Annotated in this window: 54 protein-coding genes, 1 tRNA gene and 1 other RNA gene (2 of these 56 running past the window's edge); 26 read left to right on the top strand and 30 right to left on the bottom strand. The window is 49.7% G+C overall.

All coding sequences use genetic code 11. The annotated features are described in order from the left end of the window. On the bottom strand, positions 1 to 304 hold the start of the coding sequence (gene proC / locus E3U44_RS03350) for a pyrroline-5-carboxylate reductase (protein ID WP_134356662.1). The gene continues 530 nt to the left of window position 1, outside the view; the window shows 304 of its 834 coding nt (coding positions 1-304); the start codon lies at positions 302 to 304; its stop codon lies beyond the left edge, outside the window. Between the two features lie 94 nt (positions 305 to 398). Then, complete coding sequence (locus E3U44_RS03345) at positions 399 to 1094, bottom strand: YggS family pyridoxal phosphate-dependent enzyme (protein WP_134356661.1); 696 nt, start codon at positions 1092 to 1094, stop codon at positions 399 to 401. Positions 1095 to 1214: 120 nt separating this feature from the next. Here E3U44_RS03345 and E3U44_RS03340 point away from each other — a divergent pair, with 120 nt between their 5' ends. Further along, positions 1215 to 2252 (top strand): type IV pilus twitching motility protein PilT, encoded by a 1038-nt coding sequence (locus E3U44_RS03340; protein ID WP_134356660.1) that lies wholly within the window; start codon positions 1215 to 1217, stop codon positions 2250 to 2252. Positions 2253 to 2261: 9 nt separating this feature from the next. Continuing rightward, the gene (locus E3U44_RS03335; RefSeq protein ID WP_134356659.1) at positions 2262 to 3398 is read left to right on the top strand and encodes a PilT/PilU family type 4a pilus ATPase; all 1137 of its coding nucleotides are present in this window, start codon (positions 2262 to 2264) and stop codon (positions 3396 to 3398) included. Between the two features lie 66 nt (positions 3399 to 3464). Here the strand turns inward: E3U44_RS03335 and E3U44_RS03330 are convergent, their stop codons facing one another. Further along, positions 3465 to 4277 (bottom strand): SDR family NAD(P)-dependent oxidoreductase, encoded by an 813-nt coding sequence (locus tag E3U44_RS03330; protein ID WP_134356658.1) that lies wholly within the window; start codon positions 4275 to 4277, stop codon positions 3465 to 3467. A 439-nt stretch (positions 4278 to 4716) separates the two neighbouring features. On the opposite strand from E3U44_RS03330, the gene E3U44_RS03325 reads away from it, so the two are divergent. The 3 genes from E3U44_RS03325 (at position 4717) to E3U44_RS03315 (ending at position 7723) form a co-directional block, all read left to right on the top strand. Further along, positions 4717 to 5397, top strand: coding sequence for a hypothetical protein (locus E3U44_RS03325; protein WP_134356657.1), 681 nt, complete (start codon positions 4717 to 4719; stop codon positions 5395 to 5397). A 144-nt stretch (positions 5398 to 5541) separates the two neighbouring features. Then, on the top strand, positions 5542 to 5925 hold the full coding sequence (locus tag E3U44_RS03320) for a hypothetical protein (protein WP_134356656.1): 384 nt from the start codon (positions 5542 to 5544) through the stop codon (positions 5923 to 5925). Between the two features lie 556 nt (positions 5926 to 6481). Then, positions 6482 to 7723: a cation:proton antiporter gene (locus E3U44_RS03315; RefSeq protein ID WP_134356655.1), complete on the top strand. Its 1242-nt coding sequence runs from the start codon at positions 6482 to 6484 to the stop codon at positions 7721 to 7723. Positions 7724 to 7742: 19 nt separating this feature from the next. Here the strand turns inward: E3U44_RS03315 and E3U44_RS03310 are convergent, their stop codons facing one another. The 4 genes from E3U44_RS03310 to E3U44_RS03295 all read right to left on the bottom strand — a co-directional run bounded on the left by E3U44_RS03310 (position 7743) and on the right by E3U44_RS03295 (position 14068). Next, complete coding sequence (locus E3U44_RS03310) at positions 7743 to 8777, bottom strand: threonine aldolase family protein (RefSeq protein ID WP_134356654.1); 1035 nt, start codon at positions 8775 to 8777, stop codon at positions 7743 to 7745. A 10-nt stretch (positions 8778 to 8787) separates the two neighbouring features. Continuing rightward, positions 8788 to 11094, bottom strand: a complete 2307-nt coding sequence (locus E3U44_RS03305) for a PAS domain S-box protein (RefSeq protein WP_134356653.1) — start codon at positions 11092 to 11094, stop codon at positions 8788 to 8790. Between the two features lie 139 nt (positions 11095 to 11233). Then, the gene (locus tag E3U44_RS03300; RefSeq protein ID WP_134356652.1) at positions 11234 to 12679 is read right to left on the bottom strand and encodes an HsdR family type I site-specific deoxyribonuclease; all 1446 of its coding nucleotides are present in this window, start codon (positions 12677 to 12679) and stop codon (positions 11234 to 11236) included. 108 nt (positions 12680 to 12787) lie between these two features. Continuing rightward, the gene (locus E3U44_RS03295; protein ID WP_134356651.1) at positions 12788 to 14068 is read right to left on the bottom strand and encodes a succinylglutamate desuccinylase/aspartoacylase family protein; all 1281 of its coding nucleotides are present in this window, start codon (positions 14066 to 14068) and stop codon (positions 12788 to 12790) included. 445 nt (positions 14069 to 14513) lie between these two features. Here E3U44_RS03295 and E3U44_RS03290 point away from each other — a divergent pair, with 445 nt between their 5' ends. Next, positions 14514 to 14741: a hypothetical protein gene (locus E3U44_RS03290; RefSeq protein WP_206054876.1), complete on the top strand. Its 228-nt coding sequence runs from the start codon at positions 14514 to 14516 to the stop codon at positions 14739 to 14741. Further along, a complete protein-coding gene (locus E3U44_RS03285; RefSeq protein ID WP_134356650.1) occupies positions 14741 to 15358 on the top strand; it encodes a hypothetical protein in 618 nt (205 codons plus the stop codon). The genes E3U44_RS03290 and E3U44_RS03285 overlap by 1 nt, the downstream gene beginning before the upstream one ends. A gap of 51 nt (positions 15359 to 15409) precedes the next feature. Here E3U44_RS03285 and E3U44_RS03280 read toward each other — a convergent pair whose 3' ends face one another. After that, positions 15410 to 15895, bottom strand: coding sequence for an ATP-dependent zinc protease family protein (locus E3U44_RS03280; protein WP_240761711.1), 486 nt, complete (start codon positions 15893 to 15895; stop codon positions 15410 to 15412). Positions 15896 to 16545: 650 nt separating this feature from the next. Between E3U44_RS03280 and E3U44_RS03275 the strand changes: the two genes are divergently transcribed. Beyond that, positions 16546 to 17403 carry a sulfurtransferase gene (locus tag E3U44_RS03275; RefSeq protein WP_134356649.1) on the top strand — a complete coding sequence of 286 codons (858 nt, stop codon included), beginning with the start codon at positions 16546 to 16548 and terminating at the stop codon, positions 17401 to 17403. Positions 17404 to 17470: 67 nt separating this feature from the next. On the opposite strand, the gene E3U44_RS03270 is transcribed toward E3U44_RS03275, so the two are convergent. The 3 genes from E3U44_RS03270 to E3U44_RS03260 form a co-directional block, all read right to left on the bottom strand. Further along, positions 17471 to 18157, bottom strand: coding sequence for a metallophosphoesterase (locus E3U44_RS03270; RefSeq protein ID WP_134356648.1), 687 nt, complete (start codon positions 18155 to 18157; stop codon positions 17471 to 17473). Positions 18158 to 18308: 151 nt separating this feature from the next. Beyond that, complete coding sequence (locus E3U44_RS03265) at positions 18309 to 18623, bottom strand: GYD domain-containing protein (protein WP_134356647.1); 315 nt, start codon at positions 18621 to 18623, stop codon at positions 18309 to 18311. A 143-nt stretch (positions 18624 to 18766) separates the two neighbouring features. Further along, complete coding sequence (locus tag E3U44_RS03260) at positions 18767 to 19687, bottom strand: cation diffusion facilitator family transporter (protein ID WP_134356646.1); 921 nt, start codon at positions 19685 to 19687, stop codon at positions 18767 to 18769. A gap of 198 nt (positions 19688 to 19885) precedes the next feature. Between E3U44_RS03260 and E3U44_RS03255 the strand changes: the two genes are divergently transcribed. Continuing rightward, positions 19886 to 20437, top strand: coding sequence for a hypothetical protein (locus tag E3U44_RS03255; protein WP_134356645.1), 552 nt, complete (start codon positions 19886 to 19888; stop codon positions 20435 to 20437). Beyond that, complete coding sequence (locus E3U44_RS03250; protein WP_134356644.1) at positions 20424 to 20819, top strand: hypothetical protein; 396 nt, start codon at positions 20424 to 20426, stop codon at positions 20817 to 20819. The genes E3U44_RS03255 and E3U44_RS03250 overlap by 14 nt, the downstream gene beginning before the upstream one ends. A 76-nt stretch (positions 20820 to 20895) precedes the next feature. Here the strand turns inward: E3U44_RS03250 and E3U44_RS03245 are convergent, their stop codons facing one another. The 7 genes from E3U44_RS03245 to thiE form a co-directional block, all read right to left on the bottom strand. After that, positions 20896 to 21993 (bottom strand): TRAP transporter substrate-binding protein, encoded by a 1098-nt coding sequence (locus E3U44_RS03245; protein ID WP_240761709.1) that lies wholly within the window; start codon positions 21991 to 21993, stop codon positions 20896 to 20898. Positions 21994 to 22081: 88 nt separating this feature from the next. Then, positions 22082 to 24235: a DNA helicase II gene (uvrD, locus tag E3U44_RS03240; protein ID WP_134356642.1), complete on the bottom strand. Its 2154-nt coding sequence runs from the start codon at positions 24233 to 24235 to the stop codon at positions 22082 to 22084. Between the two features lie 223 nt (positions 24236 to 24458). Beyond that, the gene (locus tag E3U44_RS03235; RefSeq protein WP_240761708.1) at positions 24459 to 24815 is read right to left on the bottom strand and encodes a nitrilase-related carbon-nitrogen hydrolase; all 357 of its coding nucleotides are present in this window, start codon (positions 24813 to 24815) and stop codon (positions 24459 to 24461) included. Positions 24816 to 25006: 191 nt separating this feature from the next. Then, complete coding sequence (gene hemL, locus E3U44_RS03230) at positions 25007 to 26287, bottom strand: glutamate-1-semialdehyde 2,1-aminomutase (RefSeq protein ID WP_134356641.1); 1281 nt, start codon at positions 26285 to 26287, stop codon at positions 25007 to 25009. 39 nt (positions 26288 to 26326) lie between these two features. Further along, positions 26327 to 28033, bottom strand: coding sequence for a mechanosensitive ion channel family protein (locus E3U44_RS03225; RefSeq protein ID WP_134356640.1), 1707 nt, complete (start codon positions 28031 to 28033; stop codon positions 26327 to 26329). A gap of 60 nt (positions 28034 to 28093) precedes the next feature. Then, complete coding sequence (trxA, locus tag E3U44_RS03220) at positions 28094 to 28957, bottom strand: thioredoxin (RefSeq protein WP_134356639.1); 864 nt, start codon at positions 28955 to 28957, stop codon at positions 28094 to 28096. Between the two features lie 54 nt (positions 28958 to 29011). Next, positions 29012 to 29665: a thiamine phosphate synthase gene (gene thiE, locus E3U44_RS03215; protein WP_134356638.1), complete on the bottom strand. Its 654-nt coding sequence runs from the start codon at positions 29663 to 29665 to the stop codon at positions 29012 to 29014. 151 nt (positions 29666 to 29816) lie between these two features. Here thiE and E3U44_RS03210 point away from each other — a divergent pair, with 151 nt between their 5' ends. From E3U44_RS03210 to E3U44_RS03170, 8 genes are all read left to right on the top strand, one after another. Continuing rightward, the gene (locus E3U44_RS03210) at positions 29817 to 29981 is read left to right on the top strand and encodes a rubredoxin (protein WP_013034628.1); all 165 of its coding nucleotides are present in this window, start codon (positions 29817 to 29819) and stop codon (positions 29979 to 29981) included. Positions 29982 to 30072: 91 nt separating this feature from the next. Then, positions 30073 to 30573, top strand: coding sequence for an FmdB family zinc ribbon protein (locus E3U44_RS03205; RefSeq protein WP_134356637.1), 501 nt, complete (start codon positions 30073 to 30075; stop codon positions 30571 to 30573). Positions 30574 to 31478: 905 nt separating this feature from the next. Beyond that, on the top strand, positions 31479 to 32255 hold the full coding sequence (locus E3U44_RS03195; RefSeq protein ID WP_134356635.1) for a DUF3450 domain-containing protein: 777 nt from the start codon (positions 31479 to 31481) through the stop codon (positions 32253 to 32255). Beyond that, positions 32252 to 33685, top strand: a complete 1434-nt coding sequence (locus E3U44_RS03190) for a MotA/TolQ/ExbB proton channel family protein (protein ID WP_134356634.1) — start codon at positions 32252 to 32254, stop codon at positions 33683 to 33685. The genes E3U44_RS03195 and E3U44_RS03190 overlap by 4 nt, the downstream gene beginning before the upstream one ends. Beyond that, positions 33651 to 34175, top strand: a complete 525-nt coding sequence (locus tag E3U44_RS03185; RefSeq protein ID WP_134356633.1) for a MotA/TolQ/ExbB proton channel family protein — start codon at positions 33651 to 33653, stop codon at positions 34173 to 34175. Before E3U44_RS03190 ends, E3U44_RS03185 begins: the two co-directional genes overlap by 35 nt. Before the next feature lie 5 nt (positions 34176 to 34180). Beyond that, positions 34181 to 34591 carry an ExbD/TolR family protein gene (locus E3U44_RS03180; RefSeq protein ID WP_134356632.1) on the top strand — a complete coding sequence of 137 codons (411 nt, stop codon included), beginning with the start codon at positions 34181 to 34183 and terminating at the stop codon, positions 34589 to 34591. Beyond that, positions 34588 to 35250 (top strand): energy transducer TonB, encoded by a 663-nt coding sequence (locus E3U44_RS03175; RefSeq protein ID WP_134356631.1) that lies wholly within the window; start codon positions 34588 to 34590, stop codon positions 35248 to 35250. The genes E3U44_RS03180 and E3U44_RS03175 overlap by 4 nt, the downstream gene beginning before the upstream one ends. Positions 35251 to 35261: 11 nt before the next feature. Beyond that, a complete protein-coding gene (locus E3U44_RS03170) occupies positions 35262 to 36581 on the top strand; it encodes a tetratricopeptide repeat protein (RefSeq protein ID WP_240761706.1) in 1320 nt (439 codons plus the stop codon). An 873-nt stretch (positions 36582 to 37454) separates the two neighbouring features. On the opposite strand, the gene xseA is transcribed toward E3U44_RS03170, so the two are convergent. Beyond that, positions 37455 to 38813, bottom strand: a complete 1359-nt coding sequence (gene xseA, locus E3U44_RS03165; protein ID WP_134356629.1) for an exodeoxyribonuclease VII large subunit — start codon at positions 38811 to 38813, stop codon at positions 37455 to 37457. Between the two features lie 92 nt (positions 38814 to 38905). Between xseA and guaB the strand changes: the two genes are divergently transcribed. Genes guaB through tadA form a run of 3 tightly spaced genes read left to right on the top strand, consistent with a single transcriptional unit; the run spans position 38906 to position 42422 of the window. Beyond that, entirely contained in the window at positions 38906 to 40366 is a 1461-nt protein-coding gene (gene guaB / locus E3U44_RS03160) for an IMP dehydrogenase (protein ID WP_134356628.1), read from the top strand. Position 40367: 1 nt separating this feature from the next. After that, on the top strand, positions 40368 to 41942 hold the full coding sequence (gene guaA / locus E3U44_RS03155) for a glutamine-hydrolyzing GMP synthase (protein WP_134356627.1): 1575 nt from the start codon (positions 40368 to 40370) through the stop codon (positions 41940 to 41942). 30 nt (positions 41943 to 41972) lie between these two features. Further along, the gene (gene tadA, locus E3U44_RS03150) at positions 41973 to 42422 is read left to right on the top strand and encodes a tRNA adenosine(34) deaminase TadA (protein WP_134356626.1); all 450 of its coding nucleotides are present in this window, start codon (positions 41973 to 41975) and stop codon (positions 42420 to 42422) included. A 119-nt stretch (positions 42423 to 42541) separates the two neighbouring features. Here tadA and E3U44_RS03145 read toward each other — a convergent pair whose 3' ends face one another. Next, a complete protein-coding gene (locus E3U44_RS03145) occupies positions 42542 to 43159 on the bottom strand; it encodes a Uma2 family endonuclease (RefSeq protein ID WP_240761705.1) in 618 nt (205 codons plus the stop codon). Positions 43160 to 43572: 413 nt separating this feature from the next. Here E3U44_RS03145 and E3U44_RS03140 point away from each other — a divergent pair, with 413 nt between their 5' ends. Next, a complete protein-coding gene (locus E3U44_RS03140; RefSeq protein ID WP_134356625.1) occupies positions 43573 to 44958 on the top strand; it encodes a porin in 1386 nt (461 codons plus the stop codon). A 260-nt stretch (positions 44959 to 45218) separates the two neighbouring features. Here E3U44_RS03140 and E3U44_RS03135 read toward each other — a convergent pair whose 3' ends face one another. Next, the gene (locus E3U44_RS03135) at positions 45219 to 45752 is read right to left on the bottom strand and encodes a zinc ribbon-containing protein (RefSeq protein WP_134356624.1); all 534 of its coding nucleotides are present in this window, start codon (positions 45750 to 45752) and stop codon (positions 45219 to 45221) included. Between the two features lie 134 nt (positions 45753 to 45886). Between E3U44_RS03135 and E3U44_RS03130 the strand changes: the two genes are divergently transcribed. After that, positions 45887 to 46372: a disulfide bond formation protein B gene (locus tag E3U44_RS03130; RefSeq protein ID WP_134356623.1), complete on the top strand. Its 486-nt coding sequence runs from the start codon at positions 45887 to 45889 to the stop codon at positions 46370 to 46372. A 150-nt stretch (positions 46373 to 46522) separates the two neighbouring features. Here E3U44_RS03130 and infA read toward each other — a convergent pair whose 3' ends face one another. The 9 genes from infA to E3U44_RS03085 all read right to left on the bottom strand — a co-directional run bounded on the left by infA (position 46523) and on the right by E3U44_RS03085 (position 53586). After that, on the bottom strand, positions 46523 to 46741 hold the full coding sequence (infA, locus tag E3U44_RS03125; protein ID WP_134356622.1) for a translation initiation factor IF-1: 219 nt from the start codon (positions 46739 to 46741) through the stop codon (positions 46523 to 46525). A 51-nt stretch (positions 46742 to 46792) separates the two neighbouring features. Further along, the gene (locus E3U44_RS03120; protein WP_134356621.1) at positions 46793 to 47509 is read right to left on the bottom strand and encodes an arginyltransferase; all 717 of its coding nucleotides are present in this window, start codon (positions 47507 to 47509) and stop codon (positions 46793 to 46795) included. Between the two features lie 2 nt (positions 47510 to 47511). After that, on the bottom strand, positions 47512 to 48225 hold the full coding sequence (gene aat / locus E3U44_RS03115; RefSeq protein ID WP_134356620.1) for a leucyl/phenylalanyl-tRNA--protein transferase: 714 nt from the start codon (positions 48223 to 48225) through the stop codon (positions 47512 to 47514). Positions 48226 to 48399: 174 nt separating this feature from the next. Then, a complete protein-coding gene (locus tag E3U44_RS03110; protein WP_134356619.1) occupies positions 48400 to 49623 on the bottom strand; it encodes an EAL and HDOD domain-containing protein in 1224 nt (407 codons plus the stop codon). Positions 49624 to 49741: 118 nt separating this feature from the next. Beyond that, positions 49742 to 50341, bottom strand: coding sequence for a recombination mediator RecR (gene recR / locus E3U44_RS03105; RefSeq protein ID WP_134356618.1), 600 nt, complete (start codon positions 50339 to 50341; stop codon positions 49742 to 49744). Positions 50342 to 50384: 43 nt separating this feature from the next. Next, positions 50385 to 50708, bottom strand: a complete 324-nt coding sequence (locus E3U44_RS03100) for a YbaB/EbfC family nucleoid-associated protein (protein ID WP_206054946.1) — start codon at positions 50706 to 50708, stop codon at positions 50385 to 50387. Between the two features lie 52 nt (positions 50709 to 50760). Then, the gene (dnaX, locus tag E3U44_RS03095) at positions 50761 to 52356 is read right to left on the bottom strand and encodes a DNA polymerase III subunit gamma/tau (protein WP_134356616.1); all 1596 of its coding nucleotides are present in this window, start codon (positions 52354 to 52356) and stop codon (positions 50761 to 50763) included. A 124-nt stretch (positions 52357 to 52480) separates the two neighbouring features. Next, an RNA gene (gene ffs / locus E3U44_RS03090) (signal recognition particle sRNA small type) lies at positions 52481 to 52577 on the bottom strand. Positions 52578 to 53495: 918 nt separating this feature from the next. After that, positions 53496 to 53586, bottom strand: a tRNA-Ser gene (locus E3U44_RS03085). Between the two features lie 268 nt (positions 53587 to 53854). Here E3U44_RS03085 and rho point away from each other — a divergent pair. The 3 genes from rho to hfq form a co-directional block, all read left to right on the top strand. Continuing rightward, complete coding sequence (rho, locus tag E3U44_RS03080; protein WP_134356615.1) at positions 53855 to 55111, top strand: transcription termination factor Rho; 1257 nt, start codon at positions 53855 to 53857, stop codon at positions 55109 to 55111. 68 nt (positions 55112 to 55179) lie between these two features. Beyond that, on the top strand, positions 55180 to 56127 hold the full coding sequence (gene miaA, locus E3U44_RS03075) for a tRNA (adenosine(37)-N6)-dimethylallyltransferase MiaA (protein ID WP_134356614.1): 948 nt from the start codon (positions 55180 to 55182) through the stop codon (positions 56125 to 56127). Positions 56128 to 56477: 350 nt separating this feature from the next. Further along, on the top strand, positions 56478 to 56514 hold the beginning of the coding sequence (hfq, locus tag E3U44_RS03070) for an RNA chaperone Hfq (RefSeq protein WP_134356613.1). It continues 230 nt past the right edge of the window; 37 of the gene's 267 nt are visible here — the first part of the coding sequence; its start codon is at positions 56478 to 56480; its stop codon lies off the right edge, out of view.

Here is a 56514-nt window from a genome sequence, read left to right as displayed (position 1 = left end):
GGATTCCTGCTGCAATCGTAAGCCAAAGAGGTTGGGAGGGTGTGACCACGCTTTTGAGCCCGGTGGCCACCGCTCTCAACTGTTGAGGTTTGACTGCCAGCACGACCACTTCCGCTTCTTGAGCGGCCTGAAGATTATCGGGGGTGGTATTAACGCTGAAGCGGTGATGGAGGGCATCTAGTTTACTCCGATCCGGATCAGCGACCCAAATAGTCTGGGCATTGCGGCCATCAGCGAGCAAGCCGCCGATGAGACTGGTTGCCATGTTGCCGCCACCGATAAAAGCAAGGGTTTGTTCTCTCATGGCTTCACTTTTAGCTCCATTCCGAATTCTGAGTTTACCTCATAATGGGGGTTAAGCTGAATGCTGCAGCAGGGTTTTAATGGAACCTGCCGGTTTAAGCGCCTTTTTGCGGTCGGCGACCAAATATCGCTGCACCGACCCGAACCAAGGTGGCGCCTTCCGCAATGGCAGCTTCTAGATCGTCGCTCATGCCAATGGAGAGGGTGTCTAGCTTTAGCCCTCCCTGGCGAAGCTCCTGCCATAATTGATGTAAGGCGCGAAAAGGCTGGCGTTGCGCTTCAAAGTCGGAATTGAGAGGTGGCAGAGTCATTAGGCCCCGCAATGAAAGCCGGGGCATTTCAGCGACTGCTTTGGCTATTTCGGTAAGTGCTTCGGGAGTAGTGCCAGATTTGGAATCCTCGCCACTGATATTCACCTGTAAACAGATATTAAGGGGCGGCAGTTCCGGCGGCCGTTGTTGATTGAGGCGCTGAGCGATTTTTAAGCGGTCAACGCTGTGGACCCAATCAAAATGGGCGGCGATATCCCGGGTTTTGTTGGATTGAATAGGACCAATGAAGTGCCATTCCAAATTTTCCGATTCCAGCTCTTTAATTTTTGGCAAGGCTTCTTGCAGATAATTTTCTCCAAAAGCACGTTGTCCGCAGGCTATTGCAGCACGGATTGCGGAAACTGAACAGGTTTTGGTCGCTGCTATAAGAGTAACACTCCCTGCTGGGCGGCCAAAGCGCTGTTCAGCTTCGGCAATGCGAGCACGAACTTGAGCTAATTGTTGTGCGATCTGGGTCATGTTTTGTATTTGTCTCCTCCTTGCTAATGTTCAGTCATTTTAAGTTTGGCTAAGTCTAGCCGATATTCCCAACGAAATAAGCTACTCGTCCATATTGTGGAAATCATCTGAGGAAATCTTATGGATATCGCTGAACTGCTTGCCTTTAGTGTCAAGAATTCTGCCTCCGATTTACATATCTCAGCCGGACTCCCTCCGATGATTCGGGTAGACGGCGACGTGCGCCGGATCAATTTACCGCCCATGGAACACAAGGAAGTTCATGCCATGATTTACGATATTATGAATGACAAGCAGCGTAAGGATTATGAAGAATTTCTTGAAACCGATTTTTCCTTCGAGATCCCAGGATTAGCCCGTTTCCGCGTGAATGCATTCAATCAAAACCGTGGAGCAGCAGCGGTATTTCGTACCATTCCCTCCCAGGTGTTGACTCTTGAGGAACTCGATGCCCCGGCCGTGTTTAAGGATATCGCCAACCATCCCCGGGGAATTGTGTTGGTGACAGGACCTACAGGCTCAGGAAAGTCAACTACCTTAGCGGCCATGGTTAATTATAAAAACGAGAATGATTTTGCCCACATTTTAACTATCGAAGATCCCATTGAGTTTGTTCATGAAAGCAAAAAAAGCTTAATTAATCAACGTGAAGTCCACCGGGATACCCATGGTTTTAGCGAAGCGCTACGCTCGGCATTACGTGAAGACCCTGACATCATCCTGGTGGGGGAAATGCGGGATCTAGAAACCATTCGCTTAGCTTTAACGGCGGCAGAGACGGGCCACTTGGTCTTTGGCACTTTGCATACCAGTTCTGCGGCAAAGACTATTGACCGTATTATCGATGTATTCCCTGCCGCAGAGAAAGATATGGTGCGCTCAATGCTCTCCGAATCTCTACGAGCTGTTATTTCTCAGACCCTCCTTAAAAAATTTGGCGGTGGTCGGGCGGCTGCCCATGAGATCATGATTGGCACCCCAGCCATCCGTAACCTCATTCGTGAAGATAAGATCCCTCAAATGTATTCTGCTATCCAAACGGGTCAAGGAGCAGGCATGCAAACCTTGGATCAGTGTCTGATAGAGTTAGCCCGCCGCAATGTGGTGACCAAGCAGGAGGCGGTAAAAAAAGCAGTAAATAAAGAACTTTTCCGTTAGGCATCACTTATGACAGACCCAGCAACAGAACTAGAGGCTCTGCTAAAGGCCATGGTCAAGCACGATGCCTCGGATCTCTTTATTACGGCAGGATTTCCCCCTAGTTTCAAGATCCACGGTAAAGTTATGCCAGCTAGCCAGCGGCCTTTGTCGGAAAGTCAAGCAAAGGAGTTGGTATTCACAGCGATGACTTCCCAGCAGCAGCAGGAGTTTAGCCAAACCCATGAGGGAAATTTTGCCCTTGGCAGAGAAAATCTCGGTCGGTTTCGTGTCAATGCCTTCTACCAACGGAGTAGTGCAGGTATGGTGCTGCGCCGCATCAAAACAGAGATCCCCAGCTTTGAGCAGATCCACTTGCCCGCGACATTATGTCAACTGACCATGATTAGCCGCGGTATGGTGATCTTTGTAGGGGGAACAGGGTCGGGTAAATCCACCTCCCTTGCCGCCATGGTAGGTTACCGTAATCGTAATAGCAAGGGCCATATTGTGACTATTGAAGATCCCATTGAGTATATCCATGAGCATGAAGGCTGTATCATCACCCAGCGGGAAGTGGGTATCGATACTCAGTCTTACGAAGTGGCGCTTAAGAATACGTTACGGCAAGCTCCAGATGTGATCTTGATTGGTGAGATTCGGAGTCGGGAAACCATGGAATATGCTATGGCCTTTGCCGAAACAGGTCATCTGTGTTTATCAACCCTTCATGCGAATAATGCTAATCAGGCTTTAGAACGCATTATCAATTTCTTCCCTGAAGATCGACGCCGGCAATTGCTGTTGGATCTTTCACTGAATCTTAAGGCTGTGGTTGCCCAGCGCCTGATTCCGACCGCAGATGGTAAGGGACGTCGGGCTGCAGTAGAGATCCTTATTAATACGCCACTAATTGCTGAGCTTATTTACAAGGGGGATGTTGTAGGTATCAAGGATTTGATGAAACGCTCGACCGAACAAGGGATGCAAAGTTTTGATAAAGCTGTTTATCAATTATATAAAGATGGGGCTATTAGTTATGAAGATGCGCTGCGCAATGCCGATTCGGCAAACGAAGTGCGTCTAATGGTAAAGCTAGGGGGTGAGGGAGCGGCCCAGAAATTAAGCGCTGCCATCGAAGGGGTTACTCTTCAGGGACCAGAGTAGGGCAGGGGGCTTTGAAACAAAGCCCAAAAACTTACCACCAACTGCACCGGACGATAACCCTGTTGATTATGTAATAGGGTCTGGTAGCGGTGGAAGGGGGGGCTGTGGGCGGCGCGGCATATCCATTCTCGCTAACATACCTCCATCCACCACAAAAGATTGGCCGGTGATCCAATCAGCCGTCTTGCTGCAGAGATAGACTGCCATTTCTGCAATATCTTGTGGTCTCCCAAAACGTCCTGCAGGGATATGAGGCATCCAGTTGTCCTTCTGGGCTTGTAAGGTTTCCTGCGTCCGCTCTATGGGTACGACCCCTGGCGCAATACAGTTAACGCGGATGTTATAGGGTGCCCACTCTAACGCCATGACCCGGCTCATGGCCTCTAGGCCAGCCTTAGAGGCCGCATAGGCGCTAAAGTATTGGACGCTCTTGGTAGCATGGATGCTGGAATTATTAAGGATAACGCCTTCAATCCCTTCTTTAATCATCTGGTTTGCCACCTGGCGGCTAAGGAGGTAGGGGGCCCGAAGGTTCACATTGAGGCTGTCATCCCAGTAGACCGCCCCCGCATCAAGCACGCTGGCCTTTAATACGATGCCGGCATTGTTGACTAACACATCGATGCCATTCCAGGTTTCGATAATAAAATTAACAAGCTTCTCAATGGCTTTTTCGGATCGTAAATCAGCAGGGTATTGAAGGGCACTACCCCCTGCTTGCTGGATTGCTCTAACTGTCTGATCTGCACCTTGTTCTCGGGTGCGGTAATGGACTAGAACGCGGCAGCCTTGACCCCCAAAAGCTTTGGCTATAGCAGCACCCAGTCCACCTGAAGCTCCAGTGACCAGAACGCGTTTGCCTATAAGGTCTTCATACATCTTTTTTCTCCCTTTATTCAATGACTTAAGTATCTAATTATGAACCGAAAAGATCACTATATTTCAGCTATCCAGCTCATCCAGTATACAAGGGGTGATATGGTACCCAAAAAAGATCTGACTTATTATTGCAAGTTCTGCCTTGGCGAGATGTCCATGCTCTCGTTATGGAATTAAAAAAATCCTAGCTTCATCAGGTAAGGGCTTACAAGGGAGGGCTCCTTAGAGGAGGTGTGGTATAGCCAGGAGGTCAACGCCACAACGTGGGTCAGTTATAAGGCAGATGGAAAATAAATGGTAAACATATACCTAAATTGAAAGAGCGTATTGACTTACAGCCATATCGCAATGATGAGGTGTAGTTATAATTTGACCCAGAAATAATCCACCTGCTCCCCTGCTCCAAAAGGGTGGGCAGACTGGAAAGGCAGGAGTAACAATGAAGAAAGTAATGAAAAAATTATTGCAAAGTGTTTTTTTTCTTATCGCAGCTGCTCTTTCTTGCACATCTTACACGTGGGCGCAGGAAGAGGATCCAGTGCAGGCTCCTGAGGTAGGAATACCTTGTGTGACAAAGGATAAGGGGTATATGGTGCACTTTACCGCTTATCAGCGTGTGGACATAGAGAAAGAGGAAGAAGAGGAGGAAAAGCGGAAGCTAGAATTTGAGCGTTTTTGCCATGACCTGCCCATTACAGGCTTGACCCTTATTACTATTGATCTTATGGACCGCTATACTAGGAGCCGACCGGTAGCGTTCCGAATTGTAGAAGTCAACCCTGGTGAAAAGCCGGGCGAAGTTATAGAAAAACGCACACTGGTCGAAGTTCCTGAAAAAAAATACCGTGCTGGTTTGATAGAAACACGGGTGGATTTTGACAAGCGGGGCCTCTACGCCGCTCTCCTGACTATCGAGGGAGAAGAAATCAGTATCCCTATTCGAGTAGGCATAGAAGAAGAGATACCTTTGGTGCGGCGTATGCTGCCTATCATTTTTGGTCTCTTGATACTCGCTGCACTTGGTTATGCTATTTACCGTTTTAGAAGCTCAAGCGTAACAAAAGTAAAAGATAAAGAAGAAAAAAAGGAAGAGAAAGAAGAAGAGAAGGATAAAGATTAATTTATAATCAATATCATTTATCAAATAAATACTCCGATCTCCCGGTCAAATTAAACTGATAAATTACATCTAAAAAATTCTTCTTTTAAGGGAAATTTCTTGATCGGGTGATCGGAGTCTGTAATTTTTATAATAAGGTGGATTATGAAATCGAAGTTGTTCGCCCTGGTATTGTTATTATTTTCCACAACTTCATTCGCCGATATGCTTGAAGATCGAGGTGTTATCCGCTGGGATGTGGATTCGAGGAATTACTTAGAATGTTCTGAAGTGAATTTATTTTTGAGAATACTTTGTGAGCCTCTTGAGTTTGTCGGTAACATGGGAGCCCGTTGGCCCATCAATATTATTGAAGAAGGAGGGTTTAGTGCAAAAGAGTGGGGGCGTGCTGCGGGAAATAAAATTCCTGTCTTGGGCCATATTTTAGGTGGAATGACAGGGCTCGGGATAGGTGCTTTTAAGGGTGTAGGAGAAGGTTTTATCCATTCTTTTCCAGCAGTAATTGAAAAGCCTGCGGTGATTGATTGATAAAGATATTTTTGAGTGTTTAATCGCCGCCGCAGCCTCCACCATAGTTTGAACCGCAACCGCTGGCATCAGTCGATCGCTAAACAGTCCTCCTGAACTTCCGTCACATCCAGAATCTCCTTATGAGGAATAGTGTCCTTTGCTAGTAAAAGCAAAATTCCTGCAACTAGAGCAGCAACAACTGCTTGCCCTAAACCAATAAATAGGGGATCAAGATAGGACACACACAAAGTGTGTGGCAGGCAGAGTCAATCCAAATGCAGTCACTCCGAGAAAGCCTAAAATCAGTCCTTTGGTTTCATGATTCATAATTAGTATCGGTGAAATAGATTAAAAGGATTAAGGCGAGATCAAGCTAAGGGACATAAAAATATTATATGATTAGCTAAAAAAGTACACCAAGAGTCAATAGGGAAAGTGGGCCAGGGACCGGCAATGGAAGTCCGTTTTCGGTATGATGGAGCTACTTTATCAATATTAACCAGCCCACTCTAGATTTGAAAGTTCTATTAGGCCTGGAGAAGAAGTCTTAGCGTCGGATAAAGAATATTAAATAATGGATATACTGAATATTGTTACTCTGCTGACCGTGTTAGCTGCGATTTTTGGCTATTTAAATGCTCGTTTTTTAAAACTGCCGGACACCATTGGGCTGATGGTCATTGCCATTGTGTTCTCTACGGTGACCATAATGGTGGGTAGTTTTTTTCCCGGTATTATCGAGTTTGAGAAAGATCTCGTTGCGCAAATAGACTTTAAGGAAGTATTGCTTGATGGTTTTTTGAGCATTCTTTTGTTTGCTGGTGCTTTGCATACTGATCTGGACTCACTCAAGGCGATGCGTGGCCCTATTGTGATGTTTGCCACCTTGGGGGTGTTGGTCTCCACATTTTTGGTGGGAAGCATGATGTTTGCCGGATTCCAGTTGGTGGGTTTAGACGTTCCCTTTATCCATTGTTTATTATTTGGCGCACTTATTTCACCGACCGACCCTATCGCCGTCCTGAGTATTTTGAAAAGGGCTGGAGTCTCTAAAGTCTTGGAAACCAAAATAGTCGGAGAAAGCCTGTTCAATGACGGTATAGGGGTGGTGATATTTCTCACCATTTTTAGTCTTGCCCATGTGGGTAGTGGAGAGGTAAATAGCACAGATATTGCCCTGTTTTTTTTTGAAGAGGTGGGTGGGGGGGTCCTGCTAGGATTTGGTTTTGGCTATCTTGCTTATTGGCTAATGAAATCTATTGATAACTACCAAATAGAAGTGCTGATTACACTGGCTATTGTTCTGGGGGGATATCGGCTAGCCAACTACCTGCATTTCTCTGGACCCCTCGCTATGGTAGTTGCAGGACTCATGATTGGCCATGAACGCTTCCGCTCTGGCGGCATGTCAGGAATCACTGAAGCTTACGTGGATAAATTTTGGGAGCTGCTCGACTTATTATTTAATGCCATTCTTTTTGTGCTGATTGGCCTAGAACTTATTATCATTTCCTTTGATGGCCAATATCTATTGGCAGGAATACTGGCCATACCCATCGTATTGCTAGCACGTTATATGGCATTATTTTTTCCCATTCGAATCTTCAAAAAACGCCTAGGGTTAGCGCCTCAAACAGGGATAATCATGACCTGGGGTGGCCTCCGTGGGGGTATCTCTATTGCGTTGGCCCTATCGCTTACATCGACTATGTCACGGGAACTTTTGATCACGGTGTGCTATGTCGTCGTAGTGTTTTCTATCGTCGTGCAGGGGTTGACTGTTGAGCGGCTGGCTAAAAAATACCGCGGCCTTTAGAAATTTTTGGATAACCTTTTTAACATATTTCTCGAAGGGCCTTTGCCGCGGTTTCAATATCCGTCTGAGAGATATCAAGATGGGTTACGGCGCGGAGCCTAGTTTTATCCGTGGCACCAATCAGCACGCCATAGGATTTGAGCTTGTCACTGACCTCCGCTGCTGACAACCCGGTTGCTGTGACATCAAAAAAGACGATATTCGTCTCCACCGTTGCTAGGGCAACAGAGATACCAGGAATTTCGGCAATATGTTCGGCGAATCGGCGTGCATTCCGATGGTCTTCAGCGAGACGCTCAATGTGATGCTCTAGGGCATAGAGGCCAGCAGCAGCGAGGATACCGGCCTGACGCATGGCCCCTCCGAGGCGCTGCTTCCACCACCAGGCTTCCTCAATGAAGGCGGCACTTCCTGCAAGCACTCCTCCTACGGGACAGCCAAGGCCCTTGCTTAAGTCAAACCACACGCTATCAAAGGATGCCGTATGTTCTCTTGCGTCGATACCGGTTGCTATGACCGCATTGAAAAGTCGGGCCCCATCCATGTGCAGTGCCAACTGGTGGGTTCGGGCCATCTCCGCCACTGCTTGGATCGTCTCCAGGGGCCAGACGGTACCGCCACCTAGATTGGCAGTTTGTTCTACGCAAACTAGCCGTGAGCGAGGTGTATGCCGGCTCTGTGGACGGATCCCTTGCTGGAGTTGAGCGGCAGTGAATACACCATGGATTCCTTCCAGGGGCCAGATGGAGGCGCCGCTGAGAGCTGCGGGAGCGCCGCCTTCCAAGTTAAGGATATGAGCTGTGCGGTCGGTAATGATTTCATCGCCGGGCCGGCAATGGACGCAGATGGCAATTTCATTGCACATGGTTCCTGAAGGCAAAAATACGGCAGCCTCCTTGCCGGTTAGTTCAGCCACCACCTCACAGAGGCGGTTTACGCTGGGGTCTTCGCCTCGCTGTTCATCTCCCACAGGTGCTTCGGCCATGGCTTTTCGCATTGCCGGTGTGGGTAAGGTCTGGGTATCACTATATAAGTTAATTCGGATCGGGCTCATGGGTATTCAATTAGGTGGAAAGTGAGGAACCAGCAAGCAACTTTTTGAGGGTTTCCATTTGTGGCGGTTTTGTCAGATGATGGTCAAAGCCTGCTTCTTTTGCACGTTTTTTATCCTGTTCTTGGCCATAGCCGGTCAAGGCGAAAATCTTGATGCGCTGTCCATATTCTGCCCGCAAGTGGCGGGCTACTTCGTAGCCATCCATGCCTGGCAACCCAATATCCAAGAGGATAATCTCTGGATGGAAGGTGCGGGTGGCTTTTAGGGCCGCTGGACCGTCAGATGCAGTTTGCACTTGATGGCCCCATAAGCCAAGTAGAATCTCGAAAGAGTGGGCAATATCCCGGTTATCATCCACCACCAATACCCGCCGGCAAGAGAGCGTAGGGGCCTCTTCTGCCCCTGGAGTAGCGGCAGGTTGAGGGGTTTCCTTGGCCAGGGGTAATGTCACGGTAAAAGTGCTGCCTTGATCGAGTCCTGGGCTGGCTGCTCCTATCTGGCCGCCGTGCAACTCCAGCAGGCTTCTAGCCAAACTAAGACCCAAGCCAAGACCGCCTTGGGGCGAGGGGTGATTCAAAGGGCGTCCATTATAAGTAAAGCAGTCAAAAATATGGGGCAGCAACTCTGGGGGAATCCCAATGCCATTATCAGTAATTGTCAGTACTGCCTGTGACCCCTCTGGGGTCAAGGTGAGCGCAATCCGTCCCCTTTCATGGGTGTATTTCGCGGCATTATGGAGGAGATTTTCTATCACTTGGGCGAGGCGTACCGGGTCAGCCTCTACCTGCAGCGGGGAAGGAGGGAGCTTGAGGGTTAAATCATGACCTTTCTCATCCAGAATGGAACGGACTGCCTCCACGGCTTGGACTACACAGCTAGCCATGTCTATCCGACTTTTTTGTAGGGTAATCCGGCCGCGGGTAATCCGGGCCACATCGAGCAGATCGTCTACCAGCCGGGTGAGATGGCTGAGTTGGCGTTCAATAAGTCCACAAGCCTGCTGGAGGTGGGGTAAGGATGGCTCTGACTGAAGTTTGAGTAATTGGACTGCATTGCGGATGGGAACTAATGGATTGCGCAGTTCATGAGCTAGCAGGGCCAGAAATTCGTCTTTGCGCCGATCCGCCTCCTGTAATGCTTTTTCCGCCCGTTTACGTTCCGTGATATCCTGAAAGACGGCACAGAGGTAAGTATGACCTTGGATCTGTAATGGTCTTCCGGTTACCAACACATCGTGGATTTCCCCCCTTTTGGTCCGATAATGGGCCTCGAATTCCTGTTTGTCTATTCCCAGGGCTTGGACAAAATAGCAGGCATGCTCCAGGCTCTGTTCAGGGGAGGCGGCAGCCTCGATATCCGGCAGGGTGAGCTGGGCAAACTCCTCACGGGAGTAGCCTAGCTGGAGGTGGGCTTGGTCGTTGAACTCGACAAAAGTCAAGTCGGAGGGATTTAGCATCAGGATACCCGAAGGTGAGCCGTCGAAGAGCGCCCGATAGCGGGCCTCACTGTCACGCAGCGCCTCCTCTGCCCGTTTGAGATAGGTGATGTCCTGTAAGACATTAATAATTTCTGTGATTTTTCCGTCCCGATTTTTAATCGGGTCAATATTCGCCAGGGCAATGACCCGTGACCCATCTGGCCGTTCGATGATCACTTCCCGGTTGCGGTAGCTGACACCCTGGGTCAAGGCAATGGTCATCGGTGATTGGGGGTGGGACAGGGGCGCTCCATCTCTTTGGTATAGCCTCAAGGGACCACAAAGCTGTTCCTTGTCATCGTTACATAGGGGATCTCGCCCCCAAAATTCTACAGCCTGTTGATTGTAATATTGCAGGGTCCCCTTGGGTGCCTTACAGGTATAGACGGCTACCGGGAGCAAATCCGCCAATTTACGATAACGGGCTTCGCTCTCCCGCAGGGCCTCTTCGGCCTGTTTGCGCGTGGTGATATCCATGGCATACCCAATCATTCCTGTGACTTTACCCTCTTGGTCTAGCAGCAAGGAGAGGGCCAAATGGGCATAGAAGTCCTCCCCCGATTTTCTGCGCAAGCGGACTTCCACCTCATGGTGTCCCTTTTTCTGGAGTGGCTGGATCACTTGCTGTTCAAGAAAGGTATGTTCTTCCTCCGGGTAGATGAAGGAAATGTGCTTTCCCAGTACTTCTGCAGCACTATAGCCACTTAGCCGCTCCGCGCCTTTGTTCCAATAGGTAATCGCGCTTTCCAAATCGATGCAGGTGACAGCATCGTGGATCTGATCGATGATTTGTGCTTGAAGCCGATATTGAGCTTCTCGTTCTCGCAGTTCTTCGTTCATTTGGGCCACTATGTAAGCTGCTGAACTGTTGGCAAGCTAGGCAAGGCTTAGCCTACAAAAGAGTGCCTCATATACCTTGAGTTTAGGAGAGAGAAAGGGAAGTAGGTAAAAATTCGTCATTAAGCCTAAGAGCAGGCGACTACTCATGCTTAATCAAAAGCAGATCCAGGAGAAAGCGACCAAACTCTTTAGCCACAACTTCATTGTGGAGCAATTGGGCCGCTATCTCGTGATGATTTTTTAAACTCTCCATGACTGCTTGCTGTACTGCCTGAGAGAAATCATTCACTAGGATCGAGTCTTGCTCCTGTGGCTGGTTTTCTATCTGGGCGGCTATTGCTGGGTTCTCTAGAAGTTTGTCTTTGATGGTGTGCAAATAGTTCAAACGATCCCTATCACTGAGGCTCTCGCCTGCCAATAGAGGTTTAAGGCGGGTGATGAGGGGCGCCTTCTCTACCTGACGCTGACGATTTGTCTTCATGGCATTCCGAGGTTCGTTCGGGGCTTTCTGCTGGACAATGTTAAGTTCTTGTTCGCTAATCTTATTTAGCCGGTAGTGCTCCAGTGCTCTTAGGGATAGATTGATAGTCTCGCCCCCTCCCTTCTCCTTTAGGAGAAGGTGGAGGTGGCGGGCATAGACGGTGAGTTTCTCCAGCTCTCGGTCGCCATAGTCTACGATCTGGGAGATGAACTCATAGCAGCGAATAAAACTGACTAGATTTTTCTTGAACTGCTCCAAAGTCTCCTTGGCTTCTCTAGCCTGTTGAAAATCGTGACGAGCGTTTTCCCTGCGGATCCTATCGCCGGTAGCGGCTGCCTCCTTTTCGGCTTGTTGGGTTGCCTGGATAATCTTGATGACCTCCTGGTACCGATCCCGGAAGCGCTCCACTGCAGGCTGGCAGTAGTAGTGCAGCCGATCCGGAGTTTGCTTAGGATCGAAGAAGGCGGCGGCGAAGGAATCTACATCCTGCCAGGTATAAATACGTGCCTTATCCAATTGAGATTGGAGCTGATAAATTCCTTCGGGATTGGAAACCAGGGTCAGTTCGGCGCTGGGATAGTAGGGCCGAAAGGCATTCAGTATTTGCTCCGGCGAGTTGACGAAATCCAGAATGAAGGGCGGTTCTTTGCTGGAGCGGAGGCGGTTTAGCCGCGATAGAGTCTGGACACAATCAGTGCCGATAAACTTCTTGTCCACATACAGAGCGCAGAGTGTGGGTTGAGAGAAGCCCTTTTGGAGTTTATGGGTGCCGAGTATCACCCGATCATGGTCGTCTAGGGTCTGGATATGCCGATACTGCTGGTTGGTGGTGGCGGTATAGCGACGAAAGGCCAGTTGGTAGCGGACCGCTGCTTGACATGAAGAGGTGATCAGCACGGCTTTGGCCTGGCCACTCAGTAGGTGGGCCACGTGGTGACGGAAGTGCTCAATGATGACCATAGCTTTCTGTTCAATATCCAAGCTATCGGGAGGCCATTGCACCCAGGGGAAGACGGGGTAGGCATGCTCTCCTTCTTTATCGAGGAGGCGCTGTTGCTGGGCTATCTTAAAGGCCATGGCGTAGGTCGTGTAGCGTTTAAGCACATCAAGGATGAAGTCTTCTTCAATGGTTTGCCGGAATTATGAAAAGGGAATTTTCTAACCTACGGGGGAAATATCCATCAGGGGTTCATTGGATTCTTTAGGGTTGGTTTACTCCTCGCCGTCTGAGTAGTCAGGGGCCTTGTGCTTTGCGGCAACGTGATCGGATGTTTCCTCGGTAGTTCTTGGTTTATTGGCTTTGATTCCAATGTGATAGGCGGCGTAGCCAGGTATTGTTACCTGATTGAGAGCCATGCCAAGGATCCGGCCATCGTAAGGCGAAACTATAGCCGTCTCTTGGTTAGTGATCGGATCGGTAATGATGCCTAATTGCTGGCCTGCCTTGATTGGCTCACCGAGCTGGACATTAGAGAGTAGAATTCCCGCACGGTGGGTACGTATCCATTTGGTTTGGTGGAATACGGCTTTGGGAACAGATTCTGTTTTGGCCCCTTTAAGCAGCCCTAACTTTTTCATCAAGCTGTTAATTCCTTTTAAACCCTGGTTGACTTCTCGGAGTTGCAGGCGCTTAGGTTCTCCGGCTTCAAGGGTGATACTGGGAATGCCGATCTCCGTGGCTGCTCGACGTAGGGTTCCGGAAATGCCTTCGCTGTGGACCACGGCTACGCCGCCAAAACCATAAGCCAGTTCCAGAATTTTGGGATGACTTAAGTCGGCCCGTACTTGGGGGAGATTAGTCCGATGAAAGGAACCGGTATGCAGGTCTACTAAGGCATCGCAGTGGGTAATGACCTGCTGGAAAAAAGAGTGAGCAATGCGAGCGGCTGAGCTGCCATGGGGACTGCCGGGAAAGTGCCGATTCAGATCCCGTCGGTCTGGTAGATAACGGGAACTGCGGCGATAACCGTACAAATTGACAATGGGCACGCCGATAACGGCACCGCTAAGTTGACCGGGCTCAAGATCGTCAATTGCTCGATGCACCATCGCGATACCATTAATTTCATCGCCATGAAGCGCTGCGGTGAGACAGAGTGTCGGTCCGGCACTATCCCCATTTACGACTAGCACCGGGGCAGAGACAGGCACCCCTTCAAAAGTATAGCCCAAGTTCCAAAAGATCCGTTTTTTCGTGCCTGGACCGATGGTTTCCTTAAGCAATTGTAGGGACGATTTAGTAGCAGTGTCCTTCTTGAGGATGGGCTCCTCCTCAGGGAGAGGGGTTTCCTGTGATCCTGTTGCCATTTGTTTTAAGCTGGGAGGAGCCTGAGTGCGAGGGTCCACAACTTTCTGAGGAGTTGTCGCTGCAGCCGGTAGGGCAATGGCGAGGCTGAGCAGTAGATGGCTAAAAAATAGCCTATATGGAAGGTGACGAGTACGTCCTTTTATTCCCTGGGGTAGCCAACTGTGGGTTTTGATGTGTTCTTCCATTATATTGCTATTGTCCGTAACCTTATTTATAAACGCCAAAATATTGACTGGATAATTGTCAAAACTTTGGCAGTGTTATCACCTGAAGCATAGTCAATTCTAACTGCCTTATATTTAAGTGTTATTTCCTAAATAATTGCAGAGGCTAAGCCCCGTAACTTTGGGCAATTGCTGCGCTGGATAGTGATATCCCGTATATAGTATAGGTACTTCTCCATTGATCTAGCGACGTCTCCGATTGCCCATAAGCCTACTGCTATCGACTCTAGGCAAGCAAACTAAATGCCATTTAAAATATTTTGCCTTCTTTGTGCTCTTCTACCTTTGTAGTGATCTCATGAATTATCCAGGTTAGAATTTTGGTATCGCTATTTTAGGCTTGTATTAACTTCTCAAGTTCAGGTGACCGCATATAAAAGTTGGGAAAGATAAAAAGCAGGAATCAATGGAGACGGGAAAGATTTTCCATGCTTTAGGCCTCCATATGCACCAGCCGCCGGGGATTCTCCGGCTGCTTATTGGCAGCAATCCCTGGGAGGCGGAGCAGATCATCCGCTGCTGCGAGCGTGCTGCCCGTTATGCGCACCAGTACAGCGATATCAGCCATCTCCATGTAGGCGTTTCTGGTATTTTACTGCAACAGTTCCGAGGTAATATTAAAGGGGCACGGTGATGGCTTCTAGAAAACAAAAATATGCTTATTTGTCCAGTATAGGGCTAGCCATGTTAACTAGTCTGTTTGGCGTTATTGCATGCACAGAGAATGGTTTATCCACGAAAAAAACTTTATCTGTCCACGAAGCGGAGAAATTACTGGCAGAAAAATTAAGCTTTCAGCCTGTGCTAGCTGATTTTGATGTTCAAGAGCTTATCCATAAATCAGCACTACATAAACTTCAGGATTCATTAACGCCCTTGCAAAATAAGGGGCTTATTACTTATCAACCATTCGAATCTCAACAAAATTCAGATTATTTTTATGTATTGATTAATATAACGGAGAAAGGCAAAAAATACGCTGCTGGAATTAAAAAAGTATACGAGAAGGGTATCTTCATAGAAGTGAAGTCTTGCGAAAAAAAATTAATAAAAGTTACCGAAATTCAACCAAGAAGTAATTCTGAAGACAAGTGGGCGATTGTCAATTATGAGTGGGCTTATGATAATCAAACCCCATTTGCCTATCTATCTCCTAAATGCCAAGAAAAAGGCGCTGTTCACACGGGAAATTACACTTTTACCTTCTATGATAAGGGCTGGAGGATAGAAGATCCTGTAGTAGATTTCTAAACGGAATTTATAAAAGTTTTACAACAATAACAGGATGGGTTAGATACAGACTTAGATCCCAATGTCTTCGTCCAGCTTTCGATTTTCAATGGTGTGTACAGGTGCATCGGTGTCACAATGGGGGCGGCTCGTGAAGGTGCGGGTAACATCGATAAGGCCTAGGTGTTCAATGGTACGTCGACCGAACAAAATAGGATAGGTCAAATCACTGCGGTCATTCAAAGTAAACTGTTCTTCGTAAATTTCACCCCCGAGACAAAGTTTCATTAGTACAGAAGGACGGCGATCACCGTCACCATTCGAGCTAATGATTTTTACAAAACGATAAACCGGCCGTTCAAAGGTTTGTTGAACCCATTCTTCCTCCCCACGCTGATTCTCGACTTTGATTGTGAATCGCACCCATTCGTCGTCGTCACGTTGAAAATATTCCAAATCAGTGGCATGTAACGAGGAACTCAGTGCGCCGGTATCCATTTTGACTTTGGTGACCGTATCCCAGTCCACAAATTTAGCCAATTCTATCCATCCGAACACAGACGGCGATTTTTTCTCCTGTGCTGATATAGCGGCACCGGCTAAAAGGGAAAAAATCAGCATAATCCAGGCGGAATAGCGCAAGACCATTAAATGCTTCCTTGTGTCGTGGGTTATTTTGGGAATCGCCAATGATAAGGCAATAAGAATTATAGCTGTTTTATTTTTGGGTTGACAAATGTAAAGGATCCTCCTGCCATCCACTGCACTAGCTGGAGCGTTTTTTTTGGTTTTGATGGGCATTGCTTTCTTAAGCCTGGTTGCTCACTGGGTTTTTCCTGCTTCCCAGAGACCCCTATTGTGGCCCGGTCCTGCCGGGCTATCGTCGGGAGGCTGTGCCCCTCCACAGGTCTAACTTCCCACCCTCCTCGCGGTAGCCACAATGGATGTGCCGGTCGGGTTTTACATCATGGCCGGTCTTCTGCTAACAACCCCCGGGTCTCCCTATTGAGACCACGCCCTAGCCTGGGGGCAATTATACGGAAAAACACTTCAGTTAACACCGTGTTACCGGCCTTCGCTCTCTCGCTAGGGGGTCTCGTTCACCATCCATGGAGAACTCCGGGGCCGAGCGTTTCTTTTCATTTTCCCAGTGAATAGCCGTAAATGCTATCCTTGAGTTTAACGAACGGATAGTAGCAGGAAATCAGATGCTTTACCGTACAATCATGAGTTCAACAGAGTTGGCGAAGGCCCTAGGTGATTTTAACTGGGTTATTTTTGATTGTCGTTTTAATCTTATGGATCCATCGGCTGGTAGACATGCCTATCAGCAGAGCCACATCCCGGGAGCCTACTATGTCCACTTGGAGGAGGACCTATCGGGTCCGGTGACCCCTTACACAGGGCGCCACCCTTTACCCGATCCGGAACATCTGGCGGAAAAATTGGGCCGGTGGGGTGTGGACTCGACTACTCAGGTCGTAGCCTATGATGATGCTTCGGGCGCCTTTGCCGGGCGTTTATGGTGGCTGTTGCGCTGGTTAGGCCACGAGGCCGTGGCTGTTCTCGATGGAGGGTGGCAATGCTGGCAAAGGGAAGGTTATCCACGGACTACCGAATTGCCTGAGCCGACTCCAGTTCGCTTTGAAGCTCGGGTTCAGCCCTCTATGACAGTCACCACAGAAGATGTAGAACATGCCTCTCTGCTTGGATATCTACTCATTGACGGGCGTACACCAGAGCGTTTTCGGGGTGAACTCGAACCTATCGATAGGGTTGCCGGTCATATTCCAGGGGCCAAGAATCATCCTTTTCAGCAAAATCTGGATGAGCAGGGAAATTTTTTGTCGCCGCGTAAATTAGCGCTTGCTTTTCGCAGGCAGATGGATGAAGTCCCGCCAGAGCAAATCGTATGCATGTGTGGATCGGGAGTCACTGCCTGCCATAATTTGCTAGCGATGGAAATTGCGGGGTTCCAGGGAGCTCGATTATACCCGGGGTCTTGGAGTGAATGGATCACCGATGGGACTCGGCCTATCGCGATGGGGGATGAAACCCAGGGGTGAAGCACTTTTGCCCTATCAAAAATTCTGGCGTAAATTCCTTGTGATTGACCGAAAAATTAAAAGCAGTTCAATTTTTCTCGAGGGTTAAAGGGAGGATGGTCAGTTTAGAGTGGGGGAGGTTATAGGCCGCGCCGGTATCGATGAAATACACATTTGCTACAATTTTGATATCGCCGTTCTCATTGACAGTGTGGCCACAGTAAACTCGATCAATACCCTCAACAGGGTGGGTATACCTCCCCATGGCTCGGTTACGGCTCCAAAGGGCGTACTCCTGGATGGTGCGGTTGCCTTTCTCCAAGGCGGCGGTAAATTGCGTCCAGCTAAGTTCTGGGGGGACGTCGGCATGGACGATCCCGACTCTGCCTCCATCAGTTTCAATCTCCAGAGCAAGGGGGAGTTGTTGGAAGCGATCTGAAAAACGTTTTTGGATGGCCGAGTCCATAGTAAGCCACCACTCTCCTCCATTGACTAGCACCCACCACCTGACATCAAACCCGGGGCTCTGGGCGTTAATCACGAACTCATCGTGATTTCCTAAGCAGGAGTGGAACCAGGGGTAGTCAAGCCACTTGAGTGCTTCGGGTGATTCAGGCCCCCGATCTACCAGATCGCCGGCGGAAAACAGCCGATCTTGGTCGGGGTTAAAATTGAGGCGTTCCAGCTCCCGTGTCAGTAGGCTATAGGTCCCGTGTATATCACTCACCACATAGTCTTTGCCCACCAGGTTTTTGCAGAAGCGCTTGATCCTCATTATAGGGATACTTCAGAATATTTTGTGGTTAGCTTATCAGTGACCAGGGCATAAGGCCAAGAATAGAGCAAAGTTTAATCATATCGGTGCTTACGGAACTAGTTGTTTTTTAAGTAAAAACTCCTGAGTCGTCAAGAAATGCTCCCTATTACTAGGTAGTTTTCGCATCAGCCATGCCGTGTATCATTTCTTTATATCTAGCCCATTCAGTGGCTGGCCATACTTCGGCGTGAGCATGACCATAAGTACGAATAAGGGTAGATACCTTTGCAGCAACTTCATTATCGGGAGCATCAAAGACATCTAAATAATCATAAGGGCCTAGAACCGCATAATTTTGTAGCCATTTCACTTGAGGGCATTGAGCCTGAATCTGCTCCACCACTTTATGCTCCAATTCTTCAAGGGATTTTGGTGACTGGGCTCCATTGGATTCGACCCGCGTTAGCATAATAAATGTAGGCATAGGGTTTCCCTCCTAAAGCTTATTGAGGGTGGTCGCCGCCGCCATTGCTAATGGCTTTAGCAAATTTGGTTATCGTATATTCCTAAATTGTCTATGATAAAGTGTAGACCATCGCCAGGATTGCAGAAATGCTTGGGGGCCATTTAGCCGGTTTTCCGCCTAGTGCTAAGGGCTTTGTCCGCGCAGCTATGGGTTTCAATTTGGACAGTGGAGTGATCAATCCCATATTGTTTCCGAAGACATTCCTTGATGGCGACCAAGGTATGATCGTAATTAGCCCCTTGGTAAACACTGGCATGCAGCGTTAGGAGCGGGTTTTCTGAGGTGAGCAGCCAAACGTGGACATGATGGATATCCTCGACCTCTGGGATAGCTTCTATCAGCCTCCCACGCAATTCCTCCACATCTAACCATTCGGGAGTCCCTTCTAGCAGGATATGGGCTGACTTCCTCATCAGCATACAAGCACTGCGGAGAATGAGAAGAGCAACAAATAAGGACAAAAGGGGATCAATAGGGGTCCAACCGGTTCCTAGAATAACGCCAGCCGCTGTTAGCGCAGCTATCGAACCGAGTAAATCCCCCCAAACGTGTAACAAAGCCCCTCGGACATTAAGATTATGGTGGTCGCCACCATGGAGAATGGCAAAAGCTAGAAGATTAATAAGCAACCCGGCGGCAGCCACTATTAGCATAATCCCGCCAAATACTTTGACCGGTTCCAATAGCCGGGCCATAGCCTCGATCAAGATCCAGCCAACGATGAAAAACAAAGCTACCCCATTGATCAAGGCGGCAAGCACCTGAAGTCGCTGATATCCATAGGAACGGCGCCTATCAGCAGGTTTGCGGCCAACACGAAAGGCAAGCCACGCTAGCACCAGGGCGGCGGTATCCGCCAGCATATGACCCGCATCGGCCAGTAATGCCAGGGAGCCAGAAAGTATTCCGCCGATGGCTTCTACAATGGTAAAAGCACCGGTGACTAATGCGGCCCAAAAGACTCGCCTCTCGTTTCTCGAGGGCAAATGTGGTTTTTTTTCCTTTACTTCTACCCTGCTCACAGTAAGTCGCTTAGAATTGCAACTCCAACAACTATAAAGAATACTGTTCAGTTTAGCATTACTTTCGCACCTTACTGTTAAGGAAAGTGCCGCCTAAACGAAAAAATAAACTAACAAAAAAGGGTCATTTCCGCTTAGAGGAGGAGTTTCCTGAGCATATTAAAAGGGGGATACCGGATCCTGGCTGCTAGCGCGATAATGTCGCTGGTGGCTTGCGCGAGCCAAACCCAACTTGGCGGGGGCAGCTCCATGGCCACGGGCAGTGGTGGTGACGCCGGGGCTCAGGGGGCGGCGGCCGCCTCCCTGCCTCGCTGTGATAAACCATTGGGGACAGCCGCGCTGGTAGAACCTGAGGCCCATGCCCTGAGCCTGCTAAGTAGCGTGGGGCTGCAATCACCTACGCCACTGCTTCGCCTTATGATGGCTCAGTCCAATTGTTTTCAGGTCGTTGATGGGGGGGCGGCATTAGGCAGTATTCAAACAGAGGATCAGCTTAGAGCTTCGGGGATGTTGCAACAGGGGAGCACAACCGCCCGGGGGCGTATGGTCACGGTCCAGTATCTTATTACTCCCAATGTTATTTTTAGCAATCCCAATGCAGGAGGGTATAACGCCCTTGGTGCTTTGGGGGGGTTGTTAGGTGCAGGCGGTGCTATTGCCGGAGCTATTGCAGGTAGTATTCGTATTCAAGAAGCGCAGACGGCCCTGTTCCTTACCGATGCCCAGCGGGGTTCAGATGGGGGGGGCTGAAGGCTCAGCCAAGGTCCGCGATTTTGGCGGTGCCGGTGGTTTGGGCGGTTTCGGTGGTGGCATTGCCGGTCTCGCTGGAGTTGGGGGGTATGGTAATACAGCCGAAGGCAAGTTAATTGCCGCAGCACTGTTGGATGCTTTTAATAAACTAGTGGTTCAAGTCCGGGCTGCGCAGCCTAATTTGCCAGCTGTTCAACCCCAGTCTAAAACAGAGTCTCAACAATCCGTACCCGCCTGGAAGGCGGGTACTTCCTATACCGTTGTGACTGCCCTAAATGTTCGAGCCGGCGCAGGCACTAATACAGCTATAATCACGCAGGTAAAACCGGGAGTGGTGCTGGTTACCACGGGCCGGCGCAGCAGGGGGGCTGGTGGCAAGTAGAAGGCAGCGGCATAACCGGTTGGGTGGCGTCTCGCTATTTGCGTCAGATGCGCTAACTACCTTAGAAAATAGATATTTATTGCTTTTTTAAAGCCTGTTGGTAGGCTTGTTCTGAAATAGCCTCCCAAGCCTCAAACTTTTGCCGGAAAGCGGTATAGGCTTCATAGACTTGCTTAAACTGGGGATCTTGAATAGCCTGTTCCCTAAGGGTTTGTTGGGTAAGCCGATACAGTTTGGTAAGTACGTCCTCTGGAAAAGCTACAAGCTCAGTGTGATTTTGGTATTGGAGTTCGCTCAGCGCTTGTGCGTTTCTAGCTTCCATTTCTGAACTCATTCGTAAGTTCTCGGCTTGGGCAGCCACAGAGATGATGGCTTGGAGGTCTTTAGGAAGGGATTCCCAGGCCTCTTTATTGACGATAAGTTCCAGCACTGTGCCTGGCTCATGCCAGCCAGGATAATAGTAGTACTGGGCCGCCCGGTTCAGGCCCAGGCGTTGATCATGGAAGGGGGCAATCCATTCGGTAGCATCGATAGTATTACGCTCTAAAGCGGTATAGACTTCAGCTCCTGCTAAAAGCACTGGATTACCGCCGGTTTTAGCGAAAACCTTGCCGCCAAGGCCAGGGATGCGCATTTTAAGCCCTTTGAGATCCTCAGCTGATTCAATCTTCTTATTAAACCATCCGCCCATTTGGACTCCGGTATTTCCCAGCGGAAAGGGGACCACATTGAAAGGAGCATAAATTTCTCGCCACATTTTCAGTCCGCCACCATCGTAGAGCCAAGTGTTCATTCCTTTGGCAGTCATGCCAAAAGGGACAGTGGAGAAAAATTGCGCGGCAGGAATTCTTCCCGCCCAGTAATAGGCCGAACCATGGCCCATATGCACTGCCCCTTGGGAGACCGCTTCAAAGGTTTCTAAGGGGGGGATCAGTTCTCCTCCCGCAAAAACTTTGATCCTGAGCTGTCCCCCACTCATGGTTTCGATATTTTTGGCGAAACGTTCCGCTCCCTCTTGGAGGACCGGAAAACCGGGGGGCCAAGTGGTGACCATCCGCCAGTGAATAATTTGGTTGGAGGAGTCTTCGATGGTTGTGCTTGGGGGTTCAGAGCGGCAGGCGCTAAGGTTGAGCAGCACCAGGAAAAAAAGGAATGTTGAAATCAGTTTCATCATTCGAACCATAAGTGTTTCCTTAAGTTTTGAACTCTCAATTGACCCTAAGCTAAGGAGCGGGAGAGAGATAAGTTATTTTTATGGAATATCAAACAATTTGCAGGTTGGCATAGGTCACTGCTAGCCATTTAGTCCCCCCTTGGTTGAAATTGACTTGCACCCGCCTATGCTCGCCTTTTCCTTCCAAGGCGAGTATCACCCCCTCCCCAAACTTAGGGTGCCTGACCCGTTGACCCTGTTGCAGGCTTCCATCAGAGGCCATGGCTTCTTGGAGGTGGGGAGCATAACCGGGACGGACAATATGGGTTTGCGGCCGTAACTCATAGGTGAATTCGGCGGGGATTTCATGAAGAAAACGGGAAGGTTTGGGGTAGCTCTCCGAACCATAAAGCCAGCGATGCTCTGCATGAATGAGATAGAGATGATAGCGAGCCCGGGTCATTCCCACATAACAAAGTCGACGCTCCTCTTCCAGCCGCCTGGGCTCATTAAGGGATTGGGGGCTTGGAAATAGGCCTTCTTCCATGCCGACTATAAATACCAGGGGGAATTCCAAGCCCTTCGCCGCATGCAAAGTCATCAATTGCACGCAATCTTCCCGGTTCTCGGCCTGGGTATCCCCTGCCTCCAGTGCCGCATGGGCTAAAAATTCCGATAGTGTTTCGAGGCTAGGATCTTCGGATTTAAATTGGGAGGCGGCATTAATCAGCTCTTTCAGGTTCTCTAAGCGCGATTGGCCTTTTTCGCTACGGTCTTTGCGGTAGTGGTCAAACAAACCGCTTTGATCAAGTACAAGTTCAATTTTCTCCGGGAGGGCAAGGGCCTTGATGGCTGTCGCCATGCCTTCGATAAGTCGGTGAAATTTTTGGAGGGCGTTGGCGCTTCGAGGGGAGAGGTTCCGCGTGTTGATTAATTGGGTTGCCGCTTGCCATAGGGAGAGGCCGGCCTGGCGGGCTTGTTCTCTGACTTGGGAAAGAGTTCGTTCGCCAATGCCGCGAGGGGGGGTATTCACCACCCGCTCGAAGGCAGAGTCATCGTTTTGATGGGCCACTAGGCGCAAATAAGCCAGGGCATCTTTAATTTCCGCCCGCTCGAAGAACCGCAGTCCCCCCTGGACCCGATAGGGGATGCCGGCCTCCACCAGGGCCGCTTCCAATATCCGGGATTGGGCATTAGAGCGGTAGAGTACGGCGATATCAGCGCGCCTTTCCCCTTGGATTTGCCAAGCTTGGATACGTTCGACTACAAAATGGGCCTCGTCCCGTTCATTAAAGGCCCGATAGATTTGAATAGGTTCGCCTTCTTCGCCGTCGGTCCAGAGGTTTTTCCCCAGCCGCTGTGAATTGTGGGCAATGACCGTGTTAGCCGCGGCGAGGATGGTGCCCGTTGAGCGGTAGTTTTGTTCCAAGCGCACGGTACGTACGGTAGGAAAATCCCGAGTCAGTTGTTGAATATTTTCAATCCGCGCTCCCCGCCAGCCATAGATAGATTGATCGTCATCCCCGACAATAAAGAGCTCTCCCTGGCTCCCGGCCAGCAATCGCAGCCAAGCATATTGAATAGCATTGGTATCCTGGAATTCATCCACCAAAATATGAGTAAAACGGTTTTGGTAATGCTCGAGGAGTTCGGCATGGTCTCGCCACAGTTCATGAGCCCGCAGCAAAAGTTCAGCGAAGTCCACCAGGCCGCTACGCTCGCAATGGCTTTGGTAGCTGTGGTAGATGCGGATGTGCTGCCGGAGATAGGGATTGCCATCATCCTCAAGATGTTGGGGGCGCAGCCCCTCATCCTTACGACCGTTGATAAACCATTGGGCTTGGCGTGGCGGCCATCGGGTTTCATCTAGGTTGAGATTTTGCAAAATCCGACGGATTAGACGATATTGATCCTCCGAATCCAGGATCTGAAAGTCCTGGGGGAGTTGGGCCTCTTGCCAATGGGTTCGTAACAGGCGATGGGCCAGTCCATGAAAGGTGCCCATCCACATACCCCCCGCCGGCATTCCTAGCAACTCTTCGATTCGCCCTCGCATTTCTCCGGCAGCCTTATTGGTAAAAGTTACTGCCAAGAGGCTGAAAGGAGAGATCCCTTGGCTTCGGATCAGCCAAGCAATTCGATGTACCAATACCCGGGTTTTGCCGCTACCCGCACCGGCAAGCACTAAATGATGCCCTGCGGGGGCGGCGACCGCCTCACGCTGGGCCTTATTAAGCGGATTGAGCAAAGAGGAAATATCCATGGGGCGATTTTAACAAATTGCGCCCCGCTAGGGGATTTACGGTTAGCTTAAGGGAAAGAAGGGTGAGGGCTTCCGATAATTTTGACTTGCTCTAACTTAGCGCTCTCTAGGCGTTTTTGTTCCGGCCAATCTTGATAATTAAGTACCTCACCTGTTTGCCGTACTTTGTCTATGGCCTCAAGGTCTAGCTCGGCAAATACCCACTGGGGTTCGTTGATTTTTCCTATGGTAAGGATACCGTAGGACCTAGGAGGTGGGCACGATTGCGAAAGCCTTCCGCGACTCGGACGGGGAAAGTTCCTGCGAGAATATAGATTTGATGGGCTTTTGCTAATTGCCGGAATAGGGCCAGAAAATTAGGCAGAGATTCCTGTAGTGCTGCCAACTGTCGCGACAGATTTCCTTCTTTTTCACTGCCAAACAGAGTAGTGAGCTCCAGGGAAAAATATTCAGGAAAGATCAGCAGTTGCGCTCCTTGGGCAACTGCCCGTTCCACCCAGAGGATGATTTTGGCTTCATATTCTCTCCAGTTCTGAAGATAACCAATATCATACTGGGCGGCAGCGGCGCGAATTTTCATACTTAAAAATTGAGTCAATCCTTGTTTTGATTTTAAAAGTGGCGAATAAGGGTTTAGGCGTGCGCTCGTCGCCACTTCATGGGTTTACCTGCTTAGCATTCCTCGTTTAAATGAGAACTAAAGCGCTTGGAGTTAGCGTGACCAGACACGCTAACTCCAAGCCCCACGGAGTTCCATCTAAATGGGAACCGCTATAGCTCAGTTAATACCTGCTCTGCGGCCTGCAGGGTGGCCTCTATCTGTTCATCGCCATGGGCGCTAGAGACAAAACTCGCTTCAAAGGCTGATGGCGCAAGGTAAATACCTTGCCCTAGCATCCCATGGAAAAAGAGTTTAAAGCGATCCAGATTGCAGTTTGTGGCTTGGTAATAATTGGTGACTTCTTCTTCCTCGGTGAAGAAGAGGCCAAACATGCCTCCTACCTGGTTTGCCGCCATGGGAACACCTGCGTCGTGAGCCCGCTCAAGAAGGCCCTTAACTAGCTTTTGAGTTTGCTGAGATAAGCGCTGATAAAATTCAGGGGTCTGGATCAGCTTGAGGGTAGTTAACCCGGCAGTCATCGCCACTGGATTACCGGAGAGCGTACCCGCTTGATAGACAGGACCTAAGGGCGAAATCATCTCCATAATTTCTCGGCGGCCACCAAATGCCCCTACCGGCAGACCACCACCAATCACTTTCCCCAGAGTGGTTAAATCCGGAGTAACGTTATAAAATTCCTGGGCGCCGCCTAGGGCTACCCGGAAACCGGTCATGACCTCATCAAAAATGAGGACGCTGCCGTACTCATTGCAGATGCTTCGCAGACCTTCTAAAAAGCCGGGGGCAGGAGGGATGCAGTTCATATTCCCAGCGACAGGTTCGACAATCACGGCAGCGATTTGTCCACCGAAATGGGCAAAAGCTTCCTGGACCGCATCCAAATTATTGTAGCTGACGGTCAGGGTGTGCTCGGCTAAAGCCAGGGGAATACCGGGTGAGGTGGGGACACCCAGGGTTAACGCACCGGAACCTGCCTTTACTAATAGAGAATCGGCATGGCCGTGGTAGCAACCCTCAAACTTTAAAATTTTGTCTCGTCCTGTAAATCCTCGGGCTAGCCGAATGGCGCTCATTGTGGCTTCGGTGCCCGAGCTGACCATGCGGACTAGATCCATGCTGGGGACGAGGCGGCACACGGTCTCCGCCATTTCGATCTCAATGGCGGTAGGGGCGCCAAAGCCAAGCCCCTGGGCTGCTGCCTCTTGGACTGCCGCGACCACTTCAGGATGGGTATGGCCAACCACTAGGGGACCCCAGGAGCTGACGTAATCAATATAACGGTTGCCGTCAACGTCATATAAATAAGGGCCCTCACCGCGGGCAAAAAACACGGGTTTACCGCCCACGCCTTTAAAGGCGCGCACAGGAGAGTTCACCCCCCCGGGGATATGGGCTTGCGCCCGCTGGAACAATTCATCTGAATGGGTCATAGCAGAACCTCTGCAACTATTTGAAAAGAGCATGGATATTTAAGATATAACAGCATTTCTGGGTTGTTCAAATTCGTCCGTATCATGAGGTTGAGGGGGCGTTCTCCAATTTAATGTTCTCTGGGGGAATGGAATTTCAATCCCGAGTTCATCAAAACGGTTTTTGAGCCGCCGCCGGTATTCCCGAGCCACTTCCCACTGTTTACTGGCTAGGGTTTTAAAACGGCAGCGAATAGTGATGGCTGATTCTCCAAAGTTTTCTAGGCCAAACATTTCAAATTCCTTGATTAGCCGCCCATATTTTGTAATCTGGCGCATTTCCTCCGCCACCGCTTTCATCACTTCCATGACCTGGTCAACATTTTCTTTATAGGCGACGCCAATGTCGAGAACCATCCGTCCATAACCTTTGGTAAAATTAACCACGGTTTTAATTTCCCCGTTGGGAATATAGATGGCTCGTCCCTCCAGATCCCGTAATTGGGTATGGCGTAAGTTCACCCTCTCGACGATTCCCACAAACTCACCGATCTGAACGATGTCATTCACGTTGTATTGCCCTTCTATCAGAATAAAAATGCCGTTAATGATATCTCGGATCAGGTATTGTCCCCCAAAGCCAAGAGCAAGACCTACAATGCCGACGCTGGCCAAAACTGGCGCCATATTAATCCCGAATTCATCCAGGATAAGATAACCGGCGGTAAGAATAATGAGAATGGTGCCTAGCCAATTGAGCAACAATACCAAGGTTCTCAATCTGGAGCTGCCTTCTTGGACTTCCTCTTTTTTAGCCGCAGCGCTTTCAAACCGATTGACGGCGAGTCTTTTTAGAAACCAAACAATCAGGGCCACTAAAATAATCCAGGCTGCAGTCGTTGCTTTCTCAAGAAAAGTCCGGCTTGCGGCTCTTTGCTTCCTTAATTCAGCAAATTCCTGGCGGAGTTTTTCAATTTCAGTTTCAGTAACCGTCGCCTTTTCTTGGGCGGCTTGCTCTTTAGCCTCCAGGGCGGCCAGCCTTTTTTTCTCAGTGGCGGCGGCTTGTTCAAGTTTTTCTGCGGCTTGCGCGAGTTTTTCAACGTCTTCTTGGTCCGCGAAATCTCCCGTCGCCTGAGCCTTGGCTTTTGCTGCCTCTAATTGTTGCTTGGCGGCCATGGCCGCTTGTGCTTTTTTTTCCACCTCCTTTTGTAGCGCTGCTTTCCCGGTGGCCGCTTGTGTGGCTTCCCGTTTAGCTTTCTCAGCGGCTTTTTTGGCCTGTTCTATTTTTCCGTTGGTTTCTTCCGCTTTCTTTTCTAGTGTCTCCACTTCAGCTTTTCTTCCCTGTGCTTCTACTGCCTGTTTTTCCTGCCCTATTGCGGCAGGAGGTTTGACTTTAAAGCTGAAGGGGGCGGAGTTTTGGCCATCTGGGTGGGTCACTTGCCCTTTCCAAGTAGAGGGTCCCGTGGAGACGTTGGCGTAAATCGCCAACTCCTCATCGTTAAGCCATTTCGTTCGTTCAGGAGGGATGGGGAAAATTCGCTCCCCAAGCTGCAGCGTAACCCTTGAGCCCGAGCTGAAGCCTGAGCCGATGATCCTGATCCATTGCCGTTGCTGAGCGCCGATAACGGGATTGGGTTTAACTGCCGTGACCGTCGGAGAAGTCCCCGCTTTTGTTACCGCCTTCGGGGAGGTTAGGGACTCTTCAGCCTGACTATTTGCCATCGTCAAAAAAATGGCAATGAGTAACAAGATCCGCCAATACCCCATTGGAAAACTTCTCCTGTACTTAAAATTTTTGCTTATTTTGAGGAGAAAATTTCGTCTCTTTCAGTGAAGGTAACGAAACATTTGTCGCCGATAGCGGAGAACAAGCTCATGATCGGGACCGAGAATGTTAAACACGGCCAGTAAGGCTTTACGGGCTGCCTCATCCCCATATTTTGGGTTTTGTTTAAGCAGTACCATGAACTGTTCCAAAGCATCCTGGTAATCGCCAGCAAGCGCTTGCTGGGCACCGAGTAGATAACAGGCTTCGGAATCCTCCGGATTGGCTTTGAGGCGCTGCTTTAAGCTATGGATGTCGGGTGCCTTCTCGGTAAGAGTGGCAAACTCAATTTGCGCCAACAGGCCGCTAGCAGGTTCTTCTCCTCGCACTTCTAAAGGCAGTGCCTTCAGCATCTGTTCGGCCTTGGTCCTTTCTCCTTGCTTGAGAAGAGCGCCTGCTAGCGCCACAGAGACCGGGTAATGTTCTGGATCTATCTCCGCGGCTTTATGCAATAAATGAAGGCCTTGTTCCTCTTGTCCGGCCGCCAAGGCTGTTTGGGCTTGTTCTAATAGCCGATCAGATTCCCGGAGCAGGTGCCGATCAATAGCGGCGCAGATCACCGATTCCGGCTGGACGCCCACCAACTCCTCAACCACTTCGCCGTGGCGGAACAATTTCAGGGTGGGTAGGCCACGTACTCCATACTGGAGGGTTAAGCCTTGTTCTTTGTCAGCATCTATCTTGGCTAACCAAAATTGGCCTTGGTAGTTTTCAGCCAACTGCTGCAAAAGAGGCATGAGCATTTGGCAGGGTTGGCACCAAGCGGCCCAGAAGTCCACGAGGACGGGGGCTTGGTGGGATTTCGCCAAAACCTGCTCGGCAAAATTAGACTCAGTGACATCGATAATATAGTGGTTGTCGCTCATAAACGCATCAATAAGCTCGAATATTCACCGTATTTAAGAAGATTAATAAGAAGATTAAAAAGAATGGGGTGCAGGTAAATGCTGGCTTAGAAATCGCTGCTGATAGGCAGCGGCCGTCGCTCGGATATCCTGGCTTTTAAAGAGTCCGCCGATAATGGCTACCGCATTAGCCCCCGCCTCAATCACCTGAGACGCATTTTCTGTGGTGATGCCACCGATGGCGACAATAGGGAGTTTTAACCTTTTTCGAGCTTCCCTTAATAGCTCTAGAGACGCTTGGATGGCCTCTGGCTTGGTTTCGGAGGGAAAAAAACGGCCAAAGGCCACATAATCGGCGCCGGCTTGCTCGGCGGCGATGGCCCGCGCCAGTTCGTTATAACAGGAGACACCAATAATGGCGTCTGCGCCTAAGATCTGTCGGGCTGAGCTGAGAGCAAGGTCATCCCGCCCTAGATGAACCCCGTCAGCACCAATCTCGGCCGCGAGTAGAGTATCGTCATTAATAATCAGGGGGACGTGATGCTGACGGCAGATTTGCTGTAAAGACTTGGCCTCTTGGTAGCGTCGTTTCACCTCTTGGCCTTTATCTCGGTACTGGATCAAGGAGGCCCCTCCCAGTAATGCGAGGGCGACGGCGTTGCCCAAGTCCTGATGGGGCAGAAGATGAGTGTCAGCAATGGCGTAAAGACCGCGGATTAGCTCATTCATGGGTGTTCATAGGCTGAAGTGATTAGCTTTAAAGTGTATCAATATCTCGGGCAGGATGCGATTTTCCAATAGTGGAAAAACATGCGAGAATTCGTCCATCATAGCAATTGGTTTTTCATGATTTTCATAATAATAATTGAGTGAGTGGCCTATGAAGCGCTATATGTGCATTATTTGTGGTTTTATCTATGATGAAGCAGAGGGCTGGCCTGAAGATGGTATTCCCCCTGGCACCAAGTGGGAAGATGTTCCTGAAACTTGGGTTTGCCCAGATTGTGGTGCGGGTAAGGATGATTTTGAAATGGTTGAAATCTAAAATTATTGAGCACCCCAAGGGCAGGACGTTAATATTCTTGGGGCTGTGTGGATTCCAGGGGGAGCGCCTTGTTATAGGGGGTTAGCAGATAATGCCTATTTATGAGTTCTATTGTATGGATTGTCATACGATATTTAACTTTTTCTCCCGTCGTGTCAACACGGAAACGCGTCCGAATTGTCCCCGCTGTGGCCGACCTGAATTAGAGCGGAAATTATCGTTATTTGCTATCTCTAAAGGCCGCAAGGAGGAGGATAGCGGTGAGGGGTTTCCGGATCTGGATGAGGCGCGAATGGAGCAGGCCTTTGCATCCCTTGCAGGGGAGATGGAAGGAGTCGACGAAAACAATCCGAAGGCGATGGCGCAGATGATGCGCAAGCTTTATGATGCCACTGGTCTTAAACTAGGTCCAGGAGTAGAAGAGGCTATTCGTCGGTTGGAAAAAGGAGAAGATCCAGAACAAGTCGAGGCGGAGATGGGAGACATTCTAGAGGAGGAGGTTCCCTTTACTTCCCCGGGTAAAGGCAGTCTTAAAAATGGACATCGGCATTTTCTTCCACCTAAGGTGGATGAAGCTTTATACGAGCTTTGAGGGACTCCTTGAGGGCTGAAATCACCTAGCAGTCTTTATTGGGAAACATTTATATTTGCATTGGAGCCTCATGGAGGTTAGGCGCTCCCCTAGCAAAGTCGCGAAGTGAAACGGCGCGCCGAGCGCGAGGGCCACATGAGTTGCGTTTTGCCATAAATTGGCGCTATGATTTTCTTGCTCTCGGAGCCTAGGGTGGGGAGCACCCGAAGTGAAAGCGCGAGGAGCGGTAAAGACCCCAAGACCAAGGTCACCCCTTCGTCGAGGACCGCGAGGAACCGCGAATTCTCCAGATTGATGAAGTTTTGTTGGAACACAATTGAAATCAGTCATGGCGGAACTCCAAAATATTAGCTGTGAGTGGGTTGACGAAAGGGGTTATTTTTGGTCATTTGCCTGAATCATTCAGTGAAATGACCCATTTCTTCTCGGGTTTTGCTTGTGGAAAGATCTCTTAGATTTTGATTTTCTTGGTGTGCATATTTTGGTATAAATTTTGCTTATAAACATTAAGTTTAGTAAAGCAATTCTCTTGAGGCGGATAATATTTTAGTTTTTTATCGTAATCCAAGTTGTGATGGTAACCATTGGTTTTGTTTTTAGAATGGCTGCGGAATTTGGATGGAACGGGTGCTTCCTACTTGGTAATAGGTTAAGATATTTTTGGTTACTGCTTTTTCTTTAATCCTAAATTTATTTCTTAGGCAGGATTATCTGACCTGACCTTCTCTTCTGGTCTCTAAAACATCCTAAGTGTTTTCCCTTGTGTTTTGGTGTTGAGCCAGAAGCCCGAGTGGGTCTGCAACTGTCGAACCATAATTTAGGGTCTCCCAAACAAAGCTTCATTTCGTGTGCCTTAATTAGGAGGCGGCGAAGAAGTATGCTATTGGAGGGGTAAAGACAATATTATGCCACAGAGGATAGTTAGAATAGGGTTCTGTGTGCTTTTGGCCTTTAGGGCGATATATGGGATGGAGGGGATGGCCGCTTCATTGGAAGGGGTTGTTGGTGCTCAGGCCAAGACGGAGCAGGCTGCGGCGAAATCCCAGGAGAAGATTGATGCCCTGTCAGAAGAAACGGCGGAATTGTTAGCCGAATATCGCCAGGTTACCGCTCAGCTTGATAGTCTTCGTACTTATAATCGCCAATTAGGGAAACTCATTCGTTCCCAAAAGGAAGAATTTACTTCCCTCCAGCAGCAGCTTTCGGAAATTGAGGTGACCCAGCGGGAAATCGTGCCCTTGATGTTGCGCATGGTTTCGTCATTGGAACAGTTTGTGGCCTTGGATATTCCTTTTCTTCCCCATGAGCGCCAGACTCGCATTCAGCAACTTAAGGCCCTAATGGACCGGGCTGATGTGGGTTTATCGGAAAAATACCGGCGCGTGCTCGAGGCTTTTCAGGTAGAAGTGGAATATGGGCGTACTATTGAAGCCTATCGAGGCACCTTAGAAATGGATGGTAAATCTCGTACCGTGGATTTTCTTCGCATAGGGCGGACAGCCTTGTTTTTTCACACCCTAGATGGCAAGACCTGTGGTCGCTGGGATGCCCATGAGCAGCGTTGGTCAGTCCTCCCCGATGGATATCGTTCCGCAGTTACCCAGGGTCTGCGAATTGCCCGTAAGCAGGCTCCCCCTGATCTATTATTGCTGCCTATACGAGCGCCGGAGACTGTGCGATGAGGGCCATCAGGCTTGGCACGCTGTCCGGGGATAGGAATTTATTCCTAAAAGCTAAGGGAATGGCTGCCCTTATTGGAATTATAATGTTAGGCGCGCCTATGGGCTCTTGGGGTGCGAAGACCCCGGAAACGCTGGATCAGCTTCTGGAGCAGGTTCGGCAAGATAGCATTCAAGAACGTCAGCTGAATGCAGAGCGAGAAGCTCGCTTTCTCTCTGCCCGCGACCAGCAAAGAAATCTACTGGAGCGGGCCAAGGCTGAGTTGGCGGCGGCGCAGAAACGGGAAGAAAAGCTTAGGCGGATTTTTGAGCAGAATGAGGAGACTCTTGCTGAAAATGAAGCTGCCCTCAAGGAACGCTCGGCTTCTCTAGGAGAGCTTTTCGGCGTGGCCCGACAGACCGCCCATGATCTGCTACATATTATTAACCACTCTCTAGTTTCAGCTCAGTTTCCTGGGCGCGCTGAAGTTCTTGAAACGATTGCAGAACGTAAGCAGTTGCCGACCATCGATGAGCTGCAGCAATTATGGTTGAGTTTACAGGAGCAGATGACGGAATCGGGGAAAGTGGTCACCTTCTCGGCCCCGGTGATCATTGCAGGAGGGGAAGTCGAAGAGCGACAAGTTTCCCGAATTGGGACTTTTACGGCAGTCTCCGAGGGCACCTACCTGCGGTATCTCTCTGAGCCGATTAACGGGCTCGTGGAGCTTAGCCGCCAGCCCCCCTCCCGCTTTCTCGAGGCAGCCGCTGAATTCGAAAAGGCGGAAAGAGGTGAGGTGGCGCCTATGGCGGTAGATCCCAGCCGTGGTGCTATCTTGGCCTTGTTCGTTCAAAAACCTAATTTGCAAGAGCATATCCAACAGGGGGGATGGATTGGTTATTTGATCCTGGGTCTGGGAGCGATCGCCTTGCTGATTGCGTTGCAGCGCTTTATCTATTTGCAAATCATCGGCCGCCGCATCCATCGCCAGCGACAACAGGAGATGCCACAGAATAATAACCCCCTGGGTCGCATCCTGGGGGTTTACAAGGATAATGGCCAGGATGTGGAAACGCTTCATCTCAAGCTTGATGAGGCCATCCTCAAAGAGATACCCCGTTTGGAGCGAGGATTGCCCACCTTAGCCATTTTAGCCGCGATTCCACCCTTACTGGGGCTGTTGGGCACTGTTACTGGCATGATTGAAACCTTCCAGTCTATCACCCTCTTTGGTACGGGTGATCCTAAGCTCATGTCGGGAGGGATTTCTGAGGCCCTGGTGACTACCGAGTTGGGCTTGGCGGTGGCTATCCCCATCTTGTTGATCCACAGCGGACTTTCTAGCAAGAGTAATCGACTGGTGCAAGTGCTGGATGAGGAAAGTGCCGCCATTGTGGCGCAACGAGCAGAGAAGCAGAATGGGCGCACTGGCGGACAACCTCTTTCAGATTGAGCTCCTGCTGGAAAGAGGCGGGGGCGTTCTCTGGGTCATTCTGGTGGCTTCAGTCCTGATGTGGGTGCTGATTATTGAGCGTTATTATTTTATGTTAGTGCTTTATCCCGCCCAGTTGCAACAGTTGATCGACTATTGGCAACAGCGCCAGGAACGTCATTCCTGGCACGCGCAATGCATTCGGGAGGGAATGATTGCCGAACTTTCCCAGAACCTACGCAAATTTCTGTTGCCCATTAAAACTCTAACGGCCGTACTGCCCATGTTAGGGCTGCTCGGTACTGTGATTGGCATGATCCAAGTGTTTGATGTAATGACAGTGTTTGGTACCGGCAACGTTCGCGGGTTTGCTGGGGGGATTTCTGTGGCTTTGATTACCACCATGGCTGGGTTAGTGACAGCCCTTTCGGGTCTCTACTTTAGCGCTAACTTGGAACATCGAGCGCAGCGGGCTATCCAACACGCAAGAGATCTGCTGCGCCAGGAGTGAAATCTATGAGGCAACAACACAGCCAGCGGCAGAGTGGCTCGGCGGTCAACATTAACCTGACACCGCTGATTGACATGGTCTTTATTCTATTGATTTTTTTTATCGTGACCACCTCTTTTGTCAAAGAAACGGGGGTAGAAGTCAATCGACCCTCAGCACAGACTGCGGTCCGCGAGGAGCGGGGCAATATTTTAATTGCCGTGCGTGCCAATAACGAGATCTGGATGGATGAGCGCCAAATCGATATCCGTACAGTACGGGCCAATGTGGAGCGTATGCACGCCGAAAATCCAGAGGGAGCTGTAGTCATCGTGGCCGATAAGGACTCCAAAACCGGGCTGGTAATTAACGTGATGGACCAGGTCAGGTTGGCTGGAGTGACGGATGTCTCCATTGCAGCCACTAAAGCGCAGTGAGATTTCTGGTCGCTATTGCCATTGCGGGATTAGTCAACGTGGGGTTATTCCTGCTGATGTCTTATATGACTGCTGGACAGGATGGGGCGCAGTCAGAGGACGAAGGCATGACCGTGGTGGAATTTGTGCGGCTGAAGCGAGAGGCGGAATCGCCGGAACTCAAGCAGCGGAAATTACCGAAAAAACCTCCACCGCCAGAGAAATTGCCACCGCCATCCACCTCGATGCCAAAATCGCCGCTTCCACAGCCCAATGCGCCCACACTGCCGGCAGAAATCCCTGACATCGATCTGCCCCTAAGCCTTAAGGGAACGGGACCCTATCTGGGGGACTATAGGGCTGCACCTGCTGCCCCAACATCCGGAGAGACGATCCTCTCAGCGCGGGAAGGTGAAGTCATTCCCTTGGTGCGTACCCTTCCACGCTATCCACGGAATGCGGCCCGTCGTAGGCTTGAGGGTTCGGTTACCGTCGAGTTTATTATCAGGAAAGATGGCTCCGTGCGTGCTCCTAAAGTAGTGGCATCCCACCCGCCAGGAGTGTTTGACCGGGCCGCGCTAGAGGCCATTAAGAAGTGGAAATTCAAGCCCAAACTGATGGAGGGAGAGCCGGTCGAGCAGCGCGCAACCCAAGAGATCGAGTTTAATCTACCCGGATGAAGAGGCAAGCGTTGATCCGATGCTTTTGTTTGCACCCCTGGCTAGAAAAGGGTGCGGTCGCCTTCGCCTTGGCAATAGGAGACCGAGGTCGGTTTCAGGGTTTGCTTTTGGGCAGTGCCATGGGGATGGCCTCGCTGTTATGTTTGACTGCCCAAGCGGCTGACCCCTACTTGCTTTCTCCCCGTACTTATGAGGCACTGACGGCGGTCCATAAACTCATGGACCAGCAGAAGTACCAGCAGGCGGTGGAAAAGCTGACGGGACTCCAAAAGCAGGTCAAGGGTTCAGGTCAACAGAATGCTTATGAAGAGGCAGTGGTCCTGCAAACCCTTGGGTATGTTTACTCCTCGGTAGAGGATTATTCTAGGGCGATCCAAGCCTTCAAGGCCAGTCTGGCCCTGGATGCGTTACCCGCAGAGGTTGGTCGTGATTTGCGCTACAGTCTAGCCCAGCTTTATATCGCCACGGAGCAATATGGAGAGGGGATTAGGTTTCTAGAGGTCTGGTTGAAGGAAGCAAAAGCGCCTCCCCCAGAAGCCCACGTGTTGGCGGCTAGTGCCTATTATCATTTAGAGCAGTACGCTAAAGTGATTCCTCCTATCATGGCGGCTATCAAGCTTGCTGAGGAACCCCAAGAGTCTTGGTATCAACTGCACCTGGCAGCGCGCTTGGAATTAAAGCAATATTCGCAGGCCGCCCAGGTGTTAGAGACACTGATCGAATTGCAGCCTAAAAATGAGCGTTACTGGAAACAGCTAGCCGCTGTATATTCGGAAATCAACAAAGATAAGCGAGCGCTGGCAGTACAAGCCTTGGCGGAAAAAATGGGGCACCTTGAGGGTCAGGCATTGCTCTACCTTTCTGATTTTTACCGTTCCCTTAATATTCCTTATAAGGGAGCGCAGATTTTGCAACAGGCCCTAGAAACAGGGGCCATCAAGCGCACCACCCAGAATTGGGAGCGTTTGGCCAATAGTTGGATCGCCGCTCGGGAATGGGAGAAAGGAATTGAGGCTCTAAGTAAGGCGGGGCAAGGGAGCCAAAAGGGTAAGGCGGATTTGCGCCGAGCCCAGCTCTTCATGGAACTTCAGCGGTGGGATGAGGCTAGCGTTGCCCTACAGCAGGCCCTACGCAAAGGGGGGTTGGATAGTGTAGGGCAAGCTCAATTTCTATTGGGACAAGTGCATTACGAGCAGGGACAATTAGCTGAGGCCATTGAGGCCTTAGAGGTGGCCCGGCGGTCACCGGAATATGCCAAACGGGCTAACCACTGGATCAAACATTTACAAGCTCTCCGAAAGCAAAAACTATCCGGGGGAGGGGCATCCTAAGAAGGATCCACGCCTACTAGGAGATGCCTTTTTTGTTTCCCCGGGTAAGATTTTTTCCAAAAAGGCCTTGCTTTTTCTCAAAATTTTGCTAAATATTTTCTTGAGGGAATTTAATTGTTGTATTACAGGAAGTCATAAACCTCAGTCTAATCACAAAAGGGAGAAAGCTTTATGAAATCGTTAAGACGCTGTTTGTTGGCTCTATGCGCTTTAACCCTTGCAATAGGAGTGGTCGGGTGTACTGGAGAAGGACCGGCGGATATGTCACCGGAAAGTTCGTCGCCCTTTAGCCAACTCAATCGCTAAAGTCTATACGCTTATGCTTTATAAGGGGTTCCACCCGTGCTGAGGGAAGGCTGAGGGAAGGTAGAATATAACTACAGGGAAAGATAAATTTTATTTAGTTAATTAAGCATATAAGCATAAGGGAGAAGGTTGTGAAGTCAGTAAAGTTTGGTCTGTTACTGCTGTGTGCCGTTGCTTTTACGATAGGACTGGCAGGGTGTGAAAAGTCTGATATGGCGCCTGATGAGCCCACTCAATCGTCCTTCATTGAGCAATTTAATCGCTAAAGCGTGTACACCTTAAAAGGGAAGAAACTTCTTAGCTGCACTAGAGGCAATGCAAAAGGGTTTTGCGTGGGCCAGTTTTTATGCTTTTATCTTCGAGGATAAGCGATTGGCCTTTACTCTAAGCAGCTTCAGATAAAAAGGTGTAGCGGATAATAAGTTAAGGCCAGGAGAGCTTGAAATTCAGTTCAAGCTCTCCTTTATTTTTTAAAAAAGCAAAGACTTAAACCTTAACCTTTAAAACTTTGCTAGTAAGACGAGAAGGGAGCGAACCGCAGCTCGCCCTGGCGAACTCCAATGGTTGCTAGATCTCATCCAGAATTTTTGTAATCTCACCGCGAATACGACCCCTTGCTAAGCGGGCCTCGATCCTTGCCCCAGGCTCGACCTGACTGGCTTTACGTAGCAGGACTCCCTGGGGCCCAGTGACGATGGCGTATCCTCTCTCTAATGTTGCCTGGGGGCTTACCGCTTGAAGAGCCCGTTGCGCCATCTCAAGCCGCGTTCGTTGCTGTTCTAAGCGTTGCTGTGGAGAGGCATGAAGACGCCGGTCTAGATCCACCAGGCGCGCGCGGTAAACTTCTAAACACTGCGCTGGGCTTAATCTTCGCAGGTGGGTCAGCAGCCCTTCTAGTTGGTGGAACCGTTCTCTTTCCAGGGTAGTATAGGCGCGATGAAGGCGCTGTTCTAATTCATCCACCCGTTGCGCCCCCTCTTGCAGCCGGGCATGGGGGTGGCGGAAGCGCTTGGTCAAACCTTCAAGCGAGTGCCGTAAGTGTCGTAAATGTTGCTGGAATAGAAAGCCAAGCCGTTGTTGGAGATTCAGAAAGTGCTGGCGCCATTCCCGGCTATCGGGAACCGCTATTTCCGCTGCTGCCGAGGGAGTAGGCGCCCGTTGATCGGCGACAAAATCGGCAATGGTGAAGTCTATTTCATGGCCGACACCACAGATTATGGGAAGGCTGCAATTGTAGATAGCGCGAGCTAATGTTTCTTCATTAAAAGCCCAAAGATCTTCCAGGGAACCGCCGCCTCGAGCCAGGATCAGGAGATCGCAATCGCAGCGCTGTTCAGCCTTAGTAATAGCCGCAATGATTTTCTGAGATGCTCCTTCCCCTTGGACAGGAACGGGATAAATGAGGATGGGGATTGCTGGGAAACGCCGTTTGAGAACGCTTAGGATATCCCGGATAGCGGCGCCTGAAGGGGAGGTGATGACTCCTACTTGTCTGGGTAGAGTGGGGAGGGAGCGCTTATGTTCAGGGGCAAACAGTCCTTCGGCAGAGAGCCTCTGCTTGAGTTCTTCAAAGGCTCGCCGCAGGGCCCCATCCCCTGCTTCTTCCAAGTATTCGACTACCAGTTGGAATTCGCCACGGGTTTCATAGAGGCCCACCTGAACCCGTGCCAGCACTTGCATCCCATTTTCAAGGGAAAATCCCAGCAGACGGTTGCGGTTGCGAAACATGGCGCAGCGTACCTGGGCTGTTTTGTCCTTAAGCGTAAAATAAAAATGCCCAGAGGAGGGTTGCGATAAGTTAGATATCTCCCCTTCAACCCAAAGTAGGGGAAAACGACTTTCCAGAACGTATCGGACTTCACGCGCTAAGCGTGATATGGTGTAGATATCCCGTGTAGATTTTGGGGTGGAAAACACATTAGCCATTTTTTAATAATAATACACTGGGCATTTGGTGGTGAAAATCCGTATAATTAGAAAATTTTTATCTTTTTAGACTACTCAACAAATTTTGCTCTATGCGCATGATCCAGGAAGCTCTTACTTTTGATGACGTTTTACTTCTTCCCGCCCATTCCTGCGTCTTGCCGCGAGAAGCAAACTTGGCAACCCAATTGACCCGCGGTATCAAGCTTAATATTCCACTGGTCTCTGCGGCAATGGATACGGTAACTGAGGCTCAGTTGGCTATTGGCCTTGCTCAGGAAGGGGGCATTGGTTTTGTCCACAAAAATATGAGCGTAGAGCGCCAAGTGGCCGAGGTGCGAAAAGTTAAAAAATTTGAGAGTGGCGTTATCAAAGAGCCTATCACGGTCACTCCAGATACCAGTATTGGTGAAGTTTTAGCGCTGACCCGTGCCCACCGCATTTCCGGTGTTCCTGTGGTCGAGGGGGAACAGTTAGTGGGCATTGTGACCAGCCGGGATCTGCGCTTTGAAACCCATTTCGATAGCCCGGTTTCCAATATTATGACCCCTAAGCCCCGTTTGGTCACTGTGCCGGAAGGGGCAGGCCGTGACGAGGTGGTTGGGCTTTTACACCAGTATCGTATTGAAAAGGTCTTGGTAGTGGATGATCAATTCAGGCTGCGGGGGCTGATTACGGTCAAGGATATCCAAAAGGCCACGGAATATCCCTTGGCGTGCAAAGATGAGTATGGACGGCTTCGCGTAGGCGCGGCAGTCGGGATTGGCCCTGCGAGCCAGGAAAGGAGTATTGCCCTGGTCGAGGCGGGGGTAGATGTGCTGGTGGTGGATACTGCCCATGGTCATGCCCAAGGGGTTCTGGATCAAGTGAGCTGGGTTAAGCGGGAGTATCCTGATCTCCAGGTGATTGGCGGTAATATCGCTACCGGGGAAGCCGCCCAGGCTCTGGTGAAAGCAGGTGCTGATGGAGTCAAAGTAGGGATCGGCCCGGGTTCTATTTGTACGACCCGGGTAGTTGCCGGCGTGGGGGTACCGCAGATTACAGCGATCACCAATGTCGCTGAAGCCTTGAAGGGCACCCATGTGCCGCTCATCGCCGATGGTGGCATTCGCTACTCGGGTGACTTTGCTAAAGCGATTGCTGCGGGAGCCTATTCGGTTATGGTGGGGGGCATGTTTGCCGGTACCGAGGAAGCGCCAGGAGAGGTGGAACTGTACCAAGGGCGGGCTTATAAGTCCTATCGGGGTATGGGTTCCCTCGGGGCGATGCAACAAGGTTCGAGTGATCGTTATTTCCAGGAAAACTCGGGTGAAGTCGATAAGCTCGTTCCAGAGGGTATAGAGGGTCGGGTTCCTTATAAGGGCAGTCTCAGCGCAGTTGTTCGCCAATTAGTGGGTGGCTTACAGTCGAGTATGGGATACACAGGGTGCGCCACTATCGAAGAAATGCGCACTCGGCCCACATTCATCCGGGTTACCGCGGCAGGGGTGAGGGAAAGCCATGTCCATGATGTGGCCATTACCAAGGAAGCGCCGAACTATCGCATGGATTGAAATGAGTGATCTTTACAGCCACCGTATCCTGATCCTTGATTTTGGTTCCCAATATACCCAGCTGATTGCCCGCCGCGTCCGGGAGGTGGGGGTCTATTGCGAGATCCATCCTTACGACCTAGATGAGAAGGCTCTGCAGTCCTTTGCTCCTCGGGGGATTATCCTTTCCGGAGGACCGTCATCTACCGTGGGGGAAACCGCTCCCCGGGTCTCTCCGTTGGTGTTTAAGCTGGGAGTGCCATTACTGGGAATTTGCTATGGCATGCAGGCGATGGCGGCTCAATTGGGGGGCAAGGTGGAGGTTTCCAGCCACCGGGAGTATGGTTATGCTCAGGTCGGTGTCCATGGCCATTCCCAGTTACTTCAGAACATAGAGGACCATACTACCGCTGAGGGTGAGGCCCTGTTGGATGTCTGGATGAGCCATGGCGATCGGGTGATTAGCCTGCCCGAGGGGTTTGAGCGGATTGCTTCGACGGATTATGCTCCTCTGGCAGCGATGGCGGATGAGGCACGGCGCTTCTATGGTCTCCAGTTTCACCCGGAGGTGACCCATACCCGCCAGGGGGCTCGCATTCTGGAACGCTTTGTTCATGGGATTTGCGGCTGTGAAGCCTTATGGAAACCCGGCCATATTATCGCTGAGAGCATTGAAAAAATAAGGGCTAAAGTAGGTACTGATACGGTGCTGCTAGGGCTCTCCGGTGGAGTTGATTCTTCTGTTGCTGCGGCTTTGTTGCACAAGGCTATTGGTAACCAACTCATTTGCGTATTCGTGGACAATGGCCTGCTGCGACGGGGAGAGGCGGATCAGGTCATGGCCACTTTTGCCCGTCATCTGGGGATCAAGGTCATCCGCATCGATGCCGAATCCCGGTTTTTGGAAGCCTTGGCCGGGGTGGTTGATCCAGAGGCCAAACGGAAAATCATTGGGCGAGTATTTATCGAGGTCTTTGAGGAGGCGGCGGCCAAGTTGCCTAATGTCCAGTGGCTCGCTCAGGGCACGATCTATCCTGATGTGATTGAATCGGCAGGGGGTAAAACGGGAAAGGCGCAGGTCATCAAGTCCCACCACAATGTGGGGGGGTTGCCCGAGGAACTCAATTTGAAGCTCCTTGAACCCCTACGGGAGTTATTCAAGGATGAGGTGCGTCATCTGGGCACTGAACTAGGCTTGCCTTTTGATCTTGTTTATCGACACCCTTTTCCAGGGCCAGGGCTTGGGGTGCGGATTTTAGGGGAAGTTAAAAAGGAATATGCGGATCTGCTCCGCCTGGCGGATGCTATTTTCATTGAAGAATTACACGCCCATGATTGGTACGATAAGGTGAGTCAGGCCTTTGCCGTATTCTTGCCGGTAAAATCCGTTGGCGTAATGGGGGATGGGCGGTGCTATGATTTTGTGGTTGCGTTGCGGGCGGTGGAGAGCGTGGACTTTATGACTGCCCGCTGGGCCCATTTGCCCTATGATTTTCTGGATCATGTTTCCCGCCGCATTATTAATGAAGTCTCGGGTATTTCCCGGGTCACCTATGATATTTCCGGAAAGCCGCCCGCCACTATCGAGTGGGAGTAATCAAGACTTATCGCGGAAATACTCTTTCCCATGAACGGGGACATAGAATGGATGCACTATGCCTTGGCCTTGGCGCGGCATGCTGAAGAAAGGGGAGAGGTCCCGGTAGGGGCAGTGTTGGTGCAGGAAGGGGAAATGGTTGCCGAGGGTTGGAATTGCCCTATTATCGCCAAGGATCCTACCGCCCATGCTGAGATCCAGGCCATTCGCGCGGCTAGCCAGCAGCTTGGCAATTACCGTTTAGTGGGGACGACCCTTTATGTCACTTTGGAGCCCTGCGCCATGTGTGCTGGTGCCATCATCCAAGCTAGAATTCAGCGGGTGGTTTTCGGGGCCTTTGATCCTAAAGGGGGGGCAGCAGGGAGCGTGTTGAGCATTCTTCCCGGAGACCTTCTCAACCATCAGGTCCAATGCCAAGGAGGTGTTCTAGCAGAACCCTGTGGGGAAATCCTGTCTGCCTTTTTCCGTGCCCGGCGGTGATTTCATACTCATCCCAGAAATTAACATTCTCTTTATAGGCCTCTCCGTGCTTTTGATGGCCAATGTAGCGTGCGTTGATCTCATAGGGATTGAGGGAGTACAGCTATAAGCCTCTTTCTTTAGGGAGAAGTGGCTGACAGGTCTTCATAGACCACTGCCAAGGGCAATGCCCTGTTCAAAGATTCCAATAGTATAGTTTCACCCGCCTCATAGGCTTCTAGCCACCATTCATCTTCATCGCGGCGCCGATAGAGTTCCACCTTTGGTTGCTCTTGGGAAACTAATAGGTATTCCTTAAGACTGGGTAATTGCTGGTAGGCCAGCGGTTTCTCCCGCCGGTCGATGGCCTCTGTCGCTGGGGATAGGACTTCGGCAATGAGGCAGGGCTGCGTTAAATAATAAGGTTCCTTATCGTCAGGGGCGCAACTGACCACCACATCGGGATAATAGAACGAGTCCGCGCTCCCAATACGGACCTTCATCTCTGAGATGAAAGCCCTGCAGGGACCTCCTCGTAGGTGGCTGCGAAGGGCAAAATGGATGTTCCCGGCGATAAGATTGTGCCTTTGGCTTGCTCCTACCATGGCAAAGACTCGTCCAGCAATATACTCGTGGCGGACGTGACTACCTAATTCACTTGCTAAATATTCTTCAGGACTTAAGAAGCGTATCCTAGCCTGGGATGTCATCACATCGTACCTGTGTAGGTGGTAAGCCAACTTAATAAAATTTAGCATGCCCTTGCTTCTTCTCCAATGATGGACATAAATTTCTGTTGCAGAAATAATACAGAAAAGGCATTAAGGTAGCCTCCCATAAAAAAAGCTATCGTTCCCATGGAAAGTTACAAGGTATTGAAAATTCAAAAAATAAAATTAAATGTAACGGGATGTTGATCAAACGTTCCCTATGGTATAAAACTTAAAGAAGATTCTTTGAGTATTGAAACAACATCTTGAGATAAAGAAAATTTAAAGATCAAGATGACCCTGTCGATAGGTAAGGGCAGTGACGAGGGGTAGGGTTCGATAACACTGTTGTAAAAAAGTATTGCAATCACTTTTAAAGTGGCTAGAATGCCACAAGCGCTTCAGACCGCAGGGTTTAGGGTCATGATGATAATCAGCTTCTACTGAAGAAGGGGGTATTTATGAAAAACTTTAAGAAAACCAAGCTCGCTGTGGCTGCTGCTGCCGCCATGGGGCTCTCGCTGCCTGCAGGGGCTGTCGTTGTGGTGGGCGGGGAGAATGGTTGGGAAGTCAGCTTTGACGGTAATATCAACCAGTTCTATGTCTATAGCGACACAGAAGAACTGCCTATGGGAGTGATTGGTGGCAACATTTCCGGCAATACCTTTATAGATGAGAACGGTCAGCTTGTCAGAACAGGCGTGGAATCTAGCCGTTTCCGCACCGGCCTCATGCCGGCCTTATTTAGCTTCAATGTGAAGGCGCCCACCTGGAATGGTTTAGATATGGGGGCCCGGGTTAGCTTTGCGGGTCAGACCAACAATGCCAATACCAAGAACAGTGATCTCGGTATTGAAAATGGTATCGGTCATCAGGGTATCGGCAAAGTAAGAAGTGATTCTACAGATGATTTAGGCTCCAATATTGAGTTCCGGGAAGCCTTCTTTACCGTAGATGGGGCCTTTGGTCAGGTCCTTCTAGGGCGGACTTTGTCCCTGTTCATGGGCAAAAATATCCTTACTGACCAGACCCTATTTGGTGTGGGTGCCACCGGCGACGTCCACGGAGGCGGGTTTACCCTGGGACGGATTGGTTATGGCTACCTCTATCCAAACTTTAACTCCCAGATTCGTTGGAGCAGCCCTGACATGATGGGCTTCAAGGTAGCTTTGGCGGGGGTGGATCCTTCCCAAATCTGCGGTGAAGGTAGCGTTATTAATCCAGTGACGGGCAATCTAATTCCTGTTGCTAGCGGCGTGAACTGCGCCACCGAGACCGATACTCCCCGCGCCGAAGGTGAAATCAGCTATGCTGGCACCTTCAATAATGGCAGCTACCAGGTTTGGGGCGCGGGAATGTGGCAGGATGCGGAGTTCCAAAATGGTACCGAGGTGGAGGCCTGGGGTTGGACCGCAGGCACGCAAATCCAGTTTATGGGCTTTGAGGTTACGGGTTCCTACTACGATGGTGAGGGCTTGGGGACCTCCTTCCTCCTGGATGCAGATTCTCTAGATGCGACCGGGGAGAAGCGTGACAACAGGGGCTGGCTGGTCCAGGGGGGCTACACCATCATGGACCGCACCAAAGTGGCAGCAAGCTATGGCCGCTCAGAAGCGGATGAGACCAATAATGATGAACTTTGCCGCCTTCGTCCTAATGATATAAATTGTGCAGGTGCTGGCGGGGCGCGAATTGATAAACAGGAATCCTATGTGGTGGGTATCTATCATGATGTTAATGCCAACCTGAAGTTGGTGGCCGAATACTCCCGTGTGGAAAATGAATGGCATGATGGTCAGGAGCAGGATGCCGACGTAGTGGGTGTTGGCGGTTATTTCTTCTGGTAAGCAAATTATTCCAACAATTTGAGGGGGGCGCTGCGGCGCCCCTTTTTTAATTCATGACAAGTTGGTGGATGTGTAGAGTATGGCGGTGCGCACCATGGAAAGGTGAATTGCTGGATTTGTTGCAGGCCATCCCTGGCCCGTACCCTGTGGGCGTGCTGCATACGGTCCGGTTCATTCCTGGCGAATCGGTCGCTACGCTCAACCCGCCTTGTCCAAAAAGGGATTTTCCAATAGCTTTTCAATTCAGCATGGGGTAAAAATTACATGCTCTCGCTCTGCTGGTTTCGTTTTAAACGCTTGAAGAGGGTATGGTGACATTTGGGGCAGGAGGGTAGGCGGCTTGGCTTATGAAAATGGAGGCGTTCGCCGCAACTTAAGCAGGCAAAGGTCCCGATACCCACGATCTCGCCCGTGTAGTAATCCTGAGCATGGCGGGCCTGCTCCGCCCAGAGGGCCAGTTCGAGCTGGGTTTTATCAGCGACTTGGGAAAAAGTATCTAGCAGTTGTTCTTCAATGAGTTCAAGATCCAGCATGAGCCAGTCGCCGAGGGCTTTGCCAGTGTCGCTCAAATATTTTGCCGCGTCTTCTAAATCACGGCGTAGATAATCGCCTAGCTGATCGGCTTCTTCCTGGCTCAATTCACCCAGTTCAACGGCTTTTTGTTTGGCGGCTTCAATGCCTTTAGGAACCTCAGGTTTAGTCTTGCTTTCTTCCTCGCCTAATATGGAACGCACACGGCTTATCATTTTATGATAGGCGCGAGTAAGTTTATCTTCTTTATCCTGTGTATTCATCTCAGTCTTCCTATTTCTCTAATTACATTGTAGTTTGGCTCAAGAGTCGAGGAGGAGTAAAGTGTTATAGTATTCCCTTTATAGGAGGGATAAGTATCTCGGCAAAAATTATAAAAAATTAAGGAGTGGGTCTTATGGGGCTTTCCGTCCGATGGACGTTCTTTTTAAGTTTTTTGCTCTGTGCCTTAATGTTGGCGATAGCAGGTTATTTTCAATTTGTTAAGAGTTTGGAGCCTTGTCCTCTTTGTATCTTATCCCGCGTAGTGGTACTTGCTATGGGGGGAGTGTTTTTAATGGCCGCAGTTCATAACCCTAAAGGTTGGGGGTTGAAGGTATACGCCTGGTTAGGGTTTGTCATTACTCTAATTGGGATAGGCCTGTCTGGGCGCCATGTTTGGTTACAGAATCTTCCCCCTGATCAGATCCCTGCCTGTGGTCCTGGCCTAAGTTTCATTTTAGATAATTTTCCCTTAACCGAGGCTTTGGAGTTGGTGCTTAGGGGTTCTGGTGAATGCGCTGAAGTCCAATGGAATTTTTTGGGGTTGACTATACCCGGATGGACTTTAGTGGCCTTTTTATTTTTAGGGGGAATCAGTCTATGGCAGATGCGGCGAGCCTAGCCATAGGAAAAGCGGCAAGCCAATTGAGGGGCGGCGGGGCCGCAATAATTGACGGCTGACCTTGGCTTCTGAAGTATAGGTTAGTTACTTAAGGCATTATGTAAGTTTATAGTAGATAGTAGAGGCGAGGGGGAAGCGGGGAGGGTGACATCAACGGGAACGATAAACGATACGACCTTTGCTAAGGTCATAAGGAGTGAGTTGGACAGTGACTCTATCCCCCCTAAGAATACGAATATAATGTTTGCGCATTCTGCCAGAAATATGGGCAGTAATGATATGGCCGTTTTCCAGTTCTACTCGGAACATGGTGTTGGGTAGAGTATCGACCACTGTTCCTTCCATTTCAATGCTCTCTTCTTTTGCCATGCAGTTTCCAATGACCTCCTGGAATGGGTGAGAATAGATGACTAAATTTTATCATGTTTCTTCAAAAATGCTCCACTTTTTGTCTTGATAGACCTCTAAGGGGCGAAAAGTAGATTTGTATTGCATTTTTTGGCAAGCCTTAATCCAATAGCCCAAGTAGACATAAGGTAAATTGAGCTCTTTTGCTTCATTGATCTCCCACAAGATGATATAAACACCCAAGCTGCGTCTTTTAAGGATAGGATCGAAGAAACTATAGACGGCCGAGATCCCATCAGTGAGGGCATCTATTACTGCGACAGCAAGCAGTTGATCTTTGGCATCACGAAATTCAATTAAGGAGGTTTCATCCCAGTCACTCGCGATAAAACTGAGATAATCTTCAGGCGTTGAGTTATCCATACCCCCCTTGACGTGGCGCACCTTAAGGTAGCGATAAAAAAGATCAAAATGCTCTGCACGAAATTCCACTGGGCGGTAAATAGCACTTAAATCCTGGTTGATTTTCCAAGCGCGTTGTTGGCTACGATTGGGTTGGAATTGAGCTACGGGAATCCGTACGGGTAAGCAAGCAGAACAATGGGAGCAGTGGGGCCGATACACGAGGCGACCGCTGCGGCGGAAGCCAAGGCGGGCCAGAGTACTATAATGGGCTATATCCATGGCGACCTCGGGATCAACGAAGAGGTTGGTTGCTGTTTGGCCGGGTAGGTAGCCGCAAGAATGGGGAGAGGAGAGGTAAAAATCCAGGCTCAAATAGGAGGTCATAGCTATCCATTAAGATCCGGGCCGAGGTGCCATGGCCCTTTAATCGAGGGGGTATTGCAGAACTGTTGTAGCCAGTGGAGAAATTCGTCCCGGGGGATGGTTTGAGCTCCAAGGCGTTGCAGGTGCTCAGATTGGATTTGACAATCAAGGAGAGGAAACCCCCACTGTTGCAGTTGACGGCAGAGATAGACCAGCGCCACTTTAGAGGCATCTGGACGCTGACTAAACATGGACTCGCCAAAAAAAATACGGCCTATGCTCACTCCATATAGTCCTCCGATTAACTTATCCTCTTCCCAAGCTTCTACTGAGTGAGCTATCCCTATTCGGTGGAGGCGGAAATAGGCACTTTCCATCTCGGCGGTGATCCAGGTCCCCTCCTCGTCCCGGCGAGGGCTGGCGCAAGCTTGAATGACCCCTGGAAAATCCTGATCTAGCGTGACCCGATAAGTTCCTCTGCGCAGCCGTTTGCGCAAACTTCGAGAAATATGCAGCTGTTCGGGAAATAGGACCAGGCGTGGGTCTGGCGACCACCAGAGTATGGGTTGTCCTTGATTGTACCAGGGAAAGATGCCCTTTCTGTAGGCAGTGATAAGCCGCTCAGGCGACAGATCGCCGCCCACAGCTAATAGCCCGTTGGGTTCGCTCAGTGCCAATCTAGGATCGGGAAAAACGCTGGCTGATACGTTAGAATCTATGTAATAAAGCTCGCCCATGGGAGGACTAAGTACCTATGAATAAAATATGGGGTGTTTTAGAAGCGAGCCGGTGGTGTGGAGACTTCCCTGTCCTCTGGCTCCACACCACCGGCTCGCTTCAGGAATACTCCAAAACTTTCACTGAGATACTTAACTTGAATACCATACCCTAAATTTTATCATCAGGGCCGGCTAAAAGCGTTTTAATTCCTCTTCAATTTCTGTTGCCCAAACCAGGGCTTCAAGATAGGCTTCTTTCACTGTCGTTAGTGGCAGCGGCCCATAGCGAAGTTGATCCCAATCACCTTGTTCGTAGGCGAGAGTCATATTCAGAATTTGGCCTGCCAATCCCTTGTGCTCTAAAATGGCTTCCTTAGCTTCGTCGGCAAGGGGAAGAGATTTAAGCAATTGGTTTAAAGGGGTGTTAAGCAGTACGTCTAGGGCAGAGAATAATCCGACCGAAAAAAAAATTTCGTTGGGGGCTTTCGCGAGGCTTTTTCCCAGTAATTCGCACATGCGGGCGCGGAGAAAAGCAGTGGTGCGAATTTCATTCGGTTTATCATCAAGCCCAGAGAGGGCTAACAGGCTGGCCCATGTTTTAATCCGCTGTATCCCCAAAATAATAATAGCTTCCCGGGAACTTGCTAGCCGGCGCCGAAGGCCGAAGAAGGCGGAGTTAACCAAACGGAGCAACTTATAACTTAAGGTGGCATCCTGGCGTATGAGTGCATCTAACTCATCCACTATCGCTTCTGGATTCTGTAATTTTACTAATAAGCGCAGGGTCAGTTGGCGCGAGGGGGAAACCCGTTGTTGAGAGTAGCTGTTGAGATGGGTGCTGAAACTTCCTTGAATAAGATCAAACCCTAATGATTTACATAGTTCGAATTCAAGGGGCTTATTAACGTTCTTAGCGACTAATTTGCTCCGTTGTTGTTGGAGTAGGCTGACTTGATGTTCTAGCTTATCCGTATCTAGTAGATTGAAATCTAAGACAATAAATTGGGCAACTTGGGCTAGGGGATGAGGTTGGGGGGGCAAGTAATCTAAAAGAGCAAGCCGGTAACCTTGTTTACTAAGCCCTTCCAGAGCCCGTAAATTGGCCTCATCAAAGGGGACACGAGAGGGGGCTTCAAGTACTAATTGATTTTTGGGAAATTGGATCAGGGTTTGTTGTTTCATCCCCGCGGGTTTCAGGTCTACAAAGGTTTGGTGCCGCCCGACCATGGTTTGGAGTCCTCGCCCCGCTAAGGCAGTGATTAAACCCCGGTGATTTTCCTCAGCGCATCCTTGGGCTTGAGGGTAATAGCTTAATTCATAGGCATAAAACTCTAGGTGTTGATTATAGATTGGCTGCCGCAAGAGGACACCAGGGTAAGCCTTAAGCCGATCAACGGTAGTTTGCGGGTCAAGCATAATTTACTTCGCAACGATCCGAATCCTTCCAGAATAGCCTATCAATTTAGTATTTCACAATGATGGTCAAGACTATTATCGGGTAGATATCGTAGAACTTGAAGCAGTTTAAACCTGTTTATAAATGGTGCCGGCCCTGGAAGGCATGGGATAGAGTGCCGCTGTCAACAAATTCAAGTTCGCCGCCCAGAGGAACCCCATGGGCAATACGGCTTACGGTGATACCGCGGCTTCGTGCCAGTTCGCTGACGTAATGGGCTGTTGCTTCACCTTCTACAGTGAGATTAGTCGCCAAGATAACTTCGCGAATCTGATCTGTGTCCAAGCGTTTAGCTAATAAGTCCATCCCTAAGGCCTCCGGACCAATTCCATCCAGGGGAGAGAGGCGGCCCATTAAGACAAAGTACACGCCGAGATAGGCCGTAGCTTGCTCAATGGCTTGAACATCGCTGGGCATCTCTACAACACAGAGTTGGCTGCGATCCCGTTTGGGATCAGTACAGAGGGGACACAGATCAGTTTCGCTTAAGATGCGGCAGGCTTGGCAGTGAGTGATTTTGCCAAGAGCTTCCAATAATGCCTGAGCTAGGCGTTGACCCCCTTCCCGGTCGGATTCCAGCAAGTGAAAGGCCATGCGTTGTGCAGATTTGGGGCCAACGCCAGGAAGGCAGCGCAGGGCTTCAAGGAGGCGCCCTAGTGAAGGACCGAATAAATTCACGAGGATAGAGAGGTTACGTTTAGGGAATAATATTCACTAATGTTTAGAATGGCATCTTAAAGCCAGGGGGGAGCATGCCGGAAGTCATACTCGCCATTTTTTCCTTTGACTGGGTTTCTATCTGGCGGACCGCATCGTTAATTGCTGCGGCGACTAGGTCTTCCACCATTTCTTTATCTTCCTGCCATAGCTCGTTGTTGATGGTAATACGTCGGCAGTCATAACGGCCAGTCATAACTACGCTTACCACACCACCCCCTGCTTGGCCGGTGATTTCCATATTAGCCAGTTCCTCTTGGGCTTTTTCCATATTTGACTGGAGTTGCTGAGCTTGTTTCATTAAATTGCCAAGTCCACCTTTCATTATCTTAAACTCCTTAATAGGGTTTGGATTTGTCTCGGGTTTTTAGAACAGGGCATTATTCCTGTTCGGGCTTCGTGAGGGGACGAACACTGTCTAGCGGCAGTTGGGCATTGAAGGTTTCACGAAGTGCCTTAATATTGGCATCGTTTTCAATAGACTCTACCGCAGCCTGTTGCCACGCTGTATGTTCCTTTTTGCGTCTGGTTGCCACCGTATCAATGTCGGTTTTTGCATCTGCAATCCGGATAACCAATTGAGTCGGTTTATCATAATACGCTTCTAGAGCTTGCCGTAGACGTTCCTCTACACGCTTGTTGTGAAGATTGGCCATATTCGGTGCTAGTTGCAGATATAAGGTATCTTCCTCATGCCGTTCTAAGGCACAGTTTTCCGCCAGTTGTTGTGTAACAGCAGTTAATTTTAGCTGGGTGACCAGTTTTGGCCAATGATCGGTGTCTGAAGGGGAAGGAGTGCGGGGTTTTGACACTGGGGGTGGAGTAGGCGGAACCGATCTTGTTTTTTCTTGTTTGGGATCATCATCAGCAAAGGTTTGGTGGAGGGAATCACCGTTGACTGGATGAAAGCACAACATACGTAATAGGACCATCTCAAAAGCCGCGCGCGGATCGGGCGCATAGGCGAGGTCGCGGTTGCCAATAAGTCCAATTTGGTAAAATAACTGAACATCCTCAGGCGTCATCCGTGTAGCGAGACTGTGGAAGGCTTCACGTTCATCAATATCGTCGACTGTATCTGGGGCAAATTGGTAGAGAGCAAGCCGTTGTAGTAAATGCAGCAAGTCTGCCAGTATCAAGGGGATATCGACTGAGTAGTCGCAGATTTCCCTTACTTTTCCAATTAATTCTTGTCCATTGCCACCGAGAAGGGCATCGAGTAGTACTAGTAAGTCTCGCTGTTCAATGCTCCCTAGCATGATACGCACGTCGGCCGTCATCACTTGCCCCCCGCCATAGCTGATAGCCTGGTCTAGAAGGCTAAGGGCATCACGCATGCTGCCTTCAGCAGCCCGGGCAATCAAAGTCAATGCTTGGAATTCTGAGGGAACCTGTTCTTCAGTGAGGATCTGATCCAAGTGGCTCGCTATGGTCTCGGGAGTGATACGCCGCAAATTAAACTGGAGGCAGCGGGAAAGCACAGTTACGGGTAATTTTTTAGGATTTGTTGTGGCTAGCAGAAATTTAATGTGAGGGGGCGGCTCTTCCAGAGTTTTGAGCAAAGCGTTGAAACTTGAAGTGGAGAACATGTGTACTTCATCGATAAGATAAACTTTATAGCGGCCGCGGCTTGGCGCATAGTGGACATTCTCCAGCAATTCGCGGGTATCATCTACCCCTGTGCGAGAGGCGGCATCTACCTCGATGAGATCCACAAAATTCCCGGCATCAATTGCTCGACAGTTCTGGCAATGACCGCAGGGTGTTGATCCTACTCCCTCCTCACAATTAAGAGATTTGGCAAGAATACGGGCCAGGGTTGTTTTGCCTACACCCCGGGTCCCCGTAAATAAAAAGGCATGATGTAAGCGGTCATTATCTAGGCTATTGATTAAAGCCCGGACGACGTGTTCTTGGCCTACCAGCTGGGTGAAATTACGAGGTCGCCATTTTCGTGCGAGAACTTGATAGCTCATGGATTCAATAACCCGCTCTTTGCTCAGCGGCGGCGATATATCGATGTATCATATTTTATATCTTGCCGTCGACTAATTTGCATCGAGGGGATAGATAAGGGATGGATTTGGCAATGGCGGCAGCTCGTACCAGCCACACCCCGGCACACGAATCCGTTGCTACCGCTGCTCCCTTCCAGGCCTGACGGGGTTCACAACATATCGTTGCGAGGGGACCGGCGCGAGCCACCATTGTGGATCACTACAATTTTATAAGATTTTTGGAGTTTTATCATGGCTAACTTCGATTTTGCCCATTCAAAATCTTGTCAGTCCGACAATTCGCATTCTTTAGCAGTTCCTTGGCAACGGTGTTACCATGGCCTTTACCGCTCCACGCGCTTAAACTTCGGACCCTCCCGGCCCTAGGCTTCCACTAAAAGCATGAAAATTGTACCGCGAATAGGGTGCTAAGAACAAGAATAAACGACTCTTCCACTCGAGGTGCCGGTCTGTGTACGGCATAGGGTGTGCCAACAGGCCGTTTTACCTAGGAAGACAGCCCATGTCGTTGTTTCCTTGTAAAGGTGTAATTAAGTTGCTATGATAGGATATTAAGGATGTTAAAACATTTCATGTTGCCCTCAAGGTTGTGAAAAGCTCTCAAGTCGCAGGGCTTATTGTATTGACAGCCACGTTAGCTTATGGGGAGTCGAGGCCGGTATTATTAAGCTCGGCTGATATCTTTGATAGCGCTTGGATCCAAAAGTAACCCTTAAAGAAACCGCTTTTCTCTGTTCATTTCCCATGCTTTCATATTTTATGAAGAATCCTGAAATTATGATCTATGAGCTGGATAGAGAGAGATGGATCAGCTTTAATGTGGGCGGAAGATAGCCAAATTTAAGTATTCAAAGATTAAGGCGAATCAAAGCCGTAGGGAATAAGAAACCCAATACTCGCCGTTCTGATTGCCAAGCTAGGCCGGCTTAATTATGGGGAGCGCGGAGAAGAGGATTTCTCAGCCCTTTTCTTGTTAAAACCATCTACTGCTGTCCAGTGTTTTTATCCGCACTTCGGTGGTTGGCTATGGGGATCTAGATCCTCTTAATTTTCAAGAACAAAGGCCGAGTTTTAGGTCTCTGGGCCTTGATTTGATTTGGCGGAGAGGGAGGGATTCGAACCCTCGATACGCGGCTAGCGTATACACACTTTCCAGGCGTGCGCCTTCAACCGCTCGGCCACCTCTCCAAAGTTGGAAGCTCTAAAGATTAACCTAGAATGCCCGAAGGGGCAATTTATAATAGCACAGCATTTGGATAAATTTTCATTGTAATTGGATTCCTGTAGGGCTAGACGGGAGGGATTTTTGGTGGTAATTTCGCAACTTAGCTAAACACCACCGTCTAAGATCCAGTTCCTTCAAGTTCCTCCGTTTGTGAATTATGCCCGGGTAACTAGGGTGTCTTTGCATTAACCATTCAATATATATTGCCTCATAACAACTAGACGGACTTTCATGAATCTGACTGAACTCAAGACGAAGAGTGCTTCTGAACTCTTAGATATTGCCCAGTCCATGGGGCTGGAGGGTATGTCTCGTCTGCGCCGGCAAGACCTTATCTTCGCACTGCTCAAAGCACATGCAAAGAATGGCGAGGATATCTACGGCAGCGGGGTACTGGAATTGCTCCAGGATGGATTTGGTTTTCTCCGTTCGGCGAGCGCTTCTTATCTTGCTGGGCCTGATGATATCTATGTCTCGCCCAGCCAAATAAGGCGTTTTGGTCTCCGGACGGGAGATACTATTGAAGGCAAGATCCGACCTCCCAAAGAAGGAGAGCGCTATTTTGCCTTGCTTAAGGTTAACAACATCAATTTTGAGCCGCCAGAGCAATCTCGGAACAAGGTACTATTCGAGAATTTGACCCCTTTGTTTGCTAACGAACGCTTGGTTTTGGAGCGAGGCAATGGAAGCACGGAGGATCTTACTCCCCGGGTCATAGATCTGGTTGCACCAATTGGCAAGGGGCAGCGAGGGCTTATTGTTTCTTCCCCCAAATCGGGCAAGACTGTGATGCTCCAGAATATCGCCCAATCTATTACTGCTAACCATCCGGAGTGTTATCTCATTGTCCTGCTGATTGATGAGCGGCCTGAAGAGGTCACGGAGATGGCTCGCTCCGTGCGGGGTGAGGTGGTCTCCAGTACTTTCGATGAGCCTGCAAGCCGTCATGTTCAGGTAGCGGAGATGGTGATCGAAAAAGCCAAACGGCTGGTGGAGCATAAGCGGGATGTGGTGATTTTATTGGATTCCATTACTCGTTTGGCCCGCGCTTATAATACGGTGATACCTTCATCGGGCAAAGTGCTTACAGGCGGTGTTGATGCGAATGCGTTACAGCGGCCAAAACGTTTCTTCGGCGCGGCTCGTAATCTAGAAGAGGGTGGCAGCTTGACTATTATTGCCACCGCCCTTATCGATACAGGCTCGCGCATGGATGATGTCATTTATGAAGAATTCAAGGGTACCGGTAATATGGAGATCCACCTGGAGCGAAAACTTGCTGAAAAGCGCATCTATCCAGCCATTAATATCAACCGCTCTGGTACGCGCCGTGAAGAACTCCTCACCAACCCAGAAAATCTTCAAAAAACATGGATTTTACATAAGCTGCTGGCCCCCATGGAAGAGGCTGAAGCTATGGAGTTTCTGCTTAATAGGCTAAAAGAGACCAAGACTAATACTGAGTTTTTTGACTCTATGAAGCGATAGGTCCGTTCTGTTTCGCTTTTGTTGTCGGAGTGGGTCTCTAGTTCTCATCTTAGCTTACTGGCTATTTTATGTTTATTCGGCCACCTGCACTACTTCTTATGGGGCCGACTGCTTCAGGTAAAACTGAGCTTGCCTTAGCGCTTGCTGAGCGTTTGCCCTGTGAAATTATTAGTGTCGATTCGGCCCAAGTGTATCGTGGTATGGATATTGGCACTGCCAAACCCAACCTAATGGTACGGCGTTGTTATCCCCATCATTTGATTGATATTCTCGATCCAGCGGAAGCTTATTCGGCAGGTCGCTTTCGTGCTGATGCTCTGCCCTTGATGCAGGCGATTAGCCAACGGGGTCGCATTCCCCTCCTAGTTGGAGGAACGATGTTGTATTTTCATGCTCTCAGATATGGAATTTCTCCTCTTCCTCCGGCTGATCCGGAGGTTCGGGCTGCCATAGACAGGGAGGCAATGGTGAAAGGCTGGGGGGCTTTGCATCGCCGCTTGGCTGAGATAGATCCTATAGCCGCGCGGCGTATCCATTGCCATGATCCTCAGCGTATCCAACGCGCTTTGGAGGTTTTCCAGTTGACGGGTAGGCCTTTGAGTGAGTTAATCGCTGATACCCAAGAGGCTGAATTCCCCTATCGAACAATTAAGCTTATTTTAGCTCCTAGGGAACGGGCGTCCCTTCATACCCGTATTGAGCAACGCTTCTATGCCATGCTAGAAGCAGGATTTTTGGAGGAAGTTAAAGGCTTATTTAAACGTCCAGACCTGCGTATAGAGCTTTCTTCCATCCGCGCGGTAGGGTATCGTCAGGCCTGGCTTTATTTACAGGGGCGGCTTTCTTTCCCTGCCATGGTTGAACAGGCTATTACCGCGACTCGGCAAATGGCTAAGCGGCAGTTGACCTGGTTGCGGCGGGAAGAGGAGGCTATTCATATTGACCCTGATGGAAAAGACTACATGGAGAAGGCATGGCAGCAGCTAAAGGCGGCTCTCGCCCAAGCTTCAATCTAACCACGTTTTGAATTTGTCGCTCCTAGTCGCGAGCGTGTGCTAGACTTTAGTCCGGGCCAGTGGATAAAGACGAAAAAATTGAATATAGAACGGGATATCAGTACTAAGTAGGTGTCGTTATATCGAGATAAGGCAACAATAATGTCAATCTTGTGTTGGAAAATAAAGCAACTCAACTCTTTAATTGGTCTATACATAGTTGAGTAATTGGTCTATACATAAGTGGTGACTGGGAATAGAAATAATAACCTTTTGTGGTGTGATTATCTCGAAGCCGGATAGGCGCTTAGCACGCCTTCTCTCTGGCCTTTCTATCATTGAAAACAAGAATTACGAGGGAGAAAAGGCCAATGTCACGTGGGCAGTCGTTACAAGACCCCTTTCTTA

This window comes from Nitrosococcus wardiae (genome assembly GCF_004421105.1).
Classification (GTDB): domain Bacteria; phylum Pseudomonadota; class Gammaproteobacteria; order Nitrosococcales; family Nitrosococcaceae; genus Nitrosococcus; species Nitrosococcus wardiae.
Note: the sequence above shows the minus strand (reverse complement) of the source record. Positions and strands in the feature narration are given on the sequence as shown.

Excerpts from the sequence above, each read along its gene's own strand:
- E3U44_RS03345 (WP_134356661.1), bottom strand. The coding sequence starts at position 1,094 with ATGACCCAGATCGCACAACAATTAGCTCAAGTTCGTGCTCGCATTGCC.
- E3U44_RS03340 (WP_134356660.1), top strand. The coding sequence starts at position 1,215 with ATGGATATCGCTGAACTGCTTGCCTTTAGTGTCAAGAATTCTGCCTCC.
- E3U44_RS03335 (WP_134356659.1), top strand. The coding sequence starts at position 2,262 with ATGACAGACCCAGCAACAGAACTAGAGGCTCTGCTAAAGGCCATGGTC.
- E3U44_RS03330 (WP_134356658.1), bottom strand. The coding sequence starts at position 4,277 with ATGTATGAAGACCTTATAGGCAAACGCGTTCTGGTCACTGGAGCTTCA.
- E3U44_RS03325 (WP_134356657.1), top strand. The coding sequence starts at position 4,717 with ATGAAGAAAGTAATGAAAAAATTATTGCAAAGTGTTTTTTTTCTTATC.
- E3U44_RS03320 (WP_134356656.1), top strand. The coding sequence starts at position 5,542 with ATGAAATCGAAGTTGTTCGCCCTGGTATTGTTATTATTTTCCACAACT.
- E3U44_RS03315 (WP_134356655.1), top strand. The coding sequence starts at position 6,482 with ATGGATATACTGAATATTGTTACTCTGCTGACCGTGTTAGCTGCGATT.
- E3U44_RS03310 (WP_134356654.1), bottom strand. The coding sequence starts at position 8,777 with ATGAGCCCGATCCGAATTAACTTATATAGTGATACCCAGACCTTACCC.
- E3U44_RS03305 (WP_134356653.1), bottom strand. The coding sequence starts at position 11,094 with ATGAACGAAGAACTGCGAGAACGAGAAGCTCAATATCGGCTTCAAGCA.
- E3U44_RS03295 (WP_134356651.1), bottom strand. The coding sequence starts at position 14,068 with ATGGAAGAACACATCAAAACCCACAGTTGGCTACCCCAGGGAATAAAA.
- E3U44_RS03290 (WP_206054876.1), top strand. The coding sequence starts at position 14,514 with ATGGAGACGGGAAAGATTTTCCATGCTTTAGGCCTCCATATGCACCAG.
- E3U44_RS03285 (WP_134356650.1), top strand. The coding sequence starts at position 14,741 with ATGGCTTCTAGAAAACAAAAATATGCTTATTTGTCCAGTATAGGGCTA.
- E3U44_RS03275 (WP_134356649.1), top strand. The coding sequence starts at position 16,546 with ATGCTTTACCGTACAATCATGAGTTCAACAGAGTTGGCGAAGGCCCTA.
- E3U44_RS03270 (WP_134356648.1), bottom strand. The coding sequence starts at position 18,157 with ATGAGGATCAAGCGCTTCTGCAAAAACCTGGTGGGCAAAGACTATGTG.
- E3U44_RS03265 (WP_134356647.1), bottom strand. The coding sequence starts at position 18,623 with ATGCCTACATTTATTATGCTAACGCGGGTCGAATCCAATGGAGCCCAG.
- E3U44_RS03255 (WP_134356645.1), top strand. The coding sequence starts at position 19,886 with ATGTCGCTGGTGGCTTGCGCGAGCCAAACCCAACTTGGCGGGGGCAGC.
- E3U44_RS03250 (WP_134356644.1), top strand. The coding sequence starts at position 20,424 with ATGGGGGGGGCTGAAGGCTCAGCCAAGGTCCGCGATTTTGGCGGTGCC.
- E3U44_RS03245 (WP_240761709.1), bottom strand. The coding sequence starts at position 21,993 with ATGATGAAACTGATTTCAACATTCCTTTTTTTCCTGGTGCTGCTCAAC.
- uvrD (WP_134356642.1), bottom strand. The coding sequence starts at position 24,235 with ATGGATATTTCCTCTTTGCTCAATCCGCTTAATAAGGCCCAGCGTGAG.
- E3U44_RS03235 (WP_240761708.1), bottom strand. The coding sequence starts at position 24,815 with ATGAAAATTCGCGCCGCTGCCGCCCAGTATGATATTGGTTATCTTCAG.
- hemL (WP_134356641.1), bottom strand. The coding sequence starts at position 26,287 with ATGACCCATTCAGATGAATTGTTCCAGCGGGCGCAAGCCCATATCCCC.
- E3U44_RS03225 (WP_134356640.1), bottom strand. The coding sequence starts at position 28,033 with ATGGGGTATTGGCGGATCTTGTTACTCATTGCCATTTTTTTGACGATG.
- trxA (WP_134356639.1), bottom strand. The coding sequence starts at position 28,957 with ATGAGCGACAACCACTATATTATCGATGTCACTGAGTCTAATTTTGCC.
- thiE (WP_134356638.1), bottom strand. The coding sequence starts at position 29,665 with ATGAATGAGCTAATCCGCGGTCTTTACGCCATTGCTGACACTCATCTT.
- E3U44_RS03210 (WP_013034628.1), top strand. The coding sequence starts at position 29,817 with ATGAAGCGCTATATGTGCATTATTTGTGGTTTTATCTATGATGAAGCA.
- E3U44_RS03205 (WP_134356637.1), top strand. The coding sequence starts at position 30,073 with ATGCCTATTTATGAGTTCTATTGTATGGATTGTCATACGATATTTAAC.
- E3U44_RS03195 (WP_134356635.1), top strand. The coding sequence starts at position 31,479 with ATGCCACAGAGGATAGTTAGAATAGGGTTCTGTGTGCTTTTGGCCTTT.
- E3U44_RS03190 (WP_134356634.1), top strand. The coding sequence starts at position 32,252 with ATGAGGGCCATCAGGCTTGGCACGCTGTCCGGGGATAGGAATTTATTC.
- E3U44_RS03185 (WP_134356633.1), top strand. The coding sequence starts at position 33,651 with ATGGGCGCACTGGCGGACAACCTCTTTCAGATTGAGCTCCTGCTGGAA.
- E3U44_RS03180 (WP_134356632.1), top strand. The coding sequence starts at position 34,181 with ATGAGGCAACAACACAGCCAGCGGCAGAGTGGCTCGGCGGTCAACATT.
- xseA (WP_134356629.1), bottom strand. The coding sequence starts at position 38,813 with ATGGCTAATGTGTTTTCCACCCCAAAATCTACACGGGATATCTACACC.
- guaB (WP_134356628.1), top strand. The coding sequence starts at position 38,906 with ATGCGCATGATCCAGGAAGCTCTTACTTTTGATGACGTTTTACTTCTT.
- guaA (WP_134356627.1), top strand. The coding sequence starts at position 40,368 with ATGAGTGATCTTTACAGCCACCGTATCCTGATCCTTGATTTTGGTTCC.
- tadA (WP_134356626.1), top strand. The coding sequence starts at position 41,973 with ATGAACGGGGACATAGAATGGATGCACTATGCCTTGGCCTTGGCGCGG.
- E3U44_RS03145 (WP_240761705.1), bottom strand. The coding sequence starts at position 43,159 with ATGCTAAATTTTATTAAGTTGGCTTACCACCTACACAGGTACGATGTG.
- E3U44_RS03140 (WP_134356625.1), top strand. The coding sequence starts at position 43,573 with ATGAAAAACTTTAAGAAAACCAAGCTCGCTGTGGCTGCTGCTGCCGCC.
- E3U44_RS03135 (WP_134356624.1), bottom strand. The coding sequence starts at position 45,752 with ATGAATACACAGGATAAAGAAGATAAACTTACTCGCGCCTATCATAAA.
- E3U44_RS03130 (WP_134356623.1), top strand. The coding sequence starts at position 45,887 with ATGGGGCTTTCCGTCCGATGGACGTTCTTTTTAAGTTTTTTGCTCTGT.
- infA (WP_134356622.1), bottom strand. The coding sequence starts at position 46,741 with ATGGCAAAAGAAGAGAGCATTGAAATGGAAGGAACAGTGGTCGATACT.
- E3U44_RS03120 (WP_134356621.1), bottom strand. The coding sequence starts at position 47,509 with ATGACCTCCTATTTGAGCCTGGATTTTTACCTCTCCTCTCCCCATTCT.
- aat (WP_134356620.1), bottom strand. The coding sequence starts at position 48,225 with ATGGGCGAGCTTTATTACATAGATTCTAACGTATCAGCCAGCGTTTTT.
- E3U44_RS03110 (WP_134356619.1), bottom strand. The coding sequence starts at position 49,623 with ATGCTTGACCCGCAAACTACCGTTGATCGGCTTAAGGCTTACCCTGGT.
- dnaX (WP_134356616.1), bottom strand. The coding sequence starts at position 52,356 with ATGAGCTATCAAGTTCTCGCACGAAAATGGCGACCTCGTAATTTCACC.
- rho (WP_134356615.1), top strand. The coding sequence starts at position 53,855 with ATGAATCTGACTGAACTCAAGACGAAGAGTGCTTCTGAACTCTTAGAT.
- miaA (WP_134356614.1), top strand. The coding sequence starts at position 55,180 with ATGTTTATTCGGCCACCTGCACTACTTCTTATGGGGCCGACTGCTTCA.